This is a genomic window from Tangfeifania sp. (assembly GCF_055108615.1).
Map to the genome: position 1 here is coordinate 1 of NZ_JBSQIC010000017.1, position 56,070 is coordinate 56,070.

At 41.9% G+C, this 56,070-nt stretch carries 57 protein-coding genes and 1 pseudogene; 26 read left to right on the forward strand and 32 right to left on the reverse strand.

The window, feature by feature from the left end:
- The first annotated feature begins 651 nt into the window (after positions 1 to 651).
- From ACTCNA_RS05580 to ACTCNA_RS05595, 4 genes are all read left to right on the forward strand, one after another.
- Positions 652 to 1,440, forward strand: coding sequence for a hypothetical protein (locus ACTCNA_RS05580; RefSeq protein ID WP_462946912.1), 789 nt, complete (start codon positions 652 to 654; stop codon positions 1,438 to 1,440).
- Positions 1,441 to 1,547: 107 nt separating this feature from the next.
- Positions 1,548 to 1,664 (forward strand): hypothetical protein, encoded by a 117-nt coding sequence (locus ACTCNA_RS05585; RefSeq protein ID WP_462946967.1) that lies wholly within the window; start codon positions 1,548 to 1,550, stop codon positions 1,662 to 1,664.
- Between the two features lie 535 nt (positions 1,665 to 2,199).
- Complete coding sequence (locus ACTCNA_RS05590) at positions 2,200 to 3,417, forward strand: DUF2075 domain-containing protein (RefSeq protein ID WP_462946913.1); 1,218 nt, start codon at positions 2,200 to 2,202, stop codon at positions 3,415 to 3,417.
- 69 nt (positions 3,418 to 3,486) lie between these two features.
- Positions 3,487 to 3,699 carry a hypothetical protein gene (locus tag ACTCNA_RS05595; protein WP_462946914.1) on the forward strand — a complete coding sequence of 71 codons (213 nt, stop codon included), beginning with the start codon at positions 3,487 to 3,489 and terminating at the stop codon, positions 3,697 to 3,699.
- Between the two features lie 234 nt (positions 3,700 to 3,933).
- On the opposite strand, the gene ACTCNA_RS05600 is transcribed toward ACTCNA_RS05595, so the two are convergent.
- The 3 genes from ACTCNA_RS05600 to ACTCNA_RS05610 all read right to left on the reverse strand — a co-directional run bounded on the left by ACTCNA_RS05600 (position 3,934) and on the right by ACTCNA_RS05610 (position 7,263).
- Positions 3,934 to 4,554 carry a LysE family translocator gene (locus ACTCNA_RS05600; protein WP_462946915.1) on the reverse strand — a complete coding sequence of 207 codons (621 nt, stop codon included), beginning with the start codon at positions 4,552 to 4,554 and terminating at the stop codon, positions 3,934 to 3,936.
- Between the two features lie 275 nt (positions 4,555 to 4,829).
- On the reverse strand, positions 4,830 to 5,507 hold the full coding sequence (locus ACTCNA_RS05605; protein WP_462946916.1) for a hypothetical protein: 678 nt from the start codon (positions 5,505 to 5,507) through the stop codon (positions 4,830 to 4,832).
- 217 nt (positions 5,508 to 5,724) lie between these two features.
- Positions 5,725 to 7,263 carry an acyl-CoA dehydrogenase family protein gene (locus tag ACTCNA_RS05610; protein ID WP_462946917.1) on the reverse strand — a complete coding sequence of 513 codons (1,539 nt, stop codon included), beginning with the start codon at positions 7,261 to 7,263 and terminating at the stop codon, positions 5,725 to 5,727.
- 255 nt (positions 7,264 to 7,518) lie between these two features.
- Here ACTCNA_RS05610 and ACTCNA_RS05615 point away from each other — a divergent pair, with 255 nt between their 5' ends.
- Positions 7,519 to 7,929 carry a hypothetical protein gene (locus ACTCNA_RS05615; RefSeq protein WP_462946918.1) on the forward strand — a complete coding sequence of 137 codons (411 nt, stop codon included), beginning with the start codon at positions 7,519 to 7,521 and terminating at the stop codon, positions 7,927 to 7,929.
- A 39-nt stretch (positions 7,930 to 7,968) separates the two neighbouring features.
- Here ACTCNA_RS05615 and ACTCNA_RS05620 read toward each other — a convergent pair whose 3' ends face one another.
- Positions 7,969 to 8,292 carry a hypothetical protein gene (locus ACTCNA_RS05620; RefSeq protein ID WP_462946919.1) on the reverse strand — a complete coding sequence of 108 codons (324 nt, stop codon included), beginning with the start codon at positions 8,290 to 8,292 and terminating at the stop codon, positions 7,969 to 7,971.
- A gap of 333 nt (positions 8,293 to 8,625) precedes the next feature.
- On the opposite strand from ACTCNA_RS05620, the gene ACTCNA_RS05625 reads away from it, so the two are divergent.
- Positions 8,626 to 9,219 (forward strand): hypothetical protein, encoded by a 594-nt coding sequence (locus tag ACTCNA_RS05625; RefSeq protein ID WP_462946920.1) that lies wholly within the window; start codon positions 8,626 to 8,628, stop codon positions 9,217 to 9,219.
- Between the two features lie 137 nt (positions 9,220 to 9,356).
- Here ACTCNA_RS05625 and tpx read toward each other — a convergent pair whose 3' ends face one another.
- Entirely contained in the window at positions 9,357 to 9,857 is a 501-nt protein-coding gene (gene tpx, locus ACTCNA_RS05630; RefSeq protein ID WP_462946921.1) for a thiol peroxidase, read from the reverse strand.
- 126 nt (positions 9,858 to 9,983) lie between these two features.
- Between tpx and dpp5 the strand changes: the two genes are divergently transcribed.
- Positions 9,984 to 12,065, forward strand: a complete 2,082-nt coding sequence (gene dpp5 / locus ACTCNA_RS05635) for a dipeptidyl-peptidase Dpp5 (protein WP_462946922.1) — start codon at positions 9,984 to 9,986, stop codon at positions 12,063 to 12,065.
- A 21-nt stretch (positions 12,066 to 12,086) separates the two neighbouring features.
- Here dpp5 and ACTCNA_RS05640 read toward each other — a convergent pair whose 3' ends face one another.
- Positions 12,087 to 12,572, reverse strand: a complete 486-nt coding sequence (locus ACTCNA_RS05640) for a PIN domain-containing protein (RefSeq protein ID WP_462946923.1) — start codon at positions 12,570 to 12,572, stop codon at positions 12,087 to 12,089.
- Between the two features lie 2 nt (positions 12,573 to 12,574).
- On the reverse strand, positions 12,575 to 12,841 hold the full coding sequence (locus ACTCNA_RS05645; RefSeq protein WP_462946924.1) for a UPF0175 family protein: 267 nt from the start codon (positions 12,839 to 12,841) through the stop codon (positions 12,575 to 12,577).
- 144 nt (positions 12,842 to 12,985) lie between these two features.
- Here ACTCNA_RS05645 and ACTCNA_RS05650 point away from each other — a divergent pair, with 144 nt between their 5' ends.
- Positions 12,986 to 14,083, forward strand: a complete 1,098-nt coding sequence (locus tag ACTCNA_RS05650) for a Gfo/Idh/MocA family protein (protein ID WP_462946925.1) — start codon at positions 12,986 to 12,988, stop codon at positions 14,081 to 14,083.
- The gene (malQ, locus tag ACTCNA_RS05655; protein ID WP_462946926.1) at positions 14,076 to 15,560 is read left to right on the forward strand and encodes a 4-alpha-glucanotransferase; all 1,485 of its coding nucleotides are present in this window, start codon (positions 14,076 to 14,078) and stop codon (positions 15,558 to 15,560) included. The genes ACTCNA_RS05650 and malQ overlap by 8 nt, the downstream gene beginning before the upstream one ends.
- A 65-nt stretch (positions 15,561 to 15,625) precedes the next feature.
- Here the strand turns inward: malQ and ACTCNA_RS05660 are convergent, their stop codons facing one another.
- Both ACTCNA_RS05660 and ACTCNA_RS05665 read right to left on the reverse strand, forming a co-directional pair.
- The gene (locus ACTCNA_RS05660; protein ID WP_462946927.1) at positions 15,626 to 16,435 is read right to left on the reverse strand and encodes an alpha/beta fold hydrolase; all 810 of its coding nucleotides are present in this window, start codon (positions 16,433 to 16,435) and stop codon (positions 15,626 to 15,628) included.
- On the reverse strand, positions 16,432 to 17,148 hold the full coding sequence (locus ACTCNA_RS05665; protein ID WP_462946928.1) for a pyridoxine 5'-phosphate synthase: 717 nt from the start codon (positions 17,146 to 17,148) through the stop codon (positions 16,432 to 16,434). Before ACTCNA_RS05665 ends, ACTCNA_RS05660 begins: the two co-directional genes overlap by 4 nt.
- Before the next feature lie 66 nt (positions 17,149 to 17,214).
- Here ACTCNA_RS05665 and ACTCNA_RS05670 point away from each other — a divergent pair, with 66 nt between their 5' ends.
- The 9 genes from ACTCNA_RS05670 to murI all read left to right on the forward strand — a co-directional run bounded on the left by ACTCNA_RS05670 (position 17,215) and on the right by murI (position 27,421).
- Complete coding sequence (locus ACTCNA_RS05670; RefSeq protein WP_462946929.1) at positions 17,215 to 17,880, forward strand: CBS domain-containing protein; 666 nt, start codon at positions 17,215 to 17,217, stop codon at positions 17,878 to 17,880.
- A gap of 9 nt (positions 17,881 to 17,889) precedes the next feature.
- Positions 17,890 to 18,771: an NAD kinase gene (locus ACTCNA_RS05675; RefSeq protein WP_462946930.1), complete on the forward strand. Its 882-nt coding sequence runs from the start codon at positions 17,890 to 17,892 to the stop codon at positions 18,769 to 18,771.
- A 300-nt stretch (positions 18,772 to 19,071) separates the two neighbouring features.
- The gene (gene porG / locus ACTCNA_RS05680; RefSeq protein WP_462946931.1) at positions 19,072 to 19,854 is read left to right on the forward strand and encodes a type IX secretion system protein PorG; all 783 of its coding nucleotides are present in this window, start codon (positions 19,072 to 19,074) and stop codon (positions 19,852 to 19,854) included.
- Positions 19,854 to 20,600 (forward strand): isoprenyl transferase, encoded by a 747-nt coding sequence (locus ACTCNA_RS05685; RefSeq protein ID WP_462946932.1) that lies wholly within the window; start codon positions 19,854 to 19,856, stop codon positions 20,598 to 20,600. The genes porG and ACTCNA_RS05685 overlap by 1 nt, the downstream gene beginning before the upstream one ends.
- Positions 20,601 to 20,616: 16 nt before the next feature.
- Positions 20,617 to 23,325 (forward strand): outer membrane protein assembly factor BamA, encoded by a 2,709-nt coding sequence (bamA, locus tag ACTCNA_RS05690; protein WP_462946933.1) that lies wholly within the window; start codon positions 20,617 to 20,619, stop codon positions 23,323 to 23,325.
- 64 nt (positions 23,326 to 23,389) lie between these two features.
- Positions 23,390 to 23,902 (forward strand): OmpH/Skp family outer membrane protein, encoded by a 513-nt coding sequence (locus tag ACTCNA_RS05695; protein WP_462946934.1) that lies wholly within the window; start codon positions 23,390 to 23,392, stop codon positions 23,900 to 23,902.
- A gap of 56 nt (positions 23,903 to 23,958) precedes the next feature.
- Positions 23,959 to 24,468, forward strand: a complete 510-nt coding sequence (locus tag ACTCNA_RS05700; protein WP_462946935.1) for an OmpH/Skp family outer membrane protein — start codon at positions 23,959 to 23,961, stop codon at positions 24,466 to 24,468.
- A gap of 266 nt (positions 24,469 to 24,734) precedes the next feature.
- Positions 24,735 to 26,576 carry a glycosyltransferase gene (locus ACTCNA_RS05705; protein ID WP_462946936.1) on the forward strand — a complete coding sequence of 614 codons (1,842 nt, stop codon included), beginning with the start codon at positions 24,735 to 24,737 and terminating at the stop codon, positions 26,574 to 26,576.
- 17 nt (positions 26,577 to 26,593) lie between these two features.
- A complete protein-coding gene (gene murI / locus ACTCNA_RS05710; protein WP_462946937.1) occupies positions 26,594 to 27,421 on the forward strand; it encodes a glutamate racemase in 828 nt (275 codons plus the stop codon).
- Between the two features lie 7 nt (positions 27,422 to 27,428).
- Here the strand turns inward: murI and ACTCNA_RS05715 are convergent, their stop codons facing one another.
- The 3 genes from ACTCNA_RS05715 to ACTCNA_RS05725 form a co-directional block, all read right to left on the reverse strand.
- Positions 27,429 to 28,517: a phosphotransferase enzyme family protein gene (locus ACTCNA_RS05715; RefSeq protein ID WP_462946938.1), complete on the reverse strand. Its 1,089-nt coding sequence runs from the start codon at positions 28,515 to 28,517 to the stop codon at positions 27,429 to 27,431.
- A 10-nt stretch (positions 28,518 to 28,527) separates the two neighbouring features.
- Positions 28,528 to 29,433, reverse strand: a complete 906-nt coding sequence (locus ACTCNA_RS05720) for a nucleotidyltransferase family protein (RefSeq protein WP_462946939.1) — start codon at positions 29,431 to 29,433, stop codon at positions 28,528 to 28,530.
- Between the two features lie 143 nt (positions 29,434 to 29,576).
- Positions 29,577 to 30,089: a gamma carbonic anhydrase family protein gene (locus ACTCNA_RS05725; RefSeq protein WP_462946940.1), complete on the reverse strand. Its 513-nt coding sequence runs from the start codon at positions 30,087 to 30,089 to the stop codon at positions 29,577 to 29,579.
- 206 nt (positions 30,090 to 30,295) lie between these two features.
- Here ACTCNA_RS05725 and ACTCNA_RS05730 point away from each other — a divergent pair, with 206 nt between their 5' ends.
- Complete coding sequence (locus tag ACTCNA_RS05730) at positions 30,296 to 32,134, forward strand: 2-oxoacid:acceptor oxidoreductase subunit alpha (protein ID WP_462946941.1); 1,839 nt, start codon at positions 30,296 to 30,298, stop codon at positions 32,132 to 32,134.
- 3 nt (positions 32,135 to 32,137) lie between these two features.
- Positions 32,138 to 33,205: a 2-oxoacid:ferredoxin oxidoreductase subunit beta gene (locus tag ACTCNA_RS05735; RefSeq protein ID WP_462946942.1), complete on the forward strand. Its 1,068-nt coding sequence runs from the start codon at positions 32,138 to 32,140 to the stop codon at positions 33,203 to 33,205.
- Between the two features lie 247 nt (positions 33,206 to 33,452).
- On the opposite strand, the gene ACTCNA_RS05740 is transcribed toward ACTCNA_RS05735, so the two are convergent.
- From ACTCNA_RS05740 to pgi, 7 genes are all read right to left on the reverse strand, one after another.
- Positions 33,453 to 34,322, reverse strand: coding sequence for a CHAD domain-containing protein (locus ACTCNA_RS05740; RefSeq protein ID WP_462946943.1), 870 nt, complete (start codon positions 34,320 to 34,322; stop codon positions 33,453 to 33,455).
- 259 nt (positions 34,323 to 34,581) lie between these two features.
- Positions 34,582 to 35,859, reverse strand: coding sequence for a serine--tRNA ligase (gene serS, locus ACTCNA_RS05745; protein ID WP_462946944.1), 1,278 nt, complete (start codon positions 35,857 to 35,859; stop codon positions 34,582 to 34,584).
- Between the two features lie 90 nt (positions 35,860 to 35,949).
- Positions 35,950 to 36,264: a type II toxin-antitoxin system RelE/ParE family toxin gene (locus tag ACTCNA_RS05750; RefSeq protein ID WP_462946945.1), complete on the reverse strand. Its 315-nt coding sequence runs from the start codon at positions 36,262 to 36,264 to the stop codon at positions 35,950 to 35,952.
- Entirely contained in the window at positions 36,264 to 36,497 is a 234-nt protein-coding gene (locus tag ACTCNA_RS05755) for a hypothetical protein (RefSeq protein WP_462946946.1), read from the reverse strand. Before ACTCNA_RS05755 ends, ACTCNA_RS05750 begins: the two co-directional genes overlap by 1 nt.
- A gap of 126 nt (positions 36,498 to 36,623) precedes the next feature.
- Positions 36,624 to 37,241, reverse strand: a complete 618-nt coding sequence (gene rpmA, locus ACTCNA_RS05760) for a 50S ribosomal protein L27 (RefSeq protein ID WP_462946947.1) — start codon at positions 37,239 to 37,241, stop codon at positions 36,624 to 36,626.
- Between the two features lie 16 nt (positions 37,242 to 37,257).
- A complete protein-coding gene (gene rplU / locus ACTCNA_RS05765) occupies positions 37,258 to 37,569 on the reverse strand; it encodes a 50S ribosomal protein L21 (RefSeq protein WP_462946948.1) in 312 nt (103 codons plus the stop codon).
- Between the two features lie 154 nt (positions 37,570 to 37,723).
- Positions 37,724 to 39,373, reverse strand: coding sequence for a glucose-6-phosphate isomerase (pgi, locus tag ACTCNA_RS05770; RefSeq protein ID WP_462946949.1), 1,650 nt, complete (start codon positions 39,371 to 39,373; stop codon positions 37,724 to 37,726).
- A 178-nt stretch (positions 39,374 to 39,551) separates the two neighbouring features.
- Between pgi and ACTCNA_RS05775 the strand changes: the two genes are divergently transcribed.
- From ACTCNA_RS05775 to ACTCNA_RS05785, 3 genes are all read left to right on the forward strand, one after another.
- A complete protein-coding gene (locus tag ACTCNA_RS05775; RefSeq protein ID WP_462946950.1) occupies positions 39,552 to 40,466 on the forward strand; it encodes a DMT family transporter in 915 nt (304 codons plus the stop codon).
- Positions 40,467 to 40,547: 81 nt separating this feature from the next.
- Positions 40,548 to 41,105 (forward strand): hypothetical protein, encoded by a 558-nt coding sequence (locus ACTCNA_RS05780; protein WP_462946951.1) that lies wholly within the window; start codon positions 40,548 to 40,550, stop codon positions 41,103 to 41,105.
- Positions 41,106 to 41,225: 120 nt separating this feature from the next.
- Positions 41,226 to 42,335, forward strand: a complete 1,110-nt coding sequence (locus ACTCNA_RS05785; RefSeq protein WP_462946952.1) for a PSP1 domain-containing protein — start codon at positions 41,226 to 41,228, stop codon at positions 42,333 to 42,335.
- A 38-nt stretch (positions 42,336 to 42,373) separates the two neighbouring features.
- Here ACTCNA_RS05785 and ACTCNA_RS05790 read toward each other — a convergent pair whose 3' ends face one another.
- From ACTCNA_RS05790 to ACTCNA_RS05805, 4 genes are all read right to left on the reverse strand, one after another.
- Positions 42,374 to 43,918: an ATP-binding response regulator gene (locus ACTCNA_RS05790; RefSeq protein ID WP_462946953.1), complete on the reverse strand. Its 1,545-nt coding sequence runs from the start codon at positions 43,916 to 43,918 to the stop codon at positions 42,374 to 42,376.
- Positions 43,915 to 44,253 (reverse strand): hypothetical protein, encoded by a 339-nt coding sequence (locus ACTCNA_RS05795; RefSeq protein ID WP_462946954.1) that lies wholly within the window; start codon positions 44,251 to 44,253, stop codon positions 43,915 to 43,917. Before ACTCNA_RS05795 ends, ACTCNA_RS05790 begins: the two co-directional genes overlap by 4 nt.
- 128 nt (positions 44,254 to 44,381) lie before the next feature.
- Positions 44,382 to 45,398: a DUF4922 domain-containing protein gene (locus ACTCNA_RS05800; protein WP_462946955.1), complete on the reverse strand. Its 1,017-nt coding sequence runs from the start codon at positions 45,396 to 45,398 to the stop codon at positions 44,382 to 44,384.
- Between the two features lie 30 nt (positions 45,399 to 45,428).
- Positions 45,429 to 46,874, reverse strand: a complete 1,446-nt coding sequence (locus ACTCNA_RS05805; RefSeq protein WP_462946956.1) for a glycosyltransferase family 2 protein — start codon at positions 46,872 to 46,874, stop codon at positions 45,429 to 45,431.
- A gap of 192 nt (positions 46,875 to 47,066) precedes the next feature.
- Here ACTCNA_RS05805 and ACTCNA_RS05810 point away from each other — a divergent pair, with 192 nt between their 5' ends.
- The 3 genes and pseudogenes from ACTCNA_RS05810 (at position 47,067) to ACTCNA_RS05820 (ending at position 49,192) form a co-directional block, all read left to right on the forward strand.
- Positions 47,067 to 48,062 (forward strand): aldo/keto reductase, encoded by a 996-nt coding sequence (locus ACTCNA_RS05810; protein ID WP_462946957.1) that lies wholly within the window; start codon positions 47,067 to 47,069, stop codon positions 48,060 to 48,062.
- Between the two features lie 314 nt (positions 48,063 to 48,376).
- Positions 48,377 to 48,574 (forward strand): annotated as a pseudogene (locus ACTCNA_RS05815) (Arm DNA-binding domain-containing protein); the annotation flags it as partial.
- Positions 48,560 to 49,192: a site-specific integrase gene (locus tag ACTCNA_RS05820; RefSeq protein ID WP_462946968.1), complete on the forward strand. Its 633-nt coding sequence runs from the start codon at positions 48,560 to 48,562 to the stop codon at positions 49,190 to 49,192. The pseudogene ACTCNA_RS05815 and the gene ACTCNA_RS05820, both read left to right, overlap by 15 nt.
- A 717-nt stretch (positions 49,193 to 49,909) precedes the next feature.
- On the opposite strand, the gene ACTCNA_RS05825 is transcribed toward ACTCNA_RS05820, so the two are convergent.
- The 9 genes from ACTCNA_RS05825 to ACTCNA_RS05865 all read right to left on the reverse strand — a co-directional run.
- A complete protein-coding gene (locus ACTCNA_RS05825) occupies positions 49,910 to 50,353 on the reverse strand; it encodes a DUF4395 domain-containing protein (protein ID WP_462946958.1) in 444 nt (147 codons plus the stop codon).
- 75 nt (positions 50,354 to 50,428) lie between these two features.
- Complete coding sequence (locus tag ACTCNA_RS05830; RefSeq protein WP_462946959.1) at positions 50,429 to 50,857, reverse strand: DsrE family protein; 429 nt, start codon at positions 50,855 to 50,857, stop codon at positions 50,429 to 50,431.
- 30 nt (positions 50,858 to 50,887) lie between these two features.
- Positions 50,888 to 51,559 (reverse strand): haloacid dehalogenase type II, encoded by a 672-nt coding sequence (locus ACTCNA_RS05835; protein ID WP_462946960.1) that lies wholly within the window; start codon positions 51,557 to 51,559, stop codon positions 50,888 to 50,890.
- Between the two features lie 8 nt (positions 51,560 to 51,567).
- The gene (locus tag ACTCNA_RS05840) at positions 51,568 to 52,278 is read right to left on the reverse strand and encodes a peroxiredoxin-like family protein (protein ID WP_462946961.1); all 711 of its coding nucleotides are present in this window, start codon (positions 52,276 to 52,278) and stop codon (positions 51,568 to 51,570) included.
- A gap of 53 nt (positions 52,279 to 52,331) precedes the next feature.
- Positions 52,332 to 52,907 carry a TetR/AcrR family transcriptional regulator gene (locus ACTCNA_RS05845; RefSeq protein WP_462946962.1) on the reverse strand — a complete coding sequence of 192 codons (576 nt, stop codon included), beginning with the start codon at positions 52,905 to 52,907 and terminating at the stop codon, positions 52,332 to 52,334.
- Positions 52,908 to 52,980: 73 nt separating this feature from the next.
- On the reverse strand, positions 52,981 to 53,169 hold the full coding sequence (locus tag ACTCNA_RS05850; RefSeq protein ID WP_462946963.1) for a GDCCVxC domain-containing (seleno)protein: 189 nt from the start codon (positions 53,167 to 53,169) through the stop codon (positions 52,981 to 52,983).
- A 6-nt stretch (positions 53,170 to 53,175) separates the two neighbouring features.
- Positions 53,176 to 54,546, reverse strand: a complete 1,371-nt coding sequence (locus ACTCNA_RS05855) for an FAD-containing oxidoreductase (RefSeq protein WP_462946964.1) — start codon at positions 54,544 to 54,546, stop codon at positions 53,176 to 53,178.
- A 93-nt stretch (positions 54,547 to 54,639) separates the two neighbouring features.
- Complete coding sequence (locus ACTCNA_RS05860; RefSeq protein ID WP_462946965.1) at positions 54,640 to 55,617, reverse strand: L-histidine N(alpha)-methyltransferase; 978 nt, start codon at positions 55,615 to 55,617, stop codon at positions 54,640 to 54,642.
- A 117-nt stretch (positions 55,618 to 55,734) separates the two neighbouring features.
- Positions 55,735 to 56,070, reverse strand: a 336-nt coding sequence (locus ACTCNA_RS05865) for a GxxExxY protein (RefSeq protein WP_462946966.1), incomplete at its 5' end; no start/stop codon positions are given.

Consider the following 56,070-nt stretch of genomic DNA (forward strand, 5'->3'; position numbering starts at 1 on the left):
GGTTCCGGTTTCAAACAGAGCTACTGCCCAAAGGGGGACGAGGAGCTGCGAATTTGCTGAGTTTGGTTTTTTTGGCCCCGTCCCTGTCCCCCTTTGACGTAGAATGTTGAATTGGAATTGGTTGTTTCCCAGTCAAAGGGGGATTCAGGGGGATTTCGAATTCAATTGTGTATTATTGATTTTACGTTTTGGAAAAATTTTGAATTGCTATTTGCTATCTGAATAAAAATTGTGGTAACTGCCTGAATCCCCCTTTTGTTCCACCTTTGGTTCAGAGTTTTTTTTTCGAACAGTGCCACCGCCAAAGGGGGACGGAGGAGGTGCGAATTTTTGCTGTTGTTCATGTTAGTAACGGCCCCGTCTCTTTTTCTGCGATTATATCCAGCAATTCGACATCAGAAGGAAAATTTCATCGGGGTGCATGCCCGTGTCCTTGCCTCCTCTCCGCCTTTTGTCCTCTGCTCAAAACACAATTCCGGTAGGGTAAGTCAGTTCCTGTGGATAGTATATTATGGAACGCAAATTTTTATTTAAAAATTTAAGTGAATGGAAAGGATGGGATCTCCTTTTTCGATAAAAAAGACTTAACGGTATTAAAATTTTTTTTGAAGTTGTGCGTTCCTGAAACATACAAACAGAAAAAAATTTGCCATGAAGAAAAGTAAAGCATTATCAGTTATTTTGGCCCTGTTGACCATGGGATTTGTTGCCTGCCAGAAGGAAGACATGAACGAGCCTGGCCCTGCTTTCATGGGCGTAAAAATGGTGGCACTAAACACAAGTTATTCGTTGCCGGTTGAAAAAAGCAGCACCAAATCGGCTGTTGCATCCCCTGGCATCGCATGGGATGAAGTGCGTATGGTGGTTTCGGAAGTGGAACTGGAAGCCGAGCTAAAAAGCCTGTTAACACACGAAGATTCCATTGAAATTGAATACAAATGGAAAGGCCCGCAGGTAGTCAATCTGCTGGACTCAACCCAAACTTTCGGTAATTTTATACTGCAGCCCGGTTTTTACGACGAAATTGAGCTGAAAGTGGGAGGGGAACGGGAAGATGCCCGCCCCGAACCTGTATTTTACATGAGCGGAAATTACACCAATGCCGCCGCCGGTGAAACCATTCCGGTGGTGGTGGAAGTGTACAGCGACCTGGAGTTTAAAACCGAAAAGGAAAGCGTGGAGGTTACGGAAGACAACCTGGACATTACCAGCACCATTCAGCTTTACCTTGATGAACTGATGGCCGGAATTTCGCCCGAACAACTGGACAATGCAGCGCTTTCCGAGGGTGTTATTGTCATCTCAGAAGACAGCAACAGCCAGTTGTTTCAGTCGGTTTTGGGAAAACTGGCCGAAGAGCGCGACTGCCGTTACTGGCACAAAAACAAGTACGATGATGACGATGATGATTACTACGATGACGATGATGACGATGATTAAATTCCGGCCTGACAGATAGCTTTGAGCAGGCTGTGAAAAGAATGGCATTCCTGATTTTGAAAGGAGGGATGCCATTTTTTTATGGTTTTCCTTTCCGGTTTTTCCTAATGGATGTACACGACAAAAAAACAAGAAGCTTTAACATGAGCCGCATCAAGGGCAAAAACACTAAACCCGAAATGCTGGTGCGGAAATTTTTGTTTGCCCACGGGTTATGCAATTAATTGCCATTGAGCAGGTGGGCTTTGAGCCACCAGCTCAATCTTTGCACCTTCGCCTGCTGACTTAAAGTTCAGCGGGTGAATAGCAACCCACGATAAAAAAACGAAAAGCTACAACAATCAATTTTTTATGTTACATTTAGGATTCAATTTCAAAATCAACCTATGAACCGAGCTTACTATTCTAATCCATCGAGAGTTTTATTAAAAAATTAGTACCAGAGATTCAAGGGTTACTTTCTGATAATAATGAATTTTCACTGGAACAAACACAAAAGGATTCATGGAAGTATCAAATAATCGATATAAAAAGTTGGGAAGAAGGTCGTTATCATCCAACACCCACAATAGTTGAAGCTGCAATGGCATTATACAATAACCATTCTGTAACAGATATTTCAAGAAGTGATGCCAGCTCAATAAATTTGAGTCAAACTTCCGAAGAAATTGCTTCCATCATAAAAAATTCAAGAGACAAAGCCGAAAAAGCAATTTGTTTTGTAACTGGGGTCCGGGAGCAGGAAAAACTTTGGTTGGTTTGAATATCGCAACTAATCATTTTGATAAAGATAGTGAACTCAATAGTGTATTCCTTTCAGGCAATGGGCCATTGGTGAAAATTTTACAAGAGGCATTAGCACGTGATAAAGTAAAAAGAGCAAAAGAAAATGGCGAAAAATTAACAAAACGAGAAGCACGCAGTGAGGTTCAATCTTTTATTCAGAATGTCCATCATTTCAGAGATGACAGTCTTAGAGATGATAGACTACCAATAGAGCATGTTGCACTTTTTGATGAAGCGCAGCGTGCTTGGACACTCGAGCAAACTGCGAATTTTATGCGTCAAAAGAAAGGAAAACCTGATTTTAATTTTTCGGAACCTGAATTTTTGATTTCTTGCCTCGAACGGCATAAGGATTGGGCGGTGGTCGTTTGTCTTGTCGGGGGAGGTCAAGAAATTAATACAGGAGAAGCAGGAATTACCGAATGGATAAATGCTTTGGAACGTTCCTTCCCAGAATGGAAAGTTTACATTTCAGATCGATTAAAAGATAGTGAATATAATGCGGAAAAAGTGTTGAAGGAAATCCGTCAGAGAAAAGATGTGGTTTATTCCAGGAATTTGCATCTGGCGGTTTCAATGCGTTCTTTTCGGGCTGAAAATGTCTCTTTATTTGTAAAACAAATTTTAGATATTGAAATCTCTTCGGCGCAAATTACGCTTAATCAATTAAAAACAAAATATCCTATAGTAATTACCAGAGATTTTCGAAAAGCAAAACAATGGTTAAAGTCGAAAGCGCGAGGCACTGAAAGATATGGAATTGTTGTTTCATCTCAGGCTCAACGATTAAAGCCTTATTGTATTGATGTTAAATCGCCGGTTGATCCTATTCATTGGTTTCTGGATGGGAAAGATGATGTTCGCTCATCCTATTATATGGAAGATGTTGCAACAGAATTTCATATTCAAGGTTTAGAATTGGATTGGGCTTGTGTCGCTTGGGATGGAGATTTTAGATACAGTTCCGATGGTTGGATTTACAAATCATTCAAAGGCAAAAAATGGCAAAACATCAATAAACCTGATAGAAAACTTTACTTAAAAAATGCCTATCGTGTTTTGTTGACAAGGGCAAGACAAGGAATGGTTATAGTTATTCCAAAGGGTGATGAGGAAGATCCGAAACGATTACCTGAGTTTTACAATGACACTTTTGAATATTTGAAGCAAGTAGGATTCGAGGAAATTTAGCAATCAAGTGAATTGTTACTCATAATCCGTTGTTACACTTCTATTTTTCAACTTCCTTTGTACGAAAAAATGGCAAACAACATTCGTTTCCATTATTTGCATCGCGATTCCGGAAATTATAAAACCTTTGGATTTAAAGATTTTTCAAACCCCAATAATTTATTGTTGGAAGAGGTTAAAGCTAAAATTACCGAAAAGTTGATTAGCAGTGAGTTCTTTTATCCGGTGGAATCCGGAATAGAAAAATTTGAATTTCATAAATATTGCGACGACTATCCATGATATGAATTTGAATTTATTGAAAATGTATCAGGCACAAAACCTGAAAAATCGATTGAAGAATTTATTGGAGGGATAAGTAAAGATTTAAGTTTCAAATAATTTCTCTCCCAAAACCTTCCTTTTTCGTTTGCATCATGAATCTTTTTGATTTTCAACCGGGTGACACGCCACAGTGGTTCAATATGCGGGTGGTTCGGGTCAAAAGAGGTGTAAATCTGAGCGTTTCTTATTCCTCTACAAATACTTCACGCCGTCGTAAAAAAAGAGGATGGAAAACAGGAGCAGGGCAATTCCCAGCACCCGCATGACGATGAGGTAGGATTTTTGGTTCATCAGGAATTTGGAGCGGGCAGCCAAAACCGCCACCGCAATTTTCGACCCCAGCAGCAGCCCGTAAAACGAAAACAGAAAAAGCACCGCGTTGGTTAAACTGATTTGAAAAGCCTCGAAAAGCAGCGGCGTTCCAACGGTTGTCCAGAAAATATAGGGGCTGGGATTTAAAAAGTTGGCAATAATCCCTTTTTTTAGCGATTGCGTTTTTGCTTGCTGCAGGTCGAAATCCGGTTTTTTAACCCGGAGTGACTCCATGCCGAGGTAAGCAATAAATGCACCGCCGGCAAAAGAAATCAGCGCCAAAAAACCATCCAACTCCGACAACTGGTGAAAGATGAATACCGTCAGCAGGATGATGGGCAAATCGGTAATAAGCCAAGAAACTGCCACTTTAATTCCTTCGGTTTGGTTGTGCTTTATGGATTGTGTCAGCACGAGGGTCAGCAGCGGCCCGGGCGTTAATCCGGCCGACAGCCCCAGTAAAATTCCCGCTGAAGTAAAATGCAGCGTATTCTCTGCCATGATAGATTCCCTTTTTGGGCAAATAAAAAATAGACAAAAGTTGATAAAGAGCCACCTCGTCTTCCGCCAGCCGGCGGAAGCCACTCCTCCTTGGCCTTTACTGAGGCTGGCCTGGAGGAGAAATTCGTGCTAACAAACATTTATAGGAATTCAAAATAAAATAGCAGCACGAAAAATCCCCTCCTTGTCAAAGAGGGGTCATCCGGCCAAGGTTACCTGGTAGGCCGGATGGGGGTGGTGGTTTTTGGGATAAGATTTGAAAGCTAACGGCAACTTTATTCTTCTTCACCGTTATCTTCAAACGGTTCCACTGTACATTCATATTTCAGGTTTGTAAATTCGTCCTGTGTAAGCCATTTTTCTGAAATTGTCATTGAATAAGTATTGTTGCCCTTTTTTTGCAGGTTCCACACAATCCCTTCGGCCTCGGGAAAAGGTGCCTTGCCCTCCAGCTGGTCGCTAAATAACCGGTTGAGCAAATTATTTTCCGAAAGGCCCTGGCTCACAGCTTTCAACGCGGTTTCTTTTGTAATCTCCACCGGGGCATTGTGTTCGTCCGTTATTTCGAACTGAACGATGTTTACCTGCAACTGGGGGAACTTTCCGTTATAAGCTTCGTAAAGCAACTGGTTGATGTTGAACAAGTCCTGGTGAAGCTGGATGTCAGTATAAGTTTCAGCGACTTTTACCCGCAGCATTTCGTGCGAGAGGTTATCAATCTGTCCTTCGTTTAAAACATCCGAAAGTTTGTAGTCGAGCAGAATAGCAGCCGCCTCATTGGGTTCATAGTCGGAGATGGCCATAAAAAGGTATTCCTTCAATTCAGTAGTTTTTATTTGTTCCGCATCGGGGAATTCAAATCTTACAAGTAATTCCTTAAAGTCGTCGTTACTCCATGCTCCTTCCAGCTTATCGGTCGATTTTACATCGGTTATTTTTACTAAATACTTCATGCAATAATTATTGTTGGTTTCTACTTATCCAACTCCCGGGAAAGGAATTGGTTCATTTTTTATTGGGCCAGCATAACAATGTGATTTTTATATCTTCGGGGCACTGTGTTATTGTTATTAACGCGCTGACATCACCTCTCCCTGACATCGCAGGCGATGTCTGTCCCTCTCCGCTGGAGAGGGAAAGTCGCAGTTTACTGCGACAGGGTGAAGTAAATTAACCGGTCACAAAATTTAACCAGGAGCTGTTTTCTTCATATTCTTCCACCACTTTTGGTTGCGATTTTACAAACAGTCCGGCCATTAATATTGAAATTTCCTGTTTCAGAACACTGATGCTGTTTTCCGCAATATCCTTTCTGAAACCCTGATCAGTTATATCCGCCACCTGGTTTAAAGCGATAATTCTGCCGGTTATTTTTCCCAGCTCAACCATTTTTCGCTGAGGCAACTCAAAATTGAGCTTAAAATCTGCCAGGTCTTTGATATACGCTGAAGCACGGTTGGTAAGATCAAAATCTTTTAAGAACTGAAAAAGGTTGCTTTCCTTACTCCGTTTCATGAGTTTTACCAGGCTTTCGGAAATCTGGGCGTAAAGGATATCATTGGAACCTTCGAATATCTGAAAGGGCCGGCTGTCGACAGTACCGCGTCCGACAATATGATTTAACTGATAGGCCTTTGCACCTAACAACTGGAGCACTGACTGGGCTGCATCGTGCATCAGGTCGGTAATCACACTTTTAACCGAATTTGCTTCAAGTCCGTGTGAAGTGAGGTTGTTTTCAATTCCGGCCTTTTTGCTGCTGTTGGCACACATGGCTGAACTTATGGTAAACGCTGCCTGAAGTTTCGATAAACGATGTTGTACCTGATCATAATCAAGCAGGCTTTTACCACCCACAAACCGCTCTTTACAATGCGAAATGGCTTCATCGAGCATGCGTTTAATGAACCCCATACCGAGGCCCGGAAAAGTCATGCGGCTCCGGTGCAGCAAGTCCAGCATCATTTTTATTCCGGTTGTTTGCGGTTGCAGGCGCTGGGTTGCCGGTACCTTGACGTCGATACGGTTTCTGCCGTAAGGGATCATATAAAGTCCCAGGTTATTAAAATATTCTTCAACAACGATTTCCTGCTCTGGTTGATGCGCATCGCAGATAAAAAAATCAATATCGCGCTGCAAATCGCCTTTGCTGTTCTTTTTTTTGGCTGTCAGAAGCCAGAAATCGGCCATACCCGAGAGCCCTGCCCAGTGCTTTTTCCCTTTTATGTGGTAATGTTCTTCAGCTTCTGTATAGTGGGTTTGCATATTCAGGGCATCACTTCCAAAGCCGGGTTCTGTTATCATCAGCCCTCCCATGCTTTTTTCTTCCAGAAACCGTTTAAATATTCTTTCCTTTACTTCATCCGGCGCGTATTTGGCAACAGGCTGTAAAAAAAGAGCTGTATTGATGCCAAAAGTAAGAGATAATGGCAACGACTCGTATGAAGCCATTGAAAGTAACGCGATATTTTCGTGCATTAAACCTCCCCGGCCTCCAAATTCGCGCGGGATGCCTACCGAAAGGGGATTTCCCGACATGATTTTCCGTAAGGATGAGGCAGGTATATTACGTTGAAGGCTCAGCCGGTCATGCGTTTCCGGGTCATTAAAAACTTTTTGTACCTTCGATTTTACAGTTTCCAGGAAAATTGAAAAGGGTGTTACTTCTTTTTGAACATCAACAACCATATCATTCTTAAAACTATTCATTAACTGTTTATTTATTAAAGCAATATCAAAATTCAGGATTCTGTTAAAACTAAAACAAACCCACCAGGAGATTGTTTTTTGAGGTTTTTTAAGCAAAACACCTCAAGAAGATTTGAAAAAATGATCTGAAAACCTTCATTTAACGTTGTCAGCGTTACTCTGGCAGATTGAATTAAAAAATGATAATTGCCAGATGTTTGAATTTTAAGTTTGTCTAAATTCGGCAATGCCAAATAGAAACTAAAAACAATATATATGAAACAGGTATTTTCCTTTTTGTTGCTCTGGGTGTTTTTGATGATAATTAGCTCTTGCTCAACTGTCTATATTGCAGGAAAAAAATTTGATGAAACAAAAGTAAGTACTTTGGTGCCTGGAAAAACCAACGAATTACAGGTACTTGAAATGTTTGGTGAGCCTTTTCAAAAAGGGCTGATTAATCAGTTTGAAGTATTTATTTATGAATACGAAGAAAATGAGTTTCCTGCCGATTCCGGACTTGAGGTGTATGTAAATAAAAGACATAAATCTTTAATGATTGTTTTTGATGAGAAGAATGTGATCAGGTATTTTACTCATAATGTACCGTTATCAACTGGCACGTTGGATATGATGATACTAAAAGAAGAAAGCATCAGGCAACAGCAGGATGACGATAATATTTGAAAAGACCTGGCAGATAGGATCGCGGAAAGCGATGCCAACTTAATCATCCGATTTTTTGCTTCCCCCTTCCGACTTCCGGCTCCGGTCTTCTGTCTTCGGGCTTCCTTCTTCCGACTCCGAACTCCGGTCTTCGGCCTTCTTCCTGAAATAGCGTTCCGATTTGCCCCACAATTTACCGGCTCCCCTGAAAAGCTTTTTGGTGGCTTTTTCAACTGACTTGTCGGCTTTCCGGTAGGTGTCACTTTCGTGTATCTTTTCCGAGGTGTCGTCGATGAACTCCTCTGCTTTGTCAATCCACTGGTCGGTTTTTTCCTGAAAAGTTTCCTTTTTCTTATCCGGTTCCTTGTCTTTGCTTTGATTCATGCGTAATTTTTTCTAATATTATTTGCTTCATTCAAAGATAGTAAATAGCCGGGACGAAGCAAAAAAACTACCTGTTTGACGGCTGGTACAGGTAAAAACCCCATGAACCTTGCGGAAATGAATTTGTAAAAATGGTGAATACAATATTTTTTCATTTTATGGGTTTGCTTTTTTGAGGACGTGATAAAATAGTGATGCAATCACCGGTTTGGCGTTTTGCATTCGGCTGACCGGAACTAATATCATTTTTATTCGTAACTTGTTTAACAGAATTTCAAACAGATGAGAGCCAAACGTTATTTCAATTTTTATAAACCTGAATATTTTAAAAGGATGAAACGAATTAATATTCTGCCGGTTTTACTGATATCCCTGTCGGTTTCGGCATTTGCCCAGAAAGACATTAATGCCTGGAAGAGCGAACCAAACATGGAACAGCAATTTGAGGTGTTTAAAGAGAATGTCAATTTTTGGGACGGGAAATACTTTATGACCCCGCCCCAGATAGATGCCTTTTTTAACGCTGTGAATGATACGGTTGCCGAGCTTGAAAATGAAATAGCTACCCAGGCGGACCGGATAAATTCGCTGGAAGAGGAACTGGCTCAAACCAACCGGAACCTGGAAGATACCCGGAGTGAGCTGGAAACCAGTATTGAAAACCGAAACTCACTTAGCGTTTTGGGCCTGAATGTAGGGAAAGGTGCCTACACGCTTACCATGACCGTAATTATTCTGGCGTTGCTGGCATTGCTGGGTTTTTTATTTATGCTTTACAAACGCAGCCACAGCGTCACCGCCAGGACTAAAAAGGATTACGAAGATTTGAAAGAAGAGTTTGAAACGCATAAAAAGAATGCACTCGACCGCTACACTAAAATAAATACCGAACTGCACCACACCCGGATGAAACTGAAGAACAAGTAGGAATTTTTTTTCTTCCCGGGCAACCCATCTGAACACTATTGCATCTTAATCGGTAAAAAAGAAACCCGCGCCACAAATAAATGCAGTACGGGTGAACCATAATTCAAATAATAATTCAAGACTATTCCGGAGGCTAACTATTTCAGAGCTTTCAGAACGTCTTCGTAATCGGGTTCGTCAACAATTTCAGGAACCTGCTGGGTGTAAGCCACTTTCCGGTTTTCGTCGAGTACAATTACAACTCTCGAGTGCAGCCCTTTCATGGGGCCATCGGCAATTTCGAGGCCGTAATCTTTTCCAAACTGTCCGGTTTCAAAATCCGACAGAGTAACCACATTGTCGATGCCTTCGGCACCGCAAAAACGGGCCTGTGCAAAAGGCAAATCGCGCGAAATGCAGAGAACATCGGTGTTGTCGAGCCCGGCAGCTTCTTCATTAAAACGGCGAACAGATGCCGCGCAGGTACCGGTGTCGAGACTCGGGAAAATGTTCAGAACCAGTTTTTTTGCTTTGAAATCGTTTAAACTAACCCGCGACAAATCGTTTTTTGCCAGCGTAAAATCTGTTGCTTTTTCACCTTTTTGTGGCAGTTCGCCAACGGTATGAATGGTATTTCCTTTTAAAGTTATTTGTGCCATAATATTTGTTTTTTGATTTCTGTTAACAGAACACATTCGGGGAAAGAAAGTTTATTGTTTGGCAAATTTCTTAATCAGCAAAAAGCTTTTAATTTTAAGGCCTGGTTCAATTCAAAAATTTTAATTATGCGTAAGTTCCCGGTAATTATTTTGCTTATGGTTTTATTTGCTTGTTCAGAAAAAGAAAATATTGTTGAAGAGCAGGGGTATGTTTCCAAAACACCCGATCTGTCGGCTGGTGTAATGACACCCGAAATCCTCTGGTCGTTTGGCCGGGTGGGAGGGGCCCAGGTTTCGCCCGACGGAGAAAATGTTTTATATTCAGTAACGTACTACGATATTGAAGAGAACAAACCGTACAACGATATATACAGCGTACCTGTTGCGGGCGGCGAACCGGAAAACCTCACCCGGTCATCGGGCAACGAATCGGGGGCCATTTGGCGGCCTGACGGAGAAAAAATTGGCTTTCTTTCAGCAGCTTCGGGCAGTAAACAACTTTGGGAGACGGATACTGACGGCTCCGGCCTTCGGCAGGTTACTGATATTGAAGGTGGCATTTCAGGTTTCAACTACTCGCCCGACGGTTCAAAAATATTCTATATAAAAAGTGTGAAGCTGGATGAAAATGTCAACGACATGTATCCCGACCTTCCAAAGGCCAATGCCCGCATTGAAACCGACCTGATGTACCGCCACTGGGACAAGTGGCACGATTATACCTACAACCACATTTTTGTGGCTGATTATTCTCATGGAAAAGTGGGCGAGGGAACTGACATTATGGAAGGCGAACGTTACGACTCGCCTATGAAACCTTTCGGCGGCACCGGCCAGATTGCCTGGAGTCCTGACGGGAAAACACTGGCCTATACCTGCAAGAAGAAAACCGGCAAAGAATATTCGCTTTCTACCAATTCCGATATTTATTTTTATGATGTGGAAACCGGTGAAACCACCAATTTTACCGAGGGAATGATGGGCTACGACAAAAATCCGGCTTTTTCGCCCGATGGAAAATACATGGCCTGGGAAAGCATGGAACGCGACGGCTACGAATCAGACAAAAACCGGCTGTTTGTAGCAGATCTCGAAACAGGGGAGAAGACAGATTTTTCAGAAGGGTTTGATCAAAACGCCAGCGGATTGAGCTGGAGCAACGATGGGCAATCTGTCTTTTTCATCAGTAATATTCATGCAACCGATGAGATTCACCGGCTGGATTTGGCTGACGGTTCCATTACCCGCGTCACCGATGGAATTCACAATTACCAGTCGGTTGAACAGGCAGGCAACCAGCTTGTAGCTCAAAAAGTATCGATGTCGCAGCCGGCAGAGCTTTACCGCGTAAACCCGCAAACCGGAACCGACGAAGCCATTACTGCTGTAAACAAAAACATTCTTAGCCAGTTGACCATGGGCAAAGTTGAAGAACGCTGGATGGAAACTACCGACGGCAAACAGATGCATTCGTGGGTAATTTATCCGCCTGATTTCGATCCGAACAAAAAATACCCGGCGCTGCTCTATTGCCAGGGCGGACCGCAGGGCACCGTGAGCCAGTTTTGGTCGTACCGCTGGAATTTCCAGATGATGGCAGCCAACGGGTACATTGTTGTGGCACCCAATCGCCGCGGGTTGCCCGGTTTCGGCCAGGAATGGAACGAGCAGATTTCGAAAGATTATGGCGGGCAGAATATCAAAGACCTGCTAACGGCTATCGATGAAGTGGCCAAAGAACCGTTTGTAGATAATGAACGGCTTGGAGCAGTTGGGGCCAGTTACGGAGGATTTTCTGTTTATTATCTGGCCGGTCATCACGACGGACGTTTCAATGCTTTTATCTCGCACGACGGCATGTTCAACTTCGAGCAGATGTATTCCACCACGGAGGAGATGTGGTTTGTTAACTGGGATATTGGCGGTCCCTTCTGGGAGAAGGAAAATAAGGCTGCCCAGCGTTCGTACACTTTTTCGCCACATAAATATGTACAAAACTGGGATACACCAATCCTGGTCATTCATGGCGAAAAAGATTTTCGTGTGCCGCCGGGGCAGGGACTGGCAGCTTTCAATTCGGCAGTGTTGCGCGATGTGCCGGCAAAATTGCTCTATTTCCCGGAAGAAAACCACTGGGTGCTGCAACCGCAAAACGGGATTTTATGGCAACGCGAATTTTTTGGCTGGCTCGATAAGTGGCTGAAGTAAAATACGTTTGCTTCAACGTCTTTAATTTATTGGCGCTTCCCCCGTTTTTGAAAGGATTTCGTTTAGGAGTTTTCTTGAGAAGTATCTTTCGTTTTTCTGCCATACTTTAAAAATTGATCGAAGATCTTGAATGAGTCCTTTTTGTTTGGCCTGGATTAATAAACCAACAGAACCGATGCAATTTACACCCAATGATTCGGCCATGAGTCGTGCTTTTTGGTCGTCGATTAGAAGATAATTTGCGTTCAGTTCCTGATACAAAATTACGGATTCAGATTCGCCATAATCCATAAGCAGAGAAAGCTGATTTTTCGATTTTATTTGTAAAATATGCTTTTTGAGCATTGTTTTGTACTTCTCTGGGAAGGCCGGATTTTCGTATTTTTCAAGCTCCTCCCAAACAGCCCGGGGAATGTAAAATTCGTCGAATAGATTTTCTATAATTTCTATTCTATCAACTATTCCAAGCGAAATTAAAACCCCTGTATCAGCAATCACAATCTTCATAATTACAATTCCTGCATTTTTTCTACATCATCAAAAATCTGATCAACTTTTAATTCAGAGATTGAAACTTTATTTTTTGCCAATAATTTTTCAAATTCAAAACGAGATAATCCTGAAAGTTGAGTTGCTTTTCCAATTGTCAGTTTCCCCTCTTTAAATAACATCATAGCTATTGAAGCTTGAAAATGGGATTTAATTTCCTGTTCTGATTCATTCAGTACAATCATTAAATCAGAAGGAATTTCGATTGGTATGGTAATATGTTTCATATCTCTTTTTTTTCAAAGATAGTGAATTGATTACAATTTTTTCCTGTGGGTTTTATTCTTGTATAATTAGAATTCCTGAATGTGGAAAAATTGTCCTTTCTCTCCATTTCACTATTTTTGAGAAAAATTTAGAAAATAAACTTTATGCAAAAAATACATATCGGATTTTTAGGTGCCGGCGGAATTGCAAGGGCTCATGCCTACGCCGGCCAATCTTTAAAGTTTTATTACAACGATGCTCCGGACCTGGTTTTTGAATCGGTGGCATCGGCCAGGGCTGAAAGCCGCGAAGGTTTCGCGGAAAACTTTGGGTTTAACAAAGCACAGTCGGTAGAAGAGTTTTCGAAAAATGAAAACATTGAAGCCGTTTTTATCATGGGGCCGAACAGTGTCCATTTCGAGCACCTGAAACTGGCACTTGAAATGCCAAACGTAAAATTAATTTACCTTGAAAAACCGGTGTGTGCATCTCTTCAGGAAGAGAAGGAAATGAAAGTCCTGCTCGGGAAAACCGGCAATTCCGTAAAAATCCAGGTAGGATTTCAATACCTGCAAACTTCGGCAGTGCGCGAAGCGTTGCAGTTTTGGCAAACCGGCGAACTGGGCAAACCCATTCATTTCGACCTGAAATATTATCATGGAGATTATTTACAGCCATCGTACCGCGAGAAACGCAAAACACGGCTGACACCCGCACCCGATGGCGGCGCTATGGCCGATTTGGGGTCGCATGGCATCAGTTTGCTTATGGCTTTTATGGGCGAAAATATGCAAATAACCAGTGCTTTGCAGGGAGGTGAATTTAAAGATGTGCCCGCAGGTTCCGATCTTTTTAGTTCGCTGTCGATGGTTGAACCGCAGTCGGGAGCAGTGGGAAACATGTCGGCCAGCCGCATCAGCTCGGGTACCGGCGATTTGGTGCATCTCGAAATTTATGCTGAAAAGGGTGCGCTGCGTTACTCTTCGTATAACTCGGAATATTTTGAATACTACCTGGAAGGCAGTAATCAGTGGGTGAAAAAAATGGTGGGCAGTAATTACAAGCCGGTTGCCAGTTTCCCGTCGGGGCACGTGCCTCCCGGTTGGCTGCGCAGCATGGTTCATGCACACTACCTGTTTTTTACCGGTAATGACGAAAAAGCATTCACCCCCGATTTAAAACACGGACTGGCAGTGCAGCGCATTGTTCGCGAAACAGCTGATCATTTGTCCACTTTCAGGAAAAATTATAAAAATGGGTGACCGACAAAGCGGAATTCTTTTACATATCACCTCGCTTCCCGGCCCGGAAGGGATCGGTACACTTGGAAACGAGGCTTGTCGTTTTATTGATTTTCTGGCAGAATCAAATCAAAAACTTTGGCAAATATTGCCGCTGGGACCGGTTGGGGTCGGAAATTCACCCTACCAGTGCTTTTCAGCTTTTTCCGGAAACCCACTGCTAATTGATTTGGCCTCGTTGATTAAAGATTCCCTTTTGACACAGGAGGATTTAGCAAACCGTCCAACATTTTTGAGCGCACGGGTTGATTACGATCGCGTTGAAAAGTGGAAGAAACCATTGTTGAAAAAAGCATTTGAACGCTATCAAAACAAACGGCCCGAAAAACTGGAAATTGAATTTGTCCGTTTCTTAGATGAACACAACTGGTGGCTGCACGATTACGCGTTGTTTATGGCTATTAAGGAACATTTTAACAACAAAGCCTGGGGTGAATGGGACGATGAACTGAAATTCAGAAAAAAAAGTGCACTGAAAAATTATGAGTCATTGCTTTCGGATGAGATTGGTTATATAAAGTTTATTCAGTTTCTCTTTTTCAGGCAATGGTTTCAGCTAAAAATTTATGCGAACCAGAAAGGGATAAGCATCATTGGTGATTTGCCGCTTTATGTATCGGGCGACAGTGCAGATGTGTGGTCGAATACTGATATTTTTCTGCTCGATAAAAACCTGAACCCACAAAAAGTGGGCGGCGTGCCCCCCGATTATTTCAGTGAAACCGGCCAACTGTGGGGAAATCCGGTATTCGACTGGGAAAAGCTCGAAAAACGTGATTTTGACTGGTGGCTGGCACGCCTGCATTTTAACCTGAATTTGTTCGACCGGGTGCGTATCGACCATTTCCGGGGGCTGGAAGCCTACTGGTCGGTGCCGGCAGAAGACGAAACGGCAATGAACGGTGAATGGGTGCCTGCCGGAGGTTTTAAACTGCTGAAAAAGTTCCGGGACCAAATTGGCGAGTTGCCATTAATTGCCGAAGACCTCGGTTTTATTACTCCCGAAGTGCATAAATTGCGTGAAGATTTTGGTTTGCCCGGAATGAAAGTGCTGCAGTTTGCTTTTGGCTCCGACGAAACAAACATCAACCTGCCCCATAATTATTCGACCAATTTTGTGGTTTACACCGGCACGCACGACAACGACACTACATTGGGCTGGCTGGGGCAACTGGAAGGGGAAGAAAAAGAGATGGCACGTGAGTATATAGGAAAATCGCGCAAAAAAGCGCTGCACAAATGTGTTGAAATGGCCTGGGCATCGTGTGCAAAAATGGCTGTTGTTCCCCTTCAGGATGTGCTGGAGCTGGGAACCAAAGCCCGGCTTAATACCCCGGGAACATCAAGTGGAAACTGGAAATGGCGTTTCAGGTGGTGGCAATTGAAAAACAGGCACCGCAAATTTTTGAAAGAGCTGACTAAAAAGTATAACCGGTAAATCTTGGTTGGCGCGAATTCCGATTTACGCATAGGAACCTTATCCAAAAATGAATAGTTGCACTGTTAACAACATTTCATCACTGCATCTATAAACTCATTGGGTTTTTCGGCGTGGAGCCAGTGGCCGGCACCGGGAATGTCTTTAATACTGGCTTCGGGGTAAATTTTTCTGATCAATTCAAAATCCTCGTCCATAATGTAATTAGACTCCAACCCACGGATAAAAACTACCGGATAGGTTGTAATCGGGATGCGGTCTTCAAACCATTTAAGATTAACGCCACCAACAATTTCATCGAGGTATTCGTACAAAACATCTACATTTAAACGCCAGCGGTATTTTTTTGTCTTTTTGTCTTTCGTTACATTTTTCAAAAGAAACTGCCTGATGCGCGAACTGTCAATTCGCTCTGAGAGGAGTTCATCCACCTCTTTGCGTTTTTTAATTTTGCTGAAATCCAGCTCCTGCATGGCCAGTAAAATATTGCGGTGCAGGTGATACTGACTGCTGTCTTTGTGCTGCGTGTAATCTTTTGGGGCAATGTCGGCAATGACCAGTTTCTCCACTTTTTCGGGGTAATCAGCCGCAAACCACATGGCTGTTTTCCCGCCCATGCTGTGCCCGATTATTATTGCTTTTTCAATCTCGTGTGTATTGAAAAATTCAGCCAAATCATCGCGCATGGCATCAAAAGACTGCTCATCGGCAAACGGCGATCGTCCGTGGTTGCGCTGGTCAATCATGTAAACTGTATGGTTTTCGGCAAGACGTTTGCCCATGTTCATCCAGTTATCCGATGAACCATAGAGGCCGTGTATTACAACTATTACCGGTCCTTCTCCTTCTCCTTCTTTCCTGTAATATAATTTCATTTTTTTAAGCAATCGAGGTATTTTTGAATGGTGGTTTCCAGTCCGAAGTAAAGAGCATCTGCAATTAGCGCATGGCCTATTGAAACTTCTGCAATGGTGGGGATGTTTTTATACAGGTAATTCAGGTTTTCCAGGCTGAGATCGTGGCCGGCATTAACTTTCAGTTCCACGTTTTCAGCAAATTTTGCTGCTTCAATGAAAGGTGCAATGGCTTTGTCGCGGCCCAGCGGATAAAGGCGTGCATAAGGTTCCGTGTAAAGTTCAATGCGGTCGGTGCCGGTTTCGGCTGCGCCTTCAATGGCTTCCGGATCAGGGTCAACAAAAATGGAGGTGCGGATTCCGTTTTCCCGAAGCCTTGCAATAACTTCTTTCAAAAAAGACAGGTTTTTCCAGGTATCCCATCCGTGGTCGCTGGTGAGCTGGTTATGCGTGTCGGGCACGAGTGTTGCCTGGTCAGCTTTAACCTCGGTAACCATTTTCAGGAAATCCTCGCCGGGATATCCTTCAATGTTAAATTCTGTAGTTATCAGTGGCTTGATTTCATAAACATCTTTGCGGGTAATATGCCGCTCGTCGGGGCGCGGGTGGACTGTAATTCCCTGGGCACCAAATTTCTGGCAGTTAACTGCTGCATCTTTCACACTGGGAATTTCCCCTCCCCGTGAGTTTCTTAGTGTCGCAATTTTGTTTATATTTACGCTAAGTCTTGTCATCACAAAAAAATTAGTGTCGCAAGTTACAATTTTTCATTTTGAAAGGATAATTTAAAACAGAGAGAATTGCTGGCAAATAAATTAATATCAGACGTTATTACTCCGGCGCAGAGTACCGACAAAGGCCAAAAGGTGTTGAAGTCCATGGATGTTTACAGGGTATCGCACCTGCCGGTAGTAAAGGGAAACAGTTATCTTGGACTGGTTTCCGATAAGCTTATTTATGACCTGAATTTGTTGAATGAGCCCGTTGAAAAAGAAGCCGCAAAATTTAACAGTACCCACGTTCATGAGGATCAGCATATTTTTGAAGTAGCTGCATTAATGTACAAACTTAAACTGAGTGTAATTACCGTGCTTTCTGCCGGTCACGACTACCTGGGGGCCATTACACTTTATGATTTGGCAAGGCGTTTTGCACGGTTTTTTTCGCTGCAGGAAGTTGGCGGAGTAATTGTTCTGGAAGTTAATGAGAACGATTATTCACTTGCCCATATCAGTCAGATTGTGGAAAACAACGACACCAAAATTCTGAGTTCGTTCATGGATCGCATTCCGGGGACCCAAACCCTCGACATTATCCTGAAACTCGACAAGGAAGATCTTTCACCGGTAATTCAAACTTTTATGCGTTACGATTACAATGTGAAAGGCGTGTACCTCGATCATTCCATGCTTAGCGATTTATACCTCGATCGTTATGATCAGTTTATGAAATTTATGAACATTTAAAAAATATTGATGCAAGTTGCCGTTTTTGGAATTTCCGTTCCCGAAAGTTTTTTACCTGTTTTACAAGAATTTTTTGGTTTTTTTGAAAAGGAAGACATTGAAGTTCAGCTTTTCCGGCCATTTTATAATTTCCTGACCGAAAACCTTGGAACAAAACCATATTTCACCTCATTTTTTGAATCATACGCCGATTTCGACACTGACAACAGTTTCATTTTCAGTATTGGTGGCGATGGCACGTTTTTGCACTCGGTAGTTAATATCCGCAATTTCGATATTCCCGTTGTTGGTGTAAACAGCGGACGCCTCGGTTTTTTGGCCGATGTATCGAAAGATCATGTCCAAAGGGCACTTGCCGATATTTTCAATAATAACTATTCTGTTATTGAACGGTCGTTGCTTCGGGTGGAATACAATAATGGTGACACTCCTGAATTTAACTATGCGCTCAACGAGCTGGCCGTGTTTAAGTCAGATTCTTCTTCAATGATTAGAATTACCTCGATGTGCGATGAGGTGTTGTTGAATAATTACTGGGCCGATGGATTGATAGTTGCCACGCCAACCGGCTCAACTGCCTATTCGCTAAGTGTTGGCGGGCCAATTCTCACGCCCGATTCCGAGAACTTTGTGATTACCCCGCTGGCACCTCACAATCTTACCATCCGCCCGGTTGTAGTCCCCGATAAATATGAAATTAATTTGAAGGTTGATGGCAGGGGCACCCATTTTCTTACATCGCTCGATTACCGTTCGGAGGCGGTTGAATTTTCCACCGAACTGAAAATTAAAAAAGCAAACGTTACATTAAAAACACTTCAGTTTCCCGGGCAGAATTTCTTTAATACGTTGAGAAACAAGTTGATGTGGGGATACGACAAGCGAAATTAAATATTCCGGCAAGCTTAACAATTTTTAATCTTTCTTTGGGTTTTATAATAACATTCGGGTATGTTATTTTTAGAATTATATTACTTTTGTACCTCTTGAAAGCTGAATAATAAAGGGGAAAGCAAGGTAAGTTCGTTGAAGTCAGGTGGTTGTGAAAGTTTTTTCGCGTTTTTACAGGGGAAAACAAGTGCTAAATCAACCTTTAAAAAATTGATTAATTCGCTATAAATCACAATTATCAGATTCACCGGCCTGTAACATGCCTGGGACTATTGTTGAATAAACGATTTGGAATACCAAATGAGAAAAATTGTATTGGTGTTTATAGCAGTTGTTCTAACTGTTTCAGGTTTTGCCCAAAAAACAGCTGACATAGGTATTTGGGGAGGTTCATCAACTTATTGGGGAGACGTAAAAGAGGCTCCGCCTTTGCAAACGTTCAATTTAAATTATGGGGGTTATTTCAGGTATAATTTTAACAAACGCGCCGCGTTGAGGCTGATGTTTTTAAACGGCACTTTTTCAGCCGACGGAATTGTTGAAAGTGTGCCGTGGCATTTTAAAAAAACGGCCCAGGACCTGTCGGTGTCTGTTGAAATCAATTACCTGGAGTACATACTGGGAGAGAAGAAAACTCCTTTTACACCATATATTATGGGTGGCTTGGGAGTGATGTATTTTCCGTATGAACTTTTAAGTTCTGGTGATCCAAATAACCCGGGGAGTTTAGATGTATTGTCTAATATCAATCGGAATCATCCCCTGGTTGTGAACGGAAATGAAGTACAAGAATCAGTTATTGCACCAACAATACCTTTTGGTTTTGGTGTAAAATTTAATGTTGGCGAGCGCATAGGGATTGGAGCTGAATATCTGATGAGAAAAATATTAAGTGACAAACTGGATGATTTAGACGATCCTTTATCGTTCAGTACAACAAACAATGCAGTGAATGCGGAAACAATTAAATATACCGATTTTTTGCATAATAACGACTGGCCGGGATATTTGGGCGTTCATGTAACTTATAAAATTTACCTGAACAAAAAAGCCTGCCCGGCTTACGACAGGAAATACTGGTAATGAAATCGTTTAAAGAGAAATTAAATACCGAGAAAATTCCACAACACGTTGCCATTATAATGGATGGCAACGGCCGTTGGGCTGCCAAACACGGCAGTGCCCGCATTCAGGGGCACGAGCACGGAGTGGATGCCGTGCGTTCAACAGTGGAGGGTGCCGGCGAAATTGGAATAAAATACCTCACACTATATGCGTTCTCCACCGAAAACTGGGGAAGGCCAAGAAATGAGGTAGATGCCCTGATGGGATTGCTGGTGCATGCCATTGAAAATGAAACCGACAATTTGATGAAAAACAATGTTCGGTTGGGCGCAATTGGAGATTTGGAAAAATTACCCAAACAGGTAACCCAAAAATTGAACGATTGCATCGACTCCCTGAAATCAAACACCGGGTTAAACCTGATTCTTGCACTTAGTTACAGCTCGAAATGGGAAATTACCGATGCAGCCCGTAAAATTGCCATCGAAACAAAAAACGGAAAATTAAATCCCGAAGACATAGACGATAAACTGTTCGAAAAATACCTGTCAACTTCGCACCTGCCAAACCCCGAAATATTAATTCGGACCAGTGGCGAGTACAGGATTAGTAATTTTTTACTCTGGCAAATAGCCTATGCAGAGCTGTATTTTTTACCGAAATTATGGCCCGATTTTAGGAAAGAAGACTTGTTTGAGGCAGTTTATGATTTTCAAAACAGAGAACGAAGATTTGGAAAAATCAGTGAACAGTTATTTACATAATTTTATGATGATCAGAATGCGAAAGCAAATTATATTCCTGTTATTTTTTTTGGTAGTAATAACCCCGAGAGCTTTTTCACAAATTGATGAGGGAAGCAATTTTTCTATTTATTATTCCAGCCCGCGTACTTATACAATTGCTGATATTCAGATTTCAGGAATAGAATACCTCGATAAAACAGTGCTTATTCAACTTTCAGGTTTAGCCGTTGGCCAGGAAATTGAAGTGCCCGGTGAAGCAATCACCAATGCCATAAAAAAACTCTGGCAGCAAGGCTTGTTTTCCGATGTGAAAATTACAGCCCTGAAGGTTGTTGATGATGAAATATGGCTCGATATCTATTTGCAGGAACGGCCGAGGCTTTCAGATGTTAATTTCTATGGCGTTTCAAAATCGGAGCAAGATGATATTACCGAAAAAGTATTGCTGCTCAAAGGCAGCCAGATTACCGACAACCAGGTGAACAACGCCGAGCGCACAATTAAAAATATTTTTCTGGAAAAAGGTTTTCTGAATACCGAGGTCAATATTGTTCAGCGCGACGACACCACCCAAAATAACAGCATTATACTCGATATTTACGTTGATAAAAAAGAGAAAGTAAAAGTTAACGATGTAATTATTCATGGCAACGAAGCCATCAGCGACAGGGTTCTTGAGCGGGCCATGAAAAAAACCAATGCCAAAGAGCTGAAAAACTTCTTCAAGACCAAAAAATTCCTTCGGGAAGAGTATGAAAAGGATAAAGTTAACCTGATTGCCAAATACAATGAAGAAGGGTATCGCGATGCCATGATTGTGGATGATACTGTTTATCAGGTTGAAGTGGGCCGCAAGAATAAACCCAGGGTAAATGTTGAGATTTGGATTGATGAAGGAGACAAATATTACTTTGGCGATATTAAATGGGTAGGCAATACTGTTTATTCGTCGAAGGAGTTAAATAATTATCTCGGTATTGAAAAAGGTGATGTTTTTAACCAGGCGATACTTGAGAAACAGTTGTTCGACCAGGAACAGGGGCTTAACAACCTTTACCTGAACGACGGGTATCTTTTCTTCGATCTTCAGCCCGTTGAAGTAAACATTAACAACGATACTATCGATTATGAAATGCGCATCAGGGAGGGTAAACAGGCCACAATTGATGAGGTGAAAATTACCGGTAACACCAAAACACACGAGCATGTTGCCCGTCGTGAACTGCGTACCTATCCGGGCGATCTTTTCAGCAAGGAAGCTATCATCCGTTCGGTGAGGGAGCTGGCCCAGTTGGGACATTTCGATCCTGAAGCCATTAATCCTGATGTTCAGCCAAATCCCGAAGATGGAACGGTTGACATTGAATACCAGCTTCAGGAAAAAGCCAATGACCAGATTGAACTTTCAGGAGGCTGGGGTGCTGGTATGTTTGTGGGTTCTATTGGATTAAAATTTGCCAACTTTTCGGTTCGTAACATTTTAAATAAAGAAGCATGGCGTCCACTTCCTACCGGCGATGGCCAAACACTGAGTTTGCGTTACCAAACCAGTGGCCGTTACTACCGTACTGTTAGTTTTTCGTTTGTGGAGCCCTGGCTGGGAGGCAAAAAACCAAATTCTTTCTCACTTTCGCTTTCGCACTCCCGTATAAATTACAGCGCCAATAAATATTATCAAAACTATAGTCCTTATGGTGGCTATGGCGGTTATTCTCCTTACGGGTACGGTAGCAGCTACGGCTACTCTCCTTATGGTTATGGTGGTTACGGGGGGTATGGATATTCACCTTATGGCGGTTATGGTGGCTATGGTGGATACCCGCAGTACACTTATAATTACGATGCAGAAGACAAAAACGAGGAAAATGACCAGATTTGGGAAACCACGGCAGTGGCTCTGGGGTATGGTTACCGTCTGTCCTTCCCGGATGATTATTTTACTGTTTATCATGAATTATCAATGGAGCACTACCGGCTCCAGAATATGGGAAATACGTTTTATTTTCTGGCTGATGAGCCCGGCGAGCAGGTGAACGGTTCGTTCAATAACTTTAGTGTGAAAACTGTTTTTAGCCGCAACTCCGTGGATAATCCACTGTACTCGCGCAGGGGCTCCCAATTCTCGCTTTCACTTAAAGCAACCCCTCCTTATTCATTGCTTAGCGGGAAAGATTACAGCTCTCCCGATATTTCAAATAAAGAGAAATACAAGTGGATTGAATACCACAAATGGCTGTTTAAGGGGCAGGTATATAACCCGCTAAGCAGAAACAGCAATTTGGTGTTGCGCACAGCCGTGGAAATGGGATTTTTGGGGTATTATGATCCTTACAGGCCTTCCCCATTCGAAGGATTTATTGTGGGAGGTTCCGGAATGTCGGGGTATAATATTTATGGAACTGATTATATCGCTCTGCGGGGTTATAAAGATTACAGCCTGAGTCGCGAAAGACGTGGTTCTAATATGTATTCTAAGTTCACTATGGAATTGCGCTATCCGGTTACCCTGAAACCGAGCGCAACTATTTATGCACTTGGCTTCCTCGAAGGCGGTAATGCCAATATGAATTTCCAGAACTACAACCCATTTAAGTTGTATCGTTCGGCGGGTGTTGGAGTGCGAATCTTCCTGCCAATGTTTGGCTTAATGGGAATTGACTGGGGGTATGGTTTTGATGAAGTACCCTGGTCGCCTGATGCCAACGGAAGCCAGTTCCATTTTGTTATTGGCCAGCAGTTCTGATAGCTACGGTTTTGGCACAAAATATGATATGTAAAAAGTCAGTTGAATTAAAAAAATAGTTGCCATGAAAAAATTAATATTCACCATTGCCTCGATACTTCTGTTTACAGGAGCAACACTTGCCCAAAAATATGGTTATATCGATTCAGGTTACATCCTTGAAAACATACCCTCGTTCAGGGCAGCACAGGAACAGCTGGATCAACTTTCGGCGCAATACCAGAAAGAGCTGGAAGGAATGCATGCAGAAATTGAACAGATGTATAAGGATTTTCAGGCCGAAAGTGTGTTGCTTTCGGAAGACATGAAACGCAAACGCGAAGATGTAATTATTTCGAAAGAGAAAGAATACAAACAATTACAGCGAAAATATTTTGGTCCCGAGGGGGATTTATACCAAAAACGGCAGGGACTTGTTAAACCTATTCAGGACGATGTTTTTGCCGCAGTACAGGAAATTGCCAACGAAGGCAGTTATGCTGTTATTTTCGACAAAGCAGCCGGAACCACACTGTTTTACACCAACCCACGGTATGATTTAAGTGATCAAGTGTTGCAAAAACTCGGATATAAATAATAAATAATTATATTTGTGACCAAAAATTTAATATTACGTTGACTATGAGAAATTTAATGAAATTATTTACACTGCTGGTTTTGTTGGGAGTTACTGCAACGGCAAGTGCACAAGAATTAAAATTCGGCCATATCGATTTGCAGGCACTGGTACAGGTGATGCCTGAAAGAGCAACTGCCGAAACCGATTTTAATACTTTTCAAACCGAGCTGGAGGATGTTTTGGGCGAAATGCAGCAAAACTACCAGCAAAAATTGCAGGAATTGGAACAATTGGGCGAAGAGGCATCTGAGGTGAAACGAAATGCTAAAATTAGTGAATTGCAAGACCTTCAGCAACGCATGCAAAATTACCAGCAAACTGCCCAGCAGCAGTTGCAGCAAAAACAAGGTCAGTTGTTACAACCTGTTTTCGATAAAGCTGAAAACGCTATTGCAAAAGTAGCAAAAGAGCAAGGGCTTATTTATGTTTTCGATGCAGGTGCAGGAGTTGTTCTCTACAAATCAAATCAAAGTATGGATTTACTTCCGCTTGTAAAAGAAGAGTTGGGGCTCAGCAACAACTAAACATCAGTTTAAAAAAAATAAACAAAAATAGTATAACCTGTGTGGAAAGCCACGCAGGTTTTTTGTTATAAACCGCTTTGTAACAACGAAAACTGAATTGATTTTTGCACTTTTCTGTTTTGAAAACCAGCCGGGATATTCGATATAACCGTTCTGAAATGCTTTAACAACAGGTTTTCTTACCTGATTTTCGCTCCATTTTTGTTGGTTGTCAAATGAATTCAAGCTATATTTATTGAATACGTTTATGAATCAAAATTGGACCTATGACAACTGATAAAAATAGTGCAGATGCAAATGAAATCCGTATTCCTGAGAATACATTTTTATTTGAAATAGCATGGGAAGTGTGCAACCAGGTAGGGGGTATTTATACCGTTATTCGCTCGAAAGTGCCATCGGCTATACAAAAGTGGGGAAAGGAGAATTACTTTTTAATCGGCCCGTATTTCGAGGAACAGGCTGCTGCCCATTTCGACCCGGCTACCGATTTTTCCACGCCGATTGGTAAGGCGGTGCTGGAAATGCAGGAACGTGGTTTCGACGTGCATTACGGTCAGTGGATTGTTTCCGGAAGGCCCAATGTGGTTCTTTTCAATCCTTTTTCTGTTTTTGATAAACTGGGGGAAATTAAACATTTCGTTTTGCAGGACTATCATATTTCACTGCCCGGACAGGACGAACTGCTCGATAAAGTGGCAGCCTTCGGTTTTCAGGTGAAAGAGTTTTTACGCTTTTTGTGTGGTTCCGAATTGTGCAGTAACCACAAAGTGATTGCCCATTTTCACGAATGGATGGCAGGCCTGCCAATTCCGGGCCTCAGAAAAGAAAACCTGGACATTAAAATTGTTTTTACAACGCATGCCACTCTGCTCGGGCGCTATCTGGCAATGAATGACAACCGGTTTTACGACCATCTCCCTTTTTACAACTGGGAGGTGGAAGCCAATAATTTTAATGTGAAGCCCATTGTGGAAATTGAGCGCGCTTCGGCACATGGTGCCCACGTGTTTACAACTGTTAGTGAACTTACCGGCCGCGAATGCACTCACCTGCTTGGCCGAACTCCTGATATGATTCTCCCGAACGGGTTGAATATCGAACGGTTTGAAGCATTGCACCAGGTGCAGAACCAGCATTTTCAGTTTAAAGAAAAAATCCATGATTTTGTGATGGGGCACTTTTTTCAGAGCTACTCCTTCGATTTGGATAACACGCTTTATTTTTTTACATCAGGAAGGTACGAATATCATAATAAAGGATACGATTTAACACTCGAAGCCCTTGCCCGCCTGAACTACAAAATGCAGCAGGCCAATTCAAAAGTGACAGTGGTATCTTTTTTTATTACTAAACAGCCCTATTATTCATTTAATACTGAAGTGTTGCACTCCAAGGCAATGATTGAAGATATTCAGCGTGTTTGTGAGGAAATAAAAACGCAGGTGGGACGAAGATTATATACTAACATAACCGCATCGAACGGGGCTTACGAATTTCCTGATTTGAAAGAGATGGTTGATGATTACCTGCGCCTGAAACTGAGGCGGAATGTTCAAACATGGAAATCGAAGAACCTGCCCAAAATAGTTACACATACCTTAATCGACGATTCCAAAGATCAGGTTTTGAATTTCCTGCGCACAGCCAACCTGGTGAACAACGAATACGATAAAGTTAAAGTGGTTTATCACCCTGATTTTATTTCAACATCCAACCCGCTTTTTAAAATGGATTACAACCAGTTTGTGCGGGGTTGCCATCTCGGCATTTTCCCCAGCATGTACGAACCCTGGGGATATACGCCACTCGAGTGCCTGGCCAGCGGATTGCCTTCGGTTACAAGTAACCTGGCCGGTTTTGGCGATTATGTTTCGCGGTATATTCAGGACCACGAAAAACAAGGCATGTTTATTATCGACCGGAAAAGCAGGGACTTTCACCGGGCGGCCGAAGAGCTGTCCGAAATTATGTTCCGGTTTGTTGGAATGACACGGCGCGAACGGATTGCCTTGCGTTATCAATGTGAAGAAGCGTCTCTGCATTTCGACTGGTCGAACCTCGGTGAATATTACGATAAAGCTTATAACCTGGCAGTTGAACGTTAATACAACAATATTTATTTATGGAATATGCACCCATTGGAGTTTTCGATTCAGGCTATGGCGGGTTAACCGTTTTAAAAGAATTGCTGAAAAAACTCCCCGGTTACGATTTTCTTTACCTGGGAGACAATGCCCGCACTCCCTACGGAACACGTTCATTTAAAGTAGTGTATGAATATACCTTGGAAGCTGTAAAATATCTTTTTGAAAAGAATTGCCCCCTGGTGATAATTGCCTGCAATACGGCCTCGGCAAAAGCGCTGCGTAATATTCAGCAGCTCGATTTACCTAAAATTGGACCCGACCGCAGGGTGCTTGGAGTAATACGGCCCAGCGTGGAAAGGGTGGCTGAAATTACCCGAAACGGACATGTAGGGGTTCTGGGAACATCGGGTACCGTTGCCTCTGAATCGTATCCCATTGAATTGGAAAAGTGGTCGAAAGGGAAAGTTAAATCAACAGTCCAGGAAGCTTGTCCAATGTGGGTGCCTCTGGTTGAAAACAATGAAATTGAATCGGAAGGCGCTGAATTTTTTGTGCGAAAAAACATTCAGAATATTTTTCAAAAAGATAAAGATATTGACACACTGATTCTGGGTTGCACGCATTATCCACTGCTTGGGCAGGTTATCCGGAAATTTGTCCCTGACGGAATTCAGATACTGGAACAGGGTGAAATTGTAGCCGGGAAACTAATCGATTACCTCAGCAGGCATTCGGAAATTGATGAAAAAATTTCTAAAACAGGGGCACTTGAATTTCTGACAACTGAATCGGCCGAAAATTTTGAAAATCAGGCAGCACTTTTTTTAGGTAAAAAAGTAACTGCCCAAACTATTCATCTTTGATTTTTTCTTACTGAACCAGCTCCTTTACCGCGTCATTCATGGCATTGAACTTCTCCTCCATATCGGTAAGTAGTTTGTACTGTGCCCTTGTGCGTACAAGGTTGTGGTCTTCCGATTTGGTTTTGTAGTAGTTGTCGCCATCAATATAATCCATCAAAAACCGGAGAACTTGTTCGTAAGTGATGTATTTTGCTGAAAATGCCAGGTATTCCAGTTCTTTTTCAGTAAGAAATGAAGCCGCTTCTTCGAGGTATCCTTTGGCAAATGCCCTGAAAATTTCCATGTCCATCGTCACGTTATCCAGGTTTTCATCATCTTCTTTTCCGGTATTGGTATAAAACCTGATGGCATCGCCAAAGTCATTTAAAACAGTGCTGTTCAACACGGTGTCGAGGTCGATAACACAAAGTACCTCGCCGTTTTTGTCGAAAAGGATATTGTTGATTTTGGTGTCGTTGTGACTAACCCGGGTAGGAATTGTTCCGTCTTCAACCAGATTCCAGAAGTTGAGCATTTCCTCGCGCCTGCTGTCAATCCAGTCGATTTCTTCCTGAACTTTGGCTTTCCGTCCAACCGGGTCGCGCTGTAAAACATCGTCCCATTGTTCAAAACGGATTCTGATGTTATGAAACCCGGGCAGAATATCGGTCAGTGGTTCTTTCAAATCGGCTACCTGCGATTGAAATTTACCAACTCCTTTCCCGCCGGCATAAGCCAGTTCGGGTGTTTCTGCAGTGTCGTAGGCTATGGTGTCGTCAATGAACAGGCTAACTGCCCAGTATTCGTCATCCTTGTCGTGGTAGTAAAGTTTACCGTCGTGTGCAGGAATTACGGTCATCGCCTCGCGCATAGGATCGCCGCCTGCTTTTTCAACTTTGGCTTTAATGTGTTTGCATACTTTCTGTATGTTTTCCATCATGGCCGGAATTGGCGAGAAAACATTTTTGTTTTTCCGCTGGAGGATGTAGCTGGGAGAATCCCCCTCAGTTTTAATTATAAATGTGTCATTAATAAAACCTTCTCCGAGTTGTGTTACTTCATCAATTTTCCCATCAAGTTGAAACTTGCCGGCAATTTCAGTTAAATCAGTATTCATTTGAATGTTTTTATTTAAAAATTTCCTGAGGATATTCTCCCTCTTTTATAAGCGATTTAATTTTTTCTACCACAACGGGTTTGTCTTCTTTGTAGGTTACACCAAACCAGGGAGAGTTTGTATTCAGTACTTTAACGGAAGCTTTGCCTTCATCAATCAATTCAAAAACAACCGATGGGATGTACATTTCCGATTTTGGTTTATCGATTTCTTTTTTCAGAAACTCGGTAAATTTTTGCTCGAGTACTTCGAAAATGGAGGTTTTAAATCCCCAGATATTCATCGAAACGGTTTCTTCGCCGGTAAGCGTTTTTTCACTGCCATAGGGTTCTATCGAAATAATTTTCCCGTCTTTTTTAAGAATTTTTTTTGTTTCTACTATTGATTCCAGGAGGTTGTTCTCATTCACCTGGCAAATTCCTCTCGATACCGAACCGTAATCAGAAAGCGTGTTGTGGAGTTTATACCCCACCATGGAATATTCATTCGTATTTTCAGAATTCATCAGGAAATCGGCCATTACTTTGTAGGCATTGAATCCGTAAAAATCATCGGCATTCAATGCACAAAACGGCTCGTTAATAACATCTTTGGCTACAAGGATGGCATGGGCAGTTCCCCATGGTTTTTCGCGGCCTTCGGGAAGTGAAAAGCCTTCCGGCAGATTATCCAGTTCCTGGAACACATATTCCACCTCTACTTTTCCGGCCAGTTTATCGCCGAATTTTTCTTTAAACGCATCGGCAAAACTTTCCCGAATTACAAAAACTACTTTCCCAAATCCGGCACGTATGGCATCAAAAATGGAATAATCAATTATAGCCTCTCCGTTGGGGCCAACTGGTTCAACTTGTTTTAGTCCGCCAAACCGGCTGCCCATTCCGGCAGCAAGAATTACTAATGTTGGTTTCATCATGGTATTTTGTTTTTATTACGAAAAAAGGAAATCTTTTTGATAAAAGAAAACGATTGTTCGAAAAGTTTTTAATTTTTTTCAAAAGAAATTAACTGTTTGCAGTTTTATTTCAAAAGGAAACCGATCTCCTGATTCAAAAATAATCATTTATACCAACCGGCATACATTCCGTAAGCCTTTGCAATTCGTTTGATTTCTCCGTCGAGTAGTTCGGGGCTTATTTCTTTTATTTTTTTTGCAGGAATTCCGGCATACACACTTCCCGATTTCACAACGGTTCCTTTGGTAACTACCGACCCTGCTGCAATAATGGAGTTGCTTTCTATAACGGCATCGTCCAAAACCACTGCGTTCATCCCAATCATAACATTGTCATTAACAGTGCAACCATGAACAATTGCACCATGTGCAATGGTCACGTTATTGCCAATGTTGGTGGGCGATTTTTGGTAGGTTGCATGTATCACGGCGTTATCCTGTATGTTTGTATTGTCGCCAATTTTGATGTAATGAACATCGCCTCTCACTACAGCATTAAACCAAATACTGCAGTTATCTCCCATTTCAACATTGCCGATTACAGTGGCTGTTTCGGCCAGGAAACAATTTTTCCCAACAAAAGGTGTTTTGTTATTTAATGTTTTTATGAGTGCCATTTGCTGTTTGAAATTTAAATTGATTCCAAATATATTAAAACCTTTAAATAATTGGATATGTCATTCCCGACTTGTTAAATAATGGTTATTTTTGTTTTTTTAGTTTAGTATTAAAAAAAGTATAGCAGATTCCGAAATTAAGATTACTTAGTTTTGGAATCGTTTTGCTTATAGATTGAAATTTTCAGAACAAAAAATATAATTAAATGAAGGATGCAAAAGTGATTCAGCTGGAGGAAGTCGCCATCCGTTTCTCGGGAGACTCCGGAGATGGAATGCAACTTACCGGAACACTGTTTTCAGATGCCACGGCTTTTTTAGGTAACGACATTTCAACGTTCCCCGATTATCCATCAGAAATACGGGCCCCGCAAGGTACGGTTGGTGGAGTTTCCGGATTTCAGGTGCAGTTTGGGGAGAAAAGAATAAGCACCCCGGGCGATTATGCTCATGTGCTTGTTGCCATGAACCCTGCTGCAATTAAAGCAAATGCAAAATTTATGAGACCAGGCGGAACCATTATTTATGATTCCGATGCATTTACAGAAAAGAATTTGAAGAAAGCAAATTTTAAGACTGACGAACCATTTCTGGAGTGTAACTTACAGGATTACAATAAAATTGCCGTGCCAATTTCAAGCCTCACCCGCGAAGGATTGAAAGACTTCGGGCTCGACAATAAAAGCATCCTTAGAAGTAAAAACATGTTCGCACTTGGGTTGGTTTGCTGGATGTTTAACCGGCCACTCGACTATATCGAAGAATTTCTGCGATCGAAATTTGCCAAAAAACCTGTTGTAGTAGATTCAAACATTAAGGTTTTGCACGATGGATATAACTACGGGTTAAACATGCAGCACATGACACCCAGCTACATTGTGCATCCGGCAAATATTGAAAACGGAACGTATAGGAATATTAAAGGCAACCAGGCAACTGCCTGGGGGTTACTGGCCGCTGCAGAGAAAGCGGGGCTGGAATTGTTTCTCGGCTCTTATCCGATTACACCTGCGACCGAAATTTTGATTGCCCTTTCAGAACGCAAGGATTTAGGGGTGAAAACATACCAGGCCGAAGATGAAATCGCAGGGATAACTTCAGCAATTGGAGCAGCATTTGCAGGCGATTTGGCTGTCACATCTACATCGGGGCCGGGGTTGGCGCTCAAATCGGAAGCTATCGGGCTGGCAGTTATGGCCGAGCTTCCGCTGGTTATTGTAAATGTGCAACGCGGCGGCCCCTCCACAGGGTTACCAACCAAAACCGAACAGTCTGATTTGATGCAGGCACTTTATGGAAGAAACGGCGAAAGCCCGGTTGTGATTCTTGCTGCAACCACTCCGTCCGATTGTTTCTTTTATGCATACAAAGCCGCTAAAATAGCATTGGAACGAATGGTGCCGGTTATTCTGCTTACCGATGGATTTTTGGGCAACGGAAGCGAACCGTGGAAGCTGCCAAAAGTTGCTGAACTTCCACCTATCACACCAAGAATTGCGAAAGATGCTTCCACATTCAAGGCCTATAATCGAGATGAAAAAATTTTAGCACGCGACTGGGCCTTCCCGGGAATGAAAGGTTTTGAACATTTAATTGGCGGCCTTGAAAAGAATGTTACCGGAACGGTTAGCCACGACCCTGAAAACCACCAGCGTAATACGGAAATAAGAGAAGAAAAAGTTCAGCAGGTAGTTGATTTGGTTCCCGATTTGGAACCCTGCGGCGATGAAGACGGCGATGTGCTGGTAGTTGGCTGGGGGGGTACTTATGGTCACTTAATCAGTACAGTTAGAGAACTCAGAGAGGAAGGCAAAAATGTAAGCCTGGCTCATTTCAATTATATCAAGCCACTTCCGGCAAATACCAGGGAAGTTTTCAGCAAGTTCAAAAAAATAATTGTTTGCGAATTAAACATGGGGCAGTTTGCCAGTTACCTGCGCGACAAAGTTCCGGGTTTTAATTATCATCAGTTTAATAAAGTGAAAGGGTTGCCTTTTACTGTTTTTGAATTGAAACAAGGAGTTAACAAATTACTGGAGGAATAAGCAATGACGGAACAAAAATATACTATAAAAGATTTTAAAAGCGAAAACGAAGTACGCTGGTGCCCGGGGTGTGGCGACTATGCCATTATGAATGCCGTGCAACGAACCATGGCCGAAATGGGAATTCCTAAAGAAAAATTTGCGGTAATATCAGGAATTGGTTGTTCATCACGATTCCCCTATTATATGAATACATTTGGCTTTCATACCATACATGGAAGAGCGGCGGCAGTTGCTTCCGGTGTAAAAATGGCTAACCCCGATTTGAGTGTTTGGGTAGTTACCGGCGATGGCGATGCCATGGCAATTGGAGGGAATCATTTCATTCATACTATCCGCAGAAATATGGATTTGAATATTGTTCTTTTCAATAACCGGATTTATGGTTTGACCAAAGGGCAGTATTCACCTACATCCGACAGAGGGTTCAGGAGTAAAACTTCGCCTTTCGGAACAATTGAAGACCCATTTGTGCCCGGACAATTGGTAGTTGGTGCAAGAGGTACTTTTTTCGCCCGCACAATTGATGGTAACCTGAAGGTCAGCCAGTCGGTTTTTCAGCAGGCTGCTGCCCACAAAGGTGCCTCTGTGGTTGAGGTTTTGCAAAACTGTGTAATTTATAATAACGGCGTTCATAAGGCGATTACTGACCCGGAACACCGCGCCGACAGACAACTGATACTTGAACAGGGAAAACCCATGTTGTTTGGTGCCGAAAATGAAAAAGGCCTCGTTATGGAGAACGGGCGCCTGAAAGTGGTGGAGATTGGCGAAAACGGTATTACAGAGGATGATATTCTTGTGCATGATGCTACAGATCCCGATCCTTCGGTGCATCTCTCGCTCATTAGCATGGGGCTCCCAGATTTTCCGGTTGCTTTTGGTGTTATCCGCAATGTTGAGTCACCGGCTTACGACACTGAAATGGAGAATCAAATTGAACAGGTTCAGCAAAAGCGCAAAATTACCTGTGTTGATGATTTACTGGTTTCGGGGAATACCTGGGAAGTTACGGGCAATGGAAATGGAAATGGAAAAACAGAAGAATGCCCTGACAAGAAACTCGAATAACAGCGGATTTTAAATAGAAGAAGAAAAGAGTTTAATAATAGTAGGAAAAGTTTTGGTCAAGCCACAAAAGAAACTTTTGTTTTAAGGTTTGGGGCCGCGAAAATTCACAAACCACGATTTTATCCGATATTTCTTTCATCGTGTTCATCAGATAAATTGAATTCGACCATGGTATAATATGAATAAATAAGCTTGCAATTGAACTGGGAAAAAGGGAATAACAAAAAATGCCTTTAATTCAAAAGTTTCAATCCAGTTTGAAAGCTTTTTCAGTTTTCTCTTCAAATTCTTCGGGCAGTTCGCTGAAAAATTGTTTCACCCGGGGCCAAAGTTTCAGCTGGTTCATTTCGCGGAGGTGTTCTATCTGATTTTCCAGAATTTGATGTTCCTCTGAGTTGAATTGGTATTCCGGGAGGAGCAACTCCTCGGCCAAAATATGCAAATCGTGATCGTATCCCAGGTGGTCGTTAATAATATTGAGTTGTTCGCATCTGGCTTTAAAATATTTTGGGTGTATCAACCGTATGAAATCGAGCTGGTAAAATAAGCGTTTCAACTTTTTGCGCAGCGAGTGTATCTCTTCGGGGGCAGCATTGTCAGGCAGATCGGTAAAAAAAATATAGCCTGTGAGGTACGAGATGTTGATTTCCCGTACCAGGTGAACTTTTGATACTTTGCTGTTTTCTGAACCGGTAATGGATGACTCAAGTTTTGAAAAAAAACTGCCGAATGATTTGCAGATTTCTTTTCCCCTGAAACCTTGATCGATTGCTGTTTTGTTTTTTCGGTGCAGTTTTGCTTCTGCGTCTTTTATTTTTCGTTCCGGAATTAGTTTTTTCCCCGTCAGTTCTTTTTCAAAGAGCTCGGCATTCACATACGATTCGCGTAGTGGAGAAAGTGCTTTTCCGAGTTGTTTAATTTCCTTGCGAATGCTTTTGGCTTCGCTCCCGGGCACCTGTTCATAAAAGCGGATTAATGACCGTAACCGTTTAAATATTTTGCGCAGCTCATGCACGGTAATGTTTGGCGAAATATTTTCGACAGTACAAAAGTACTCAGCCCTTTCGGTCTGGCGCAGAATAGTATGTGCCAATTTGTTTCCTGCGTTCTGTGTCATAAAAATTAATTTTACAGGAATTACAAAGTTAGCAATAAAACCAAAGAGCTCAAAGCCCGGTATTTTAAATGACTTTGATAATGAATCGCTTGAAATACCAAATCTCAAAAGACAAATCACAAGTATTCCCAAATTTGGCATGACAAATCCCAATTAAATTCCAAATTTCAGTTATTTAATGTTCCAAACTTTAATTGTCCGTATGTTTGGAATTTATGAATCCGGGGTTTGGGATTTGCTATTTGATTTTTTGGAATTTTTACTCCTTAATCATTTCAAATCCGCAATACGGCACCAGTGCCTTCGGAATTTTTATTCCTTCCGGGGTCTGATTATTTTCGAGCAGGGCGGCAACAATCCGGGGCAATGCCAGTGCACTTCCGTTCAGGGTGTGCGCCAGTTGCGGCTTTTTTACGCCTTCTTCGCGGAAACGAAGTTTGAGCCGGTTGGCCTGGAACGATTCGAAATTAGACACTGAACTCACCTCGAGCCATTTTTTCTGGGCAGCAGAATAAACCTCGAAATCGTAAGTCAGCGCAGCGGTAAAACTGATGTCGCCACCGCAAAGTCGTAACAGGCGGTAGGGAAGTTCCAGTTTTTCAACGAGCGAAGCCACGTGTTTCACCATTTCATCTAGTACTTCATACGATTTATCAGGGTGGGCAATTTGCACAATTTCAACCTTGTCGAACTGGTGGAGGCGGTTCAGGCCGCGCACATCTTTTCCGTACGAACCGGCCTCGCGACGGAAACAGGCGCTGTACGCCGTGTTTTTGCAGGGCAGATTTTTGGCATCCAGAATCACATCGCGGTAAATGTTGGTTACCGGCACTTCAGCAGTTGGAATCAGGTAGAGATTATCACCGGTAATATGATACATCTGGCCCTCTTTGTCGGGCAACTGACCCGTGCCAAAACCCGATGTTTCATTTACCACCAGCGGTGGCTGCACCTCTTCGTAGCCTGCCTTTCGGGCTTCATCCAAAAAGAAGTTGATAAGCGCCCGTTGCAGTTGTGACCCTTTTCCGCGATAAACCGGGAATCCGGCTCCGGTGAGTTTTACACCCAGCTCAAAATCGATGAGGTTGTATTTTTGTGCCAGTTCCCAGTGCGGTAAAACATCGTCGGCCATTTTGGGCAGTTCCCCTTTGGAAGTAACCACTTCGTTATCTTCTTCACCTTTTCCCGGTGGAACCGATTCATGTGGCAGGTTGGGCAACTGCACCAGCAATTCGTTCACCCGGTTTTCGATTTCACCAAATTGTTCGTCAAACTTTCTGATGTTTTCCTTCAGTTGCGAAGTGCGTTCTTTGGCAGTGTTGGCTTCTTCCGTTTTTCCTTCACGGAACAACTGGCCAATCTCTTTCGAGATTTTGTTCATCTCGGCTTTGGCCTCGTCGGCCTGATTCTGCAACTTTTTTTTCTGACGGTATAAATCGATGATTTGACCGACAATTTCTGTGGCATCGAAATTTTTACGCTTCAGTTTCTCGATGATTAGTGCCGGATTTTCCTGAATGAATTTAAGGTTGAGCATGACTTCCTGTTTAAATAAAGTGCAAATTTAATAAATGATACGGCACAACCGTAGTGTAGAAAATGTAAAATGAAATTCGTGAGGAAATGTCTAAGTATTACTTGTTTTTTCTTTCCATATTTTGGGGTTACGATCGGTGCTGATTACAGCTAAAACTTCAACTGTATTGTTTTCGTCGTTAATGTGGAAATGAGCCATGTAGGGAAATTTCTTAACCAAAATACAGCGAATTTCTTTATAACGAATGGCATAAATTTGCGGGTCTCTGCTAAGAGAATTTATGTGTTTGATAGCTGTTTTCTGAAACCTTTTGCCAAGACCTGCTTGCTGTTCGTTATACCAATCAGTAATTTCCTGAATATCGGCAAGAGCTTCAGGTTCAACTTTAACTTTGTACCTTTTCATCAGGATTTTAATGATTTTTTAGCTTCATCCCAATCCAAAAGTCTATCTGGATTTTTGCGTACCCTGTCAAAACGTTCCATTACCATTTTTTGGTGAACTTCAGGAACTTCAAGACTTTCCTGTTCTTTTTTCGAAGCGTAATCGAGCATGTTTTTAATGGCGTGTATTAAATGCACATCATTAATTTGTTTGAACTGTTCTATGATATTTGCTTTTTCGGCTTGTATATTCATAATAAATGACTTAAAAAATCCGGATTAAAACATTCATTTCTACACAAATTTACAAAAAAAATCTCCTGCCGGTTTCGACAGGAGATTCTTTTTATCTGTTTTTCAGGAATTAATCCCTGAATGTTTTTACTTCTCTTTTGCCAGTTCTTTGGCTTGTTCAATCCACGGTGCCGGGTCTTTTGAAGCGTAACGGCTTCCGGCTTCTTCGAGGATTTCATGGAGTTTTTCAACCGGGGTTGCAGCAAAATTTTCAAATGTTGCAATTCCTGCCCCGTTGAAAATTTCTTCCAGTTTCGGACCTACGCCATCGAGTTTTTTGAGGTCGTCTTTTTCATCGGCATTTTTAGCTTCTGCCTTTGCAGCTTCCGCTTTTTTCTCTGCTTTTGGCGCTTCGTCTTTTGTTTCAGTTGCCGGTTTGGCTTCTGTTTTTGGTTTTTCAGCTTTCGGCGCTTTTGGGGCCGGAGCTTCCGCCACTGCAGTTTCTACTTCTGCAAGCGGCTCGACCGATACAAACGAGCGGTCTTTTCTTTTTCTTTTAAAAACAACTGTTCCGTTGATCAATGAAAACAGGGTATGATCTTTTCCCATTCCCACATTCTCGCCCGGGTAATGTTGTGTCCCACGCTGGCGTACTAAAATATTACCAGCTTTGGCAAACTGACCTCCGTAAATTTTTACTCCCAGTCGTTTGCTTTCCGATTCGCGTCCGTTCTTCGAACTACCTACACCTTTCTTATGAGCCATGGTAAATGTTTTTTAGTTATCCAACAATGTTTTCAATTTGCACTTGTGTGAACCGCTGACGGTGACCATTAAGTTTTTTGTAGCCTTTTCTTCTTTTCTTTTTGAAGACAAGCACTTTATCACCTTTCACGTGTTCCAGCACTTTGGCTGACACTTTTGCACCTTTTACGGTGGGGGTTCCTACGGCAATTTTACCGTCGTTGTCAACCAACAACACTTTGTCAAAATCTACCGAGTCGCCTTCTTGGGCATCCAGTTGGTGGACATACAGTTTTTTGTCTTTTTCCACCTTGAACTGGTGTCCTGCAATCTCTACAATCGCGTACATAATTTCAATTTTAATGTTTACACCGTTAGGCGTGAATCACTTTTGATTCCTCTTTTTGAGCCTGAACGATTCAAAATTTGGACTGCAAAAGTAGTTATTTTTAGATAATTGGCAAATTAATGGAAGTTATTTTAAAAATCAACACGGAGGGTACTTATTTCCGCATTTCTTTATATGCATTTATCAATCCATTCGTAGAGTCATCATGTCCGGTAACCGTTTCGCTGCCTTCCAGCTCGGGAAGAATGGTTTTGGCCAGTTGTTTGCCCAGCTCCACACCCCACTGGTCGAAACTGTAAATGTTCCAGATTATTCCCTGTACAAAAATTTTGTGTTCGTACATGGCAATAAGCGAACCCAAAGTGCGGGGCGTTAATTTTTTCACGAGAATTGAATTGGTAGGGATATTTCCCTGGAAAACTTTAAACGGCAGCAGTGATTCAATTTCTTCGTCTGTTTTTCCTGCTGCTTTAAGCTCGGCTTTCACCTGTTCTTCAGTTTTGCCCACCATCATGGCTTCGGTTTGGGCAAAAAAGTTGGCCAGTAGTTTCGGATGGTGGTCACCAATTGGGTTGTGGCTCACAGCCGGCGCGATAAAATCACACGGAATCAGTTTTGTTCCCTGGTGAATCAGCTGATAAAATGCGTGCTGCCCGTTGGTTCCTGGTTCACCCCAGATGATTGGGCCGGTCTGGTAATCCACCTGTTTGCCGTTTCGGTCAACATATTTCCCGTTGCTCTCCATGTTTCCCTGCTGGAAATAGGCTGCAAACCGGTGCATGTACTGGTCGTAAGGCAAAATGGCCTCGGTTTCGGCACCGTAAAAATTGTTGTACCAAATGCCAATTAATGCCAGGATGACCGGGATGTTTTTGTCGAACTCCGTATTGCGAAAATGGTTGTCCATGGCATGGGCTCCTTCCAGCAATTTCACGTAATTTTGGAAACCAATTCCGAGCACAATGGAAAGCCCGATGGCCGACCAGAGCGAATAACGGCCACCCACCCAGTTCCAAAAACGGAACATGTTTTTGGTGTCGATGCCAAACTTCGCCACTTCTTCCTGGTTGGTTGAAACGGCTACAAAGTGGCTTTTTATGAACTCTTCATTTTGTGCTGAATCTAAAAACCAACTGCGTGCCGAGTTGGCGTTGGTCATGGTTTCCTGGGTGGTAAACGTTTTGGAAGCCACGATAAATAGTGTGGTTTCCGGGTTCACTTTCTTTAGTGTTTCGGCAATGTGCGTTCCGTCCACGTTGGATACAAAATGCAGGTTGAGGTGATTTTTGTATGGCTTCAAAGCCTCAGTTACCATCAATGGTCCAAGGTCAGAACCGCCAATACCAATATTTACCACGTCGGTAATGGCTTTTCCGGTATAACCTTTCCATTCACCCGAAATCACTTTTTCGGAAAATTCTTTCATTTGGTCGAGCACCGCGTTTACTTCGGGCATTACGTCTTTTCCGTCAACTGGTACAGGTGTTTTGCTGCGGTTACGCAAGGCTACATGCAACACGGCCCGGTTTTCAGTGGCATTTATTTTTTCACCCGAAAACATGCTTTCGATGGCATTTTTCAGTCCACACTCGCCGGCTAACTCAATCAAAGAAGTTTTAACCGTATCATCCAAACAGTTTTTTGAGCAATCCACCAAAATATCTTCGAACTTCAGGGAATACTTTTCAAAGCGGTTGCTGTCGTTTTCAAAAAGATTTTTAATGTGTGTTTCGCTGAAGGTTTCATAATATTCTTCCAGCTTTTTCCAGGCGCTGGTAGTTGTCGGATTTATTTTTGGTAACATAGATTTTGAAATTTTTAAAAGCAGGAGGTTTCGTTAAAATGAACCAGCTACTTAATAGTTATAAGACAAAGATAATGCTTTAATAAAAATCACAGCAATTGAGCAGGAATCCTTAATTATTGCTTAATAACAGGCAAGCCGTTTTTTTTTACTTTTGTCCACAATTAGTAAATAAAAAATGGTAAAGAGGTCAGACGCATTTAAGGGGTATTTTTTCGCCATTCTGGCAACAATTGCATTTTCGAATGTGTATATTTTCAGCAAAGCGGCCTTAAATGAAGTACACCTTGCACAATTCGGGGTTTACTGGTTTTTTATCAGCACGGTTCTAAGCTTGGGTTATGCACTTTGGAACAAAAAATTAAGACAACTTTACAGCCTTACTAAAAGACAGGTACGAGTGTTGATCATACTTGGCTTTCTCGAAATTTTTACCACCACTACCTTTTTTCTCTCCATTAATATTATACCCGATCCGGCAGTGACCTCGTTTTTGGGAAACCTTTTCCCGGTGATGCTGGCAGTGGGCGGGGTAGTGGTTTTGGGCGAAAAGTTCGGGCCGGTTGAAACCGGTGGGGCCGTTTTGGCCCTGGTCGGTGCATTCGTAATTAGCTACACCGGCGAAACTTCACTTGAAAAACTTTTCATTCCCGGTACCGGGATTGTTGTGCTGAACGCTTTTTTTGCCACCACGGCCTCGCTCGTGGTAAAGACGAATGTGCGGAAACTGAGTCCCGAATTGCTGGGGCTGAACCGCTCTGTTTGGCTGCTGGTATTTTCCTTTATAATGATTTTTGTTTATGGAAAATCGTTTGTCATTCCCGTTTCGGCATTGAAAAACATTGCAGTGGGTGCTGCGCTCGGTCCATTTCTGGCCGTTCTCACAGTGTATTACTCGTTTAGCTACATTAATGCTTCGCGGTCGTCGGTGGTGCAAAGCCTGAAAGGTATTTTTGTGTTGCTGGTCGCTTACCTGGTTTTCGGTTCTTTCCCGCTTCCACACCAGTTTGCCGGCGGATTGATAACAGTTGCCGGAGTTTTGGTAATGACACTCGGCCAGGCCGGAGTATTCAGACTGAGGCGTGGTAAATAAAAACGAAAATTTCACGTTTTAGCACAGCAGAAGTTTTATTCTGATTATTTTTAGTAATGAATTAAATTCAAAATTATTATTATGAGAACTACTCTTATTTTTTTACTTCTTTTCGGATTGCACAGTATGCTCCTGGCCCAGGAAGAATTAATTGAATTGAATAATGAACCCATTGAATTTGAAGCAGATGGGTTCTACATTAAGAAAGTGACAGATAGCCGTTCAAATAAAGACAGCATCGGTTTTGCCCAAAAAGGAGTGTTCAAAAAGGATAAGGTGCCGGCCCGGTTTAAAGATGGCCTCGAGCCCGCCATTTCCAATTTTTTGAAAGATAATTTCAGGCAGGATTCTTCAGGTGTCCCGGTTGTAATGCGTGTTACCTATTTGCATGTTTCAGAAACTATGGGAGTGCCTGCAACCGGGAAAGCAGAAATTAAATTGGAATTTTTGAGGGAAAAAGACGGCAGTCTGGGGAAATTGTACAAGTCCGAGGCGTTTGTTGAAAAACCCGCCCTGAATGTGACCAAAACGCATGAACAACGTATTCGGGAAGTAATTGCCACTTGTTTGGAAAATTTCAATGAATCGGACTGGAAAACAATTGAGCCGGTGTATTTTAAGGAAGGTGATAAAAATTAAGCACAGGATTGCCATTTTAGTTTTCAAAGCTAATCCATTCAGAAAATAGTTTATTTATTTACGGACATTTCAATCTTTTTTTCGATCTTTGCACCCGGAATTATTTAAGAAGGGAAGATTATGAGTTGTTCAGGATGTTCATTTAATAATTCAATTTCCGACAGATCCGGCGATGCATACGACTGGCTGAATGATTTGCCCGACACGGCATCTGAATCGGATATTGTTGAAGTAAAATTTAAGACGACACGAAGGGATTTTTATAAAAATACTGATAAACTGGCATTAAAAAGAGGTGATAAAGTGGTGGTGGCCACCTCGCCGGGGCACGATACCGGCGAAGTTACCCTGACCGGCTACCTTGCAGAAAAACAGTTTCACCGCAAAATAAAAAACCCAAAACGTTTCACGCTGAATCCCATATACAGGAGAGCCAGCGAAAACGACCTCGAAATGCTGGAAGCCGCCCGAAGCAGGGAAAAACCTACTTTGATTCGTGCGCGCCAGATTGCAGGTGACCGGGGATTGGACATGAAAGTGGGCGATGTGGAATTCAGGGGCGATGGCAAAAAAGCCATTTTCTACTACATTGCCGATGGACGGGTCGATTTCAGGGAGCTGATAAAGGATTATGCCCACGAGTTCAATATTAAAGTGGAAATGAAGCAGATTGGTGCCCGGCAGGAAGCCGGACTGGTTGGCGGAATTGGCTCGTGCGGACGCGAACTTTGCTGCTCGAGCTGGCGAACGGATTTTACAAGCATTACTTCGGAAGCCGCACAAACACAAGGTCTTTCGCCATCGGCACAAAAAATGGCCGGGGCCTGCGGAAAACTGAAATGCTGCCTGCTTTACGAACTGGATGTTTACATTGAAGCACGAAAAGAGTTTCCAAAACAACTGCTTGAACTGGAAACCGCCGCCGGTGTGGCCAAACCCGTAAATACAGATTATCTGAAAAAAGAGATTTGGTACACAACAGGCAGTAATACTCCATCGGGTAATTTTAAGCTGACCCTGAAAGAGGTGAAGGATATTATCCAGAAAAACAAAAAAGGGGAAAAACCTGAAATTATACCTCAGGGTTCAACACAGGCCAAAGAGCCCGGCTGGGAACCTGTAAACACCGGACGCATTGATCGTTTTGAGAAAAAAGGGAAAAACAAACGGAAAAAAAGGCGGGAAAACAGAAAGAATTACCGGCCAAAAGCTAAAATCCAGAAGCAATAACCGGGATTTCTTAAATTAAAATATCGGGAACTAGCGCTTTAGTTTGTGCTTTGGCCAACAAATTTGTTGATTTTTTCCTTCAAATCTTTCAGTAAAACCGGTTTCGCGAGATAATCGTCGCAACCTGCCTGAAATGCTTTATCCCTGTCGCCTTTCATGGCGTAGGCAGTTTGAATAATTACCGGCAGGTTCGGAAACTGTGATTTAATAATCCGGGTGGCATCGTACCCGTTCATCCCGGGTAGCTGAACATCCATGAGGACTAAATCAACAATGTTCTTTTTCAGGTACCCGATGCCTTCTTCGGCATCCATAAAGTTAACATGTTTGAACCCCAGAATTTTTATTACGCTTTTCAGGTATTCAACACTTGCGGGGTCGTCCTCAAATGAAACAATTGTTTTAGCAGAAGAACTGATTTTATCCTTGCCATTTTCCCCTGCAGCTTCGCCTGAAAGATCACCAATTTCTGCCGAAGTTTTTTCATTTTTAAAATTTCGCGGAACAGATACATAAAAGGCTGACCCTTTGCCGGGTTCAGAGCTTACCCACGCCTTGCCGCCAAGCCGCTCGGTTATTCCCGAAACAATGGCAAGACCAAGTCCTGAGCCTTCGTATTTCCTTGAAATGCCTTCTTCCGCCTGGCGGAAAGGTTCAAAAATAATAGCTGCTTTTTTCGGGTTAATTCCCACGCCCGAATCTTTAACGAATAAAACAATTTCACCGTTGGAAACCGAACATCCAAATTCGATAAAACCCTCTTCGGTAAATTTAAAGGCATTGTCGAGCAGATTTTTTAAAATCTGATACAACCTGCTTTTATCCGATTTAACCGGGCAGGGTGCTCCGTTTTGGCATAACTGAAGCCTGAAATCTATTTTCGACAATTGTTCGGCTTTCTGCGTTTTGTAAACCACGTGCAATTCCCGCAGTAGTTCATTAATGTCGAAAGTTGAATAGTCGATTTTGAGCTGGTTCGACTGGATTAGCGAAATATCGATAATATCATCGATAACAGCGGTGAGACGCTGGCCGGAGTTTTCAATGATTTTTCCGAAATAGCTTAAATCTTTCGCGTCGATATTTCCGGAGCAAATCATATTCGAGAACCCAAGAATGGCATTTAACGGGGTACGTATCTCGTGGCTCATGTTTGCCAGGAATAGCGATTTAAGCTGATCACTCTCCTCGGCTTTTTGCCTGGCTTCCTCCAGCCCTTCAATCATTTGATTCCGTTCAGTAATATCGTGGCTCACCCCAAAAACCATATTCTTGCTTTCCCTGTATTCTGCAATTGCCTGAATGTTTCTGATTTCGCCGTCTGCGGGCCTTTTAATTTTAAAATTCACATTAAAATTGCTCTTCCCTTTAATCAGCTTGTTAAGCTCCTTTATTATTGATTCGCGGAATTCCGGAAGCAGAATTTCGATAAATTCATCAGCCGGCATCGTTTTGTTTTTCACGCCAAATATATTGCAGGCTCCTTCAGTTCCGTGAACCAGTTTTTTATCCAAATCAATTTCCCAGGAACCCAGTGAAGTCAGTTTTTCTGCCCGTTGCAACCGCCGGTTGTTAATTTTCATCTCTTTGGCGGCAATTGTTTCGCTGGTAATACAGAATAGGTGGCCACCACCCGATCTTCCCCAATTTTTTTAACATCGGCCCTGAAAAACTTTTTATTATTTTTTTCGCCCGTCTCCATAAGAAACTTGCCTTTTGTGCCATTCTCAATCATTTGCTCGCACAAACACTGTCCGTTGGAAAGCTGACATGGTGATTCCTGATTAAAAAGCTGCATAAAACAGGTGCCATTTCCGGTCGGAACGTGCGGATCGTTGGTCTGAAGAATTTTCTTCTGTTTTAAATCGATGACATAAAAATGCAAGGGGAGCGCATCCAATATATTTTCTGCTCTCATCTTCAAAAATTGTTTTTCCGGGTTTGTAACTTTTTTTCTAAATGACTGTTCCAAAGATAAAACTATTTTGAGATCTTAGAAAAAAATATGTTAAGACATTGGAATTCAGCAAATAAGATACATTGTATTTAGTAATACATATTACTATTTAGATTATCTTTCACATTTTCTGTCCAGTGTTTAAAATCATATTTGGAGAGGGTAACTTCGTCAAAGATTTCATTCAGTGTATTTTGGGTTATCTTCCTGAAATCTTCTTCGCGGGGGAGAATGAGCACACCGCCCAGCTCAACCGATGCCGGGCTAACCACAATTTGCTTCTCGCCAGTTTCGAAAAAATGGGAGGGCCGTTGCTTTTCGCGCGGGAAAATTATAACCCGCCATTCATTTTGATGGTAATTACAGAGAATGTTCAGCATCGGTTCCGGTTCACTATTTGCCGGCAACAATTCAAAAACAACATTGAAAATAGCTGTCAGCTCCTCAACATCTGATGAGCGAAGAGAAACGAACCTGCGCAAATAATTTTCAACTGCAACTACAGTAGTTTTGCTATTTCTGAAAATAATATCCGCAAATTGGTTTTCGAGCAGTTCAAACTTCTCCTCAACAGGCAGAAATCCCGTATTCCCGGCCTGAAAATGAAAATGGTCGGGAGCCGATGCGCCGCATTTTGGTCCGTTGTAAAAAAGTGTAAATCCGGTTAGCTCGCGGCTCAGTTTCAACATATCCGGGAAAAAATTCTTAATCCGCTGGGGGGTGTGGTTCAGATGAGGAATGGTGAGGTGCCTGGGAAATATGGGAAAAGGATTGACCAAAATCAGGTATTGGTTCTGAAATGGAATTCCTTTTTGAACCGCAGGTAAATTCTCAAGACACAAAAAACATGGCCGTTCAGCAATGCTTTTCGCATCGGTTTTGGCGGCCGACGACCGGATGCGTTCGGGATTGTGCTGTACAACAATTTTAAAATGGCCAAAATCGAATTTTTTGGTTTGCACGCCGGCAAGGGCCCGGTAATTTTTTCGGGTCAGCTCCCATGTGTTCTGTTGCTGTTTTACCAGCGCATTTGCCTGGTTGTTTAGATTGGCAACCGATCCGTAACCGGAAAGTCCTTCAGCGGTTATTATTTTTTGATTTATCATGTTCGTTTGTATTGAAAGCCCCGGGTTTAATTACCTTTTATTACTTTTCAACCTTGCTTTTAGCTCAAAAGTACGAATGCGATCCTTATACAAATTGTGCGCATTCTGTTTTTCAATATCGAGCGATGCATCGGTATTGTCCTCCCAGCGGCGGCACAGGTAAACCGGCTTGTAAATCCGCCCTATTTTGTATTCCCGCGAAATGGCCAGTCCAACCGCGTAATCCTCGCCATAACTCACGTTTGGAATTCTGATTCTTCTCAATACCGGCGTATAAAATGCACGTGGTGCGCCCAGTCCGTTAATCCGCAACGCGTTGTTGGGGCCATTGTCGTCGGTCCATTCGCTGTGGTCAATAATTCCGGGAGGCAGTTCTTCCAAATCAAAATTGGTCATTTGGTAACTGCCAATCACCATGGCACATTTTTTTTCATGAAATTTATCCACAATTTTTTGCAGGGTGTTTTCCGATGCATACAAATCGTCGCTGTCGAGCTGAACGGCAAATTTCCCGCACTTTTCATGAAACACTGCTTCGTTCCAGCAACCGCCAATTCCCAAATCAATTCGCTCCGGTACAATATGGATAAGTTTGCCGCCACGTGCGAAATCGTGAAGAATTTCCGTTGTACCGTCGGTGGAGTGGTTATCAACAACAATTATATTAAAATTGAAATTTGTTTTTTGAATCAGCACCGATTCCACGGCATCTTTGATAGTTTTTACGCGGTTCCTTACCGGAATAACCACCGACGCTTCTGCGGGAAAATCTGTTTGCGAAAAATCAATCTCTTTAAATGGTGGCCGCAGCAAACCGCCAATTTTTTTGAGATGGGCCGAGCAGGCTTTTTCCATTTCAATTTGTTTATCGCGCGCATTTCCGCTCACGTAATCGAACTGTTTTTCGCCCGATTTCCGCGTATCGGTTTCCTGCATTGTAAACAGGAACTCGGGAATTCGCAGCAACTCTCCGCTTCGCGAAGCATGTAGTCGCAATGCATAAAATCCGGCTTGCTGGTATTCTGCTTCATCAAACGATTTTAGAACATCTTTCCGGAAAACCTGAACCGGGCCAAAATTAAAATCATCGCGTAAACTTCCGGCCTGGTAATCGATAACAGGATGAGCAGACTGTGCCCCTTTTTTAATTTCAAAATAATCGGAATAAACCATTGGAGAACCGGTATTTCCTGCCACCTGTACCATCCGCTCCAACGCAAATGGGCCAACTCCCAGCCGCGTATTCTGCAGGGCAATCAATGAATAGGTTGTTGAGCTTTTTTCAGCAATCAATTTCATTGCCGCGGTTGACAGCGGTTGTTCACAAATCAGTGTTTGTACATTCTCAATCTCAACTTCATCGGGCGATAACACAAACACCTGGTCGGTTAACCCGGAATTGAGCAGTTGATTGACAGTATTAAGCGTTTCCGTGCTGGTTGTATAAGTAATAAAGCAATTTATCTTTTTATCCATTTTTGAAAAGTTAAGTTTTAAATTCTGATTGATAATGGCCTCCAATCTTGTGAAATACCTAACAAAGGTATAAATTTGATATGGCAAAAAAGAACCAAAAACTGCCGGTAACCTAAAACATTTTTCCGGCACATTTGTCCAAATTAACAAGAAAACGAATTCATACCAAAAATTAACTTAAAGTTGCAGAACATGGATTACAGAAAAATTGGAAAATCAGATTTGGAATTATCAACCATTACATTCGGCGCATGGGCTGCCGGTGGCTGGATGTGGGGCGGCACTAAACAGAACGATTCGGTTAACGCCATAAAAGCAGCATACGAATTGGGCGTGACATCCATCGATACTGCCCCGATTTACGGACAGGGTACCAGCGAAGAAATTGTAGGTGAAGCTATTAAAGATATTCCGCGCGATAAGGTTCAGATTCTGACGAAATACGGAATGCGCTGGGATGTAAAAAAAGGCGACTTTGCCTTTCACAGCAAAAATAACAACGGAGACGATATTGAAATTTACAAGTATGCCGGAAAAGAAAGCGTTGTGAAAGAGTGCGAAGACAGTCTTCGGCACCTTGGAACCGATTACATCGATTTGTACCAGGTTCACTGGCCCGATTCCACTACTCCCATCCAGGAAACGATGGAAGCAGTGGATAAACTGATAAAAGAGGGAAAAGTAAGGTATGCCGGCGTTTGTAATTATAATGCAGCACAAATGGAAGAAGCGTCAAAATATGTTGATCTTGTCTCCAACCAGGTGCCTTACAGCATGGTGAAACGCGATATTGAAAAAGAAGTTGTTCCTCATGCCATTGAAAACAACCAGTCGATACTGGCTTACAGCCCGCTCGAGCGTGGCTTGCTTACCGGCAAAATGAAACCGGGGTATCAATTTGGAGAAGGTGACCACCGGGCAGGCCTTCCTTATTTTACCGACGAAAACATTGAAAAAACGAATGAATTCCTCGAAAAAATAAAAGTGCTGGCCAACGATAAAAATGCCACGTTGGCGCAGTTAGTGCTTCGCTGGACAGTTGAACAACCGGGGATTACAATTGCACTGGCCGGGGCGCGTAATCCACAGCAGGCGGTTCAAAATGCCAAAGCTATGGATATTGATTTAACAGAACAGGAACTGGCATTTATTACTGAAGAACTGGATAAACTAAGGTTGAATTTGTAAAAATCAGTGAAGTCATAAAACTGCAAGTGAATTGCATTTAAAAAAAGGCAGCAGCCGGTCACCCGGTTGTTGCCTTTTTGTTGTCGGCCTGCAGGGGCTCGAACCCTGGATCCGCTGATTAAGAGTCAGCCTGATTTGGCTTTCTTATAGTCGTATAAATTTTCATATTGCTGTATATCAGTTATTTATTTTTTTTGTTTTGGTATAAAACATTATTTATTTACCTTTATTTGACCATTTGTTGTACCCATGTTGTACCCAAAATAGAATATAAATGATTAGTATTAAGACAGTTCTGCGTAAAAAAATTATCAAATGATAAATATCCTATTTATTTGCGAATTACTAAAGAAAGAAAGTCAATATTTTTTCGCACACCATACACTTCTTTGGAGAGTGAATGGAATAGCAAACAGGGAAAATTCAATAAGAACGCCAGTAGTTATCTGCAAAAAAATAAGCTGTTACTGAAGTTTCTGGTTAGAGCAACTGATGTTATTACCAGTATCGAACAAGAAAAGGTCTGTTATAATTTATATGATGTGGAAAAAGCACTTCGAATAGAAACCAATCCAACGATTCAAAATGTATTTTCTTTTGGACAGGAAATAATTTTGGAACTGGAAATGGCCGGAAGAACCGGTAACGCGAGAATACACAAACAAACATTAGAATCAATTAAAAAACTTCATAAAAATAAGGAGTTAAAATTTCAACAAATAACATCTGAATTCCTCGAAAAATATGAGGCGTGGTTGCGTTCAAAAGGAGGCACTGACGGAGGAATTGGAGTTCGAATGCGGTGTATACGCGGAATATTCAATTCTGCAATAAACAGAGGACGGATAAAAGAAAATATCTATCCATTTAAAATCTATAAAATCTTGAAACTCAAGGGCAAAGGCATTAAAAAAGCACTTACCCTGGAAGATGTACACAAAATAACTGAATTGGATTTAAGCAACCACCCAACGCTAATTGATACCAGAAACTATTTTGTTTTTAGCTTTTATACCAGAGGTATGAATTTTGCTGATATGATGACTTTAAGATGGAGCGATATTTCAGAGGACCGAATTTATTATACACATTCAAAAACCAAAAAAAATTTTCAAATGGAAAAGGAATAAATAATGACTGAAAAAATTGGAAGTGTTGGTGTGGGGTTTCCAAAAGTTTTAAACGGAGTTTACGCAGGTTAAGTCTTTTTGAAATTAGCATGTGTGACGGGGAAAAACAACTCTTCCGGTTTTGAAATGAATGGCTTTATGCCGTAAGCTTTTGAAAACCCGGAGGGCTTGTTTTTCGGGAATGTTGGTATTTTGTGACAGGGTTTGAGTTGCCTTTATTTCTTATTTCTATTCAACAGATTTAAAAACAAATTGCCTTTTTCTGTAATCTGATACCTTTGGAGCACTGTTCTGTGTTCGGTTCTGTTCATTCTATTAACTTGTCTTTTCTGAGTTTTTCATACAACTTTTTTAGTTGTCTGGATACGGATTTCTATCCAAATGCAAGAGATAATTTTTTTGTTTATAACGTTTTTTGCGATACTAAACGAAGTACTTTACTATATAAAGTTTTCTTTTGCAACTCGTGCTGTTGCTGAAAGTTCTTATTGGTAAAGGTTACCCTAAATGCAATCCCTGGGTCTTTCCACGATAATTTTATCTCAGTATAAGAATGCATTTCTTTGGCAATTAACCTTAGCCCATCCCCTCATTGTTCTATGATGCCTAACCGCTTAAAAACCGGAGGAATGTAAGAACATTTGCACTTAGCTTATAAAATCGTTCAAAAATTCAGAAATTTATAATACAAGGAAAATTTAATAGCAAAGTCATTGATTAAACTTTATATAAAAAATTGTATACAATAGGGTATAACTTGCATGCTACACATATTCCCAAAAAAGCTTCCAAAAAGGAGAATAAGAACAAAATACCTGCAACAACAAAAGAACTTATAAACATACCCAGAAATGCGGTTATAAAAATCAAAAGACTAAAAACAAACCCAATACGTGCGGCAAATATTTTCGGTCCGGCGTTAATTAGTAATTCTTCTACCGACAATAATCTTATGATATTTCGCGATGAGTAGCCTAACGGACTGAACCTGGAAAGATTTCCGCTGCGTATAAAAAAGTCAACCACCAGAAAAGCCGGGATTAACCACTGGCCAGTGAAGCCAAAAAGCAGCAGCAGCAAAACAGTAAAAGCCCCGTTTACACGAGCTACCCGTTCATTTATTTTTTTATCCGAAATGGGGCAAATTGCATATGTTTTCATAACCTTTCTTATAATCGTTAATAATTGTTTTTCCCGATTTGTCGCATAAAAGACGGGACCCTGACAGTGTTACCCTCAAAAAGTTAACACTTTCGCATCACTTTTCAGGTAATCGGTCAATGGTTTACCCATTCCTTTCACCTCAAAGTCGAGGTTTTTCAGGTCTTCCACCACATCGTAAGCGCTGGCACAGGCAATACAGGCCTGAATTTCCACACCGTCCTTTTGCATGGCTTTCAGTTTTTCCCGGATTTTCAGGTTTTCAGAAACCATTTTGGCAGACGGTCCCCAAATGATAATTGTAACTTCTTTGAACCACCCGGCAGTTTTGGCTGCGTGGGCATACATTAAGACCATCCTTTCTGCGAGGTACGGGTCGTCGCTGGTCCATACAATTACTAATTTGTCGGAAGTGTTTTCCTCGCTGTTTGTTTGTGCCATTGTTTTTGAAATGTTTATAATGGAAAGAAATGTAAATAAGATGAAGAAAATTTTGGTTTTCATTTTTAAATGTTTTTTGATTTGCATTTTTGATTAAATGTCAAAAAGCGGGATGAGTTCCTGCAAACTACTGATTGTTCTTGTGGGTTGAATATTCCACGTATCAAAAACAGCATCCGGGTTTCGTTGCACCCATACCGAATTCATTCCGTAAGAAATTGCCCCGATTACATCAAAAGAGTTACTTGAAATAAGCCATGCATTGGTTTTTACAGAATTTGATTTTAGCAAAAAATGTTCGTAAACGGCAGGATTTGGCTTGAACGATTTAACATCCTCAACACTCACTACATCCTCGAAAAAATGAAGAATGCCCGCGTTCTCAAGCAAGCCTGTTACATCGGGAGCGCTTCCGTTTGAAAAAGCAAACAAGCGCAAATTTGCCGATTTTAGTTTCTCCAGACTTTCACGAACGTCAGTAAATGCTGGTAAAACCTTGTATTCGCGCATTAAACGGTCTCTGTCTTCAGGTTGAAGGTTGCATTTCAATTGTTCACAGGTAAAGTCCAGGGCATTTCTTGTACATTCCGAGAAATCAACATAATTTTTCATCAGCCCCCGACGAAACGTATATTCAAGTTGCTTCGCCCGCCAGGAGTCCATAAAGCTTATGGCCTTGTTGCCAACCAAAGTTTTAACCAAGCCTGAAATACCATTCGTATTAATTAAGGTGCCGTAAACATCAAATGCGAGAGTTATAGCCATATTTCTTATTACTTTTTCTGTTCTTTTTTTAATTCTTTCAAAACAGCAAGTAAGAGTCCGCCCGATAACCTTGTTTTATAATCCGGATTAATGTATTCAAAAAGGATTTTTCCACTGGTGTCGGTAACAAAAACAGAGGGCACCGGCAAAAAGCCATCGTTTAATCCGTCCGATTTTTCAGAAAGCATCCCGGAATATTTTTCCGGCGCGTTAAATGCAATACCGATAGCTTTAATAAGTTCCCCATCGGCATCGGAGTAAAGGCTGTAGCCCAGATTATGCTTTTCATCGGTAGCCTGCAGGTTTTCGGGCGAATCGGGGCTGATGGCAACAATCTGATAACCCAGGTTCACTACCTCACTTTGGACTCCCTGGATTTCAGCCAGATGGGCATTGCAAAACGGGCACCACCCGCCACGATAAAATAAAACCACAGAGGGTTTTTGCCTGAGTATTTCCGGCAGCTTATGTTCGCTGCCATCGGGTGATTTCAGAACCGCATCAGGTAAAATTTCCCCGTTTAATAAAGGTGAGATATCTTCTGCTTTATCCGGCAACTGGGCATAACCACTAAAACTGAAAAGGGTTGCCACAACAAATAATAAAATTAATTTCTTCATTTTTAATTTTTTAAATCCGTTTTGTTTTAAGGCACCCTCCAGAATTTCTTTTGAACCTTCCGGAGCCGATTTGATGGTGTGTAATTTAAATTGTGTCATAATTATTACTTGTATTTATTCTAAGCATATGCTTAGATAATGATTAAAAAAATTTAACTGAGTTGTTTCAAAGCCACGTCAATAAAATCTGTTAACTGGCTTTTGTCCATTGTTTTGTTGGCCACCGAAATTCCCTGCATCACGCCAAGGAAAAAACTGGCTTGCTTTTCAACGTCCGTATTCACCGGAATTTCATGTTTTGCTACAGCATTCTGCAATACCCGGAGAAGCATATTACGAAGAAAATCATAATACAGGTTTAATTCCTTTGCAATATCCGGATCTTTTTCACCAAGTTCACCTGCTGTGTTTACCACCAGGCATCCTCTTTTTACTTCGCTGCTTCTATTTAATGTTGCATTATTCAAAAAACTCTTAAGCTCGGCCAAACCAGCGCCTTCCTTTAATAAAGGTTGAAATCTGCTTTTAATAACAAACTCGCGGTATTTGCGTAAAGCGTTTATAAACAGGTTCTTTTTATTTTTAAATGATGCATAAATCGAAAACTGGTTGATGCCCATTTCCTTTTCCAGCAACCTTACCGAAGTGGCCTCATAGCCATGAACCCAGAATACGTTCATCGCTTTTTCTAAAACCAGTTCATCATCGTATGTTTTATTTCGCGGCATATTTTATTTTTGACAGTATAAAGCTAAGCAATTGCTTTGAAATATCCAAATAATATAACTAAACATTGTTCTCTTACTGCTTCGATGGGCATTTTACCGTGCCATACGAACAAAATACGCAGCAGTCGCCGGGTTTTGGTCGTAAAACAGTTTTGCAGTTTTCACATTCGTAAAAAAACTGGCAGCCATCAGTGGGCATTTCTTCTGTTTTTTGGTGGCCACATTCAGGGCAGGTTAATGTAGAGAAATACTGTATTTCCATTTGGTATTATATTTCTTTTAATCCTTCCAGCAAAGTGGGCAACAATTCTGAAACTGTAGGATGGGGAATTACCGCATTTTTCAAAACGGTGTAAGGAACATCAGCATACATAATCTGCAAAATGCTGCTGATAATTTCATCTCCGCCTACGCCCAGAATGGCTGCACCTAGTATTTTGCGACTTTCAGCATTGACAATAATTTGCATCATTCCATTGGTTTCACCTTTTTCTTTAGCTCTTGCTACCCTGCTCATGGGCATTTTTGCTTCCATAACTTTATATCCTTTTTCGAGGGCTGCCTTGCGGGTCATTCCGGCACGTCCCAAAGGCGGGTCAATGTACAGGTTATAAGTCATAATCCGGTCGGAAACTTTACGGTTTGTGTTGTTGAATTTATTGGCAGCAACAATTTCAAAATCATTGTAGGCTGTATGAGTGAAGGCCCCTTTCCCGTTGCAATCCCCCAGGGCAAAAACGCCTTTTACATTCGTTTCCAGAAAATCGTTCACCTTAATGTATCCGCGGTCGTCAATTTTAATTCCGCCGGCTTTCAGGTTCAGCGAACCGGTATTGGGTTTGCGACCCACACCAATCAGCAGATGCGAGCCGGTAACTTCCCGGCTTCCTTCTTTGCAGTCCAGTTTCAGGGTAACAGACTTATCCTGATTTTGCGTACCACCAATGCAACGGGCATCCAACTGAAATTCAATACCTTCCTCTTTCAGTAAATTCAGAATATTCTCGCTGATTTCATCGTCTTCGCGGCTTATAATTTTAGAACTTTTTTCAATAATGGTTACTTTGCTTCCAAACCTCCGGAACATTTGGCCAAACTCCAGCCCGATGTAACTTCCGCCGATAATTACCAGGTGTTCCGGCAATTCTTCAAGCTGAAGTATGGTCTCGTTGGTCAGGTAGTCCAGCTTCTCAAATTGCTCGGGAATAACGGGCCTGGCCCCGGTGTTGATATAAATTTCCGGGGCGGTGAGTTCTTCTTTATTAACAGCAATTACTTTTTCTCCTGTAAAACTTGCTTTCCCTTCAAAAAAAGTGATGTTTTCTTCCTTTTCCACGCCGGAACTTATTCCGTCAACGGATTCCTGCACGATTTCATCTTTACGGCTTTTTATTTTTTTCAGCTCAGCCGATGCACCTTCAGGTATATTTACTCCAAGGGCAGCTCCATTACGGGCATCCCATATACGGCGGGCGCTGGCCACATAGGCTTTTGTAGGGGTGCATCCATCATTTACACATGTTCCTCCAAAATGTACTTTTTCAATAAAAGCTACTTTATTTCCTTTGGCGGCCAGTTTAAATGCCAGTGGTGTGCCGGCCTGACCTGAACCGATAATAATTGCATCAAATTTTTTCATCTGTTATATTATTTTTTTATGATCAGAAAGAACTTACCATTCGCAAATAATCATGTTCCATTGTATGATAATGATTATTTGCTCATTGACGTTTCATTTTGTTTTAATATTTACTTTTTTCCACAACGAATCCACGAAGTAATTCCGTTGGTCGGTGAAATTTTGAACCACTTTAAAACCGTAATTTAATGCCAGTTTTTCAATGGTTTGAATGCCATATTTTCGTGAGCGTTCCATAAAAACAGCTTCCCATTTTTCAAAATGGAATTCTTTTTCGAGTGCACCAATCTGAACAGTTTGTTCGGTATTTGAAATCAGGAAACTTTTTACTTCACCTGTTTGCGGATTGTAAGTAGTTTGCTGTTCGAACTGCCGGATGTCGAAATCAGCATCCAGTTCACGATTGATACGCACGAGGTGGTTCAGATTGAAACGGCGTGTGTGCCCGTGCGGGTCGTTGTACGCATTCATGATTACCCTGGGTGATTTTTTCAGGTCGACTCCAATCAAAACTTTATCGCCGGGATTTGAATAGGCTGATAGCTGACTCAAAAATTCAGTTGTTTCATTTTCAGAAAAATTCCCGATATTCGCCCCCAGAAAAAGGATGATTTTTTGAATGGAAGCATGTCCATTCAGGTTTTTTAACTTTCTGAAATAATCACCGGTTTTGGCTTCAACTTGTAAAGTTGGCAACTCTTTTTTCAGGCTCTCCACCAGTTCGTGGTTGGCTTTGGCACTGATATCAACGGGTGTGTATTGAAAGTTGATGCCCTTTTCAACCAGGTGCTTTAGAAGGATTTTGGTTTTTAATCCATCGCCTGAGCCCAGTTCCACCAGGTTAAACAGCTTGTTTTCCGGGCAGATTGCCTGTGTGATTTTCTCTTTTTGCGATGCAAATATTTCATGTTCGCAATCGGTGAGGTAATACTCGGGCATGTTCATGATGTCCTGAAAAATCCGGCTTCCTTCGTCATCATAAAAATATTTTGACAACAGGTATTTTGGATTTGAGGAGAGCCCTTTTAATGTGTCAGTGGCTAATTGTGAAAGAAGTATTTTTTGTTCCATAATCATTTTTTGCTCGCAAAGGCGCAAAGACGCAAAGTTTTATAAGTTATTGACTATGCGCGTTATTCCGTCTTTTATTAGTTTTTCATTAAAATTTATCAATAAGCCTAATTTCAGTCAGGTAATTCTGAGATATGTCAAAAGTTTTTTTGGATGAACAGGTGCAATTAATTCGACTGATTTGAGTTCAACAATTACTTTATCTTCCACTATTAAATCAGCGCGAAAACCGATATTCATTTTTATGGCTTTCCAAATGACGGGCATAGGTTTTTGGCGTTCAACCTTTAATCCCAGATTTTGAAGTTCATAAGCAAGGATTTCCTCGTACACCGATTCCAGCAAGCCTGGGCCGAGTTCAACATGTATGTTGTAGCAGGAATTCACAATAATCTTTGCAATCTCGTTTTCAGTCATAATTTGATATTTTTTTCTCTCTTGGCGGCTTAGCGA

Coding starts and splice junctions, on each gene's coding strand:
- ACTCNA_RS05775 (WP_462946950.1), top strand. CDS start 39,552: ATGGTAAAGAGGTCAGACGCATTTAAGGGGTATTTTTTCGCCATTCTG.
- pgi (WP_462946949.1), bottom strand. CDS start 39,373: ATGTTACCAAAAATAAATCCGACAACTACCAGCGCCTGGAAAAAGCTG.
- malQ (WP_462946926.1), top strand. CDS start 14,076: ATGGGTGACCGACAAAGCGGAATTCTTTTACATATCACCTCGCTTCCC.
- rplU (WP_462946948.1), bottom strand. CDS start 37,569: ATGTACGCGATTGTAGAGATTGCAGGACACCAGTTCAAGGTGGAAAAA.
- ACTCNA_RS05685 (WP_462946932.1), top strand. CDS start 19,854: ATGAAATCGTTTAAAGAGAAATTAAATACCGAGAAAATTCCACAACAC.
- ACTCNA_RS05625 (WP_462946920.1), top strand. CDS start 8,626: ATGAAACGAATTAATATTCTGCCGGTTTTACTGATATCCCTGTCGGTT.
- ACTCNA_RS05580 (WP_462946912.1), top strand. CDS start 652: ATGAAGAAAAGTAAAGCATTATCAGTTATTTTGGCCCTGTTGACCATG.
- ACTCNA_RS05720 (WP_462946939.1), bottom strand. CDS start 29,433: ATGATGAAACCAACATTAGTAATTCTTGCTGCCGGAATGGGCAGCCGG.
- ACTCNA_RS05850 (WP_462946963.1), bottom strand. CDS start 53,169: ATGGAAATACAGTATTTCTCTACATTAACCTGCCCTGAATGTGGCCAC.
- ACTCNA_RS05840 (WP_462946961.1), bottom strand. CDS start 52,278: ATGACACAATTTAAATTACACACCATCAAATCGGCTCCGGAAGGTTCA.
- ACTCNA_RS05845 (WP_462946962.1), bottom strand. CDS start 52,907: ATGCCGCGAAATAAAACATACGATGATGAACTGGTTTTAGAAAAAGCG.
- rpmA (WP_462946947.1), bottom strand. CDS start 37,241: ATGGCTCATAAGAAAGGTGTAGGTAGTTCGAAGAACGGACGCGAATCG.
- ACTCNA_RS05650 (WP_462946925.1), top strand. CDS start 12,986: ATGCAAAAAATACATATCGGATTTTTAGGTGCCGGCGGAATTGCAAGG.
- ACTCNA_RS05615 (WP_462946918.1), top strand. CDS start 7,519: ATGAAACAGGTATTTTCCTTTTTGTTGCTCTGGGTGTTTTTGATGATA.
- ACTCNA_RS05860 (WP_462946965.1), bottom strand. CDS start 55,617: ATGGAACAAAAAATACTTCTTTCACAATTAGCCACTGACACATTAAAA.
- ACTCNA_RS05795 (WP_462946954.1), bottom strand. CDS start 44,253: ATGAGAGCAGAAAATATATTGGATGCGCTCCCCTTGCATTTTTATGTC.
- murI (WP_462946937.1), top strand. CDS start 26,594: ATGGAATATGCACCCATTGGAGTTTTCGATTCAGGCTATGGCGGGTTA.
- ACTCNA_RS05750 (WP_462946945.1), bottom strand. CDS start 36,264: ATGAAAAGGTACAAAGTTAAAGTTGAACCTGAAGCTCTTGCCGATATT.
- ACTCNA_RS05740 (WP_462946943.1), bottom strand. CDS start 34,322: ATGACACAGAACGCAGGAAACAAATTGGCACATACTATTCTGCGCCAG.
- ACTCNA_RS05705 (WP_462946936.1), top strand. CDS start 24,735: ATGACAACTGATAAAAATAGTGCAGATGCAAATGAAATCCGTATTCCT.
- ACTCNA_RS05855 (WP_462946964.1), bottom strand. CDS start 54,546: ATGAAAAAATTTGATGCAATTATTATCGGTTCAGGTCAGGCCGGCACA.
- ACTCNA_RS05695 (WP_462946934.1), top strand. CDS start 23,390: ATGAAAAAATTAATATTCACCATTGCCTCGATACTTCTGTTTACAGGA.
- porG (WP_462946931.1), top strand. CDS start 19,072: ATGAGAAAAATTGTATTGGTGTTTATAGCAGTTGTTCTAACTGTTTCA.
- ACTCNA_RS05735 (WP_462946942.1), top strand. CDS start 32,138: ATGACGGAACAAAAATATACTATAAAAGATTTTAAAAGCGAAAACGAA.
- ACTCNA_RS05755 (WP_462946946.1), bottom strand. CDS start 36,497: ATGAATATACAAGCCGAAAAAGCAAATATCATAGAACAGTTCAAACAA.
- tpx (WP_462946921.1), bottom strand. CDS start 9,857: ATGGCACAAATAACTTTAAAAGGAAATACCATTCATACCGTTGGCGAA.
- ACTCNA_RS05780 (WP_462946951.1), top strand. CDS start 40,548: ATGAGAACTACTCTTATTTTTTTACTTCTTTTCGGATTGCACAGTATG.
- ACTCNA_RS05730 (WP_462946941.1), top strand. CDS start 30,296: ATGAAGGATGCAAAAGTGATTCAGCTGGAGGAAGTCGCCATCCGTTTC.
- ACTCNA_RS05605 (WP_462946916.1), bottom strand. CDS start 5,507: ATGAAGTATTTAGTAAAAATAACCGATGTAAAATCGACCGATAAGCTG.
- ACTCNA_RS05600 (WP_462946915.1), bottom strand. CDS start 4,554: ATGGCAGAGAATACGCTGCATTTTACTTCAGCGGGAATTTTACTGGGG.
- ACTCNA_RS05645 (WP_462946924.1), bottom strand. CDS start 12,841: ATGAAACATATTACCATACCAATCGAAATTCCTTCTGATTTAATGATT.
- serS (WP_462946944.1), bottom strand. CDS start 35,859: ATGCTCAACCTTAAATTCATTCAGGAAAATCCGGCACTAATCATCGAG.
- ACTCNA_RS05805 (WP_462946956.1), bottom strand. CDS start 46,874: ATGGATAAAAAGATAAATTGCTTTATTACTTATACAACCAGCACGGAA.
- bamA (WP_462946933.1), top strand. CDS start 20,617: ATGCGAAAGCAAATTATATTCCTGTTATTTTTTTTGGTAGTAATAACC.
- ACTCNA_RS05810 (WP_462946957.1), top strand. CDS start 47,067: ATGGATTACAGAAAAATTGGAAAATCAGATTTGGAATTATCAACCATT.
- ACTCNA_RS05595 (WP_462946914.1), top strand. CDS start 3,487: ATGGCAAACAACATTCGTTTCCATTATTTGCATCGCGATTCCGGAAAT.
- ACTCNA_RS05660 (WP_462946927.1), bottom strand. CDS start 16,435: ATGAAATTATATTACAGGAAAGAAGGAGAAGGAGAAGGACCGGTAATA.
- ACTCNA_RS05700 (WP_462946935.1), top strand. CDS start 23,959: ATGAAATTATTTACACTGCTGGTTTTGTTGGGAGTTACTGCAACGGCA.
- ACTCNA_RS05675 (WP_462946930.1), top strand. CDS start 17,890: ATGCAAGTTGCCGTTTTTGGAATTTCCGTTCCCGAAAGTTTTTTACCT.
- ACTCNA_RS05825 (WP_462946958.1), bottom strand. CDS start 50,353: ATGAAAACATATGCAATTTGCCCCATTTCGGATAAAAAAATAAATGAA.
- ACTCNA_RS05585 (WP_462946967.1), top strand. CDS start 1,548: ATGGATGTACACGACAAAAAAACAAGAAGCTTTAACATGAGCCGCATC.
- ACTCNA_RS05610 (WP_462946917.1), bottom strand. CDS start 7,263: ATGAATAGTTTTAAGAATGATATGGTTGTTGATGTTCAAAAAGAAGTA.
- ACTCNA_RS05835 (WP_462946960.1), bottom strand. CDS start 51,559: ATGGCTATAACTCTCGCATTTGATGTTTACGGCACCTTAATTAATACG.
- ACTCNA_RS05800 (WP_462946955.1), bottom strand. CDS start 45,398: ATGATAAATCAAAAAATAATAACCGCTGAAGGACTTTCCGGTTACGGA.
- ACTCNA_RS05715 (WP_462946938.1), bottom strand. CDS start 28,517: ATGAATACTGATTTAACTGAAATTGCCGGCAAGTTTCAACTTGATGGG.
- ACTCNA_RS05620 (WP_462946919.1), bottom strand. CDS start 8,292: ATGAATCAAAGCAAAGACAAGGAACCGGATAAGAAAAAGGAAACTTTT.
- ACTCNA_RS05725 (WP_462946940.1), bottom strand. CDS start 30,089: ATGGCACTCATAAAAACATTAAATAACAAAACACCTTTTGTTGGGAAA.
- ACTCNA_RS05665 (WP_462946928.1), bottom strand. CDS start 17,148: ATGACAAGACTTAGCGTAAATATAAACAAAATTGCGACACTAAGAAAC.
- ACTCNA_RS05640 (WP_462946923.1), bottom strand. CDS start 12,572: ATGAAGATTGTGATTGCTGATACAGGGGTTTTAATTTCGCTTGGAATA.
- ACTCNA_RS05790 (WP_462946953.1), bottom strand. CDS start 43,918: ATGAAAATTAACAACCGGCGGTTGCAACGGGCAGAAAAACTGACTTCA.
- ACTCNA_RS05785 (WP_462946952.1), top strand. CDS start 41,226: ATGAGTTGTTCAGGATGTTCATTTAATAATTCAATTTCCGACAGATCC.
- ACTCNA_RS05830 (WP_462946959.1), bottom strand. CDS start 50,857: ATGAAAACCAAAATTTTCTTCATCTTATTTACATTTCTTTCCATTATA.
- dpp5 (WP_462946922.1), top strand. CDS start 9,984: ATGCGTAAGTTCCCGGTAATTATTTTGCTTATGGTTTTATTTGCTTGT.